This window comes from Burkholderia sp. 9779_493 (assembly GCF_015712215.1).
Taxonomy (GTDB): domain Bacteria; phylum Pseudomonadota; class Gammaproteobacteria; order Burkholderiales; family Burkholderiaceae; genus Burkholderia; species Burkholderia cenocepacia.
In genome coordinates this window covers 1-57,671 of record NZ_JACCQA010000033.1, presented here as the reverse complement: position 1 = coordinate 57,671, position 57,671 = coordinate 1, and the positions used below count along the sequence as shown (strand labels likewise).

The following is a 57,671-nucleotide window of genomic DNA, read 5'->3' as shown; positions in this document are numbered from 1 at the left end:
CAACCGTAACTTCGAAGCGCGTATCCACCCGAACATCCGCGCGAACTTCCTCGCGTCGCCGCCGCTCGTCGTCGCGTACGCGATCGCCGGCAACATCACGCGCGACCTGATGACCGAGCCGGTCGGCAAGGGCAAGGGCGGCCGCGACATCTACCTCGGCGACATCTGGCCGACGAGCGACGAAATCCACGCGCTGCTCAAGTTCGCGCTCGACCCGAAGAAGTTCGAGGACAACTACTCGAAGCTGACCAAGAAGGGCGACCTCTGGAGCAAGATCGAGGGTGAGACGGGCGAGGTCTACGACTGGCCGAAGTCGACGTATATCGCCGAGCCGCCGTTCTTCGGCAACGACTTCTCGATGGAGCCGGCTGCATCGATCCCGACGGTCAAGGGCGCGCGCGCCCTGGGCATCTTCGGCGACTCGGTCACGACCGACCACATCAGCCCGGCAGGCTCGATCAAGGAAGACTCGCCGGCCGGCAAGTGGCTGAAGGAAAACGGCGTGCAGAAGGCCGACTTCAACAGCTACGGCTCGCGCCGCGGCAACCACGACGTGATGATGCGCGGCACGTTCGCGAACGTCCGGATCAAGAACCTGATGATCCCGGCGAAGGCGGACGGTACGCGCGTCGAAGGCGGCCTGACGATCCACCAGCCGAGCGGCGAACAGCAGTCGATCTACGACGCGGCCATGCAATACGTGGCCGCCGGCACGCCGACCGTCGTGTTCGCGGGCGAAGAGTACGGTACGGGCTCGTCGCGCGACTGGGCCGCGAAGGGCACGCAACTGCTCGGCGTGAAGGCCGTGATCGCACGCAGCTTCGAGCGGATCCACCGCTCGAACCTGGTCGGCATGGGCGTGCTGCCGCTGCAGTTCAAGGGCTCGGACAGCGTCCAGTCGCTCGGCATCACCGGTGAAGAGACGTACGACATCGAAGGCCTCGGCGACGACTTCAAGCCGCAGCAGGACGTCACGCTCGTGATCCATCGCAAGAACGGCGAAACGCAGCGCGTGCCGGTGCTGCTGCGCATCGATACGCCGATCGAAGTCGATTACTACAAGCACGGCGGGATTCTGCCGTTCGTGCTGCGCTCGCTGCTCGCAGCGTAAGCGCCCTGCTTTTGCAGGTGCCGCAGCCGCCTCGCGGCGGTTGCGGCCGATTTGGATGCCCGACCTCGTGTCGGGCTTTTTTTCGTGCACCGGTCGGTGGGCCCGCGGCGTAGCGTCGACCGCACGGCGGCGCCCCGCTTTCGCCGAACGTCACGGGCCGGTATCCGGCTCGCGCGTCACGCCGCCTTGCTGCTTCGCACCTTCGCGCCCGCGGAGGAACCCGATCGCGCGTTCTTCTTCAGACGCGTGCGGTTGTATTCGATCGCCGCGCGCACGAGGTGCTTCAACGCCCGCTTGTCGAGCTTGTCGCCTTCGAAGAAATCGATCGCGCGCCGCGCATTGCCTTCGAGGCCGTCATTGAACAACTGGTCGGGATCGGGCAATTTCGCACCGTGCATGAACGTCAGCTTCACCTTGCCCTTGTGCGCGTTCGCGACCGCGATCATCCCGTCGCACGACCACACGGGGCTGCCCATCCACTTCCATTCCTCGACGATGCTGTCGTCCGCCGCGAGAATCGTCTGGCGGAGCTCGGCGAACGTCTTGCCGCGCCAGTCGACGATGCCGGCGATCAGCGCATCGATGCGCTCGGACGGCGTGAGGTCCGTTGAGCTCATACGCGGGCCTCCGTTTGCGTGTCGGGGCGCGACAGTACCTGTTCGAGTGATTCGAAGAACCGTACCCAGCCATACTGCGCGCCGCGGTACGCCTGCTCCTGATCGGCGCGGAAGCCGACCTGCTCCATGCGCAGGTGCGTGCCGGCCGGCGTCGGCGTGAGCGTCCACGTCACGACGCTTTCGAGGCCGTGGGCTGCCCACGTATAGGACAGCGTGCGGTGCGGCTCGATCGCGAGGACCGTACAGTCGACCGAGCCCCAGTCCGCGCGAAAGCTGAACGCACGGCCCGCGACGGGCTCGAAGTCGCTCTTCATCAGCCACGCCTCGATCAGGTGCGGTTGCGTGAGCGCGCGCCAGATCTTCTCCGGCGGATGCGGCAGTTCCCGGTCGACGACGACGGAGCGCGTTTCGGTAGAGGCTTGGTTCATTGATCCATCCTTTTGAGCAGATCTTCAAGGGCATCGAACCGGCGCTGCCAGAAGCCCGCCATCTGGCTCGTCCAGTCGATCAACGGGGCCAGCGCCTGCGGCTGCGCGCTGTAGTGCGTCTGCCGGCCTTCGTGACGGTCGTTCACGAGCCCGGCCTGCTTCAGTACGCCAAGGTGCTTCGACACGGCCGGCTGCGACACGCCCGCATGGGCGGTCAGCGCGGCAACCGTCAGCTCGCCCTCCGCGCAGAGCCGCTCGAACAGCGCGCGGCGCGTGGGATCGGCGAGTGTCCGGAACAGCGTGTCGTGGGTGTTCTGCATGTCTGGCACAATTCATAACTCGATGGTTATGGATTGAAGGATATCTGCTGATCGCCGTACGTCAAGGCGGGATTTCGCGAACGACATCGTTCGATCCCGTGCCACGGGTGCGTGCGTCGCACTGGCTCGAGTCGACACCCGATTAGAGCATTTCCTCTAATCCGCGATTGCGACGCGCGATCCGAAAGCAGCCTGCAAGACTGGCCGCTGGGCTGTTCCACAGTTCGGGAAACGTTTGGCTTCGGCCTGCCCCGTTCTTGTGCCTGCACGAAGCCGTTCCTGACGAGTCGCTTCCAATGACCACATAGTGCGATACGGCGTGCGGCCATTGACACGCACACGCCACGCAACCGCGCGGCGCGCCCTTCCAGGCCCGCGCACATTCCGATGCTGCAACGAACGACGCGTGCGTGTAAGCGACGCGCGTGGGCCGCGCCGTCGTGCCGCGAACCGGTTCCGCCCACGGCGCCCGCCATTGCCAGCGTGAACGACGCCGCGCGCGCACTCATGCGCCCCGTTGTCAGAACTGACAGCTATGGAAACTGGCAGCTACCCGAACGGCACCGAGGCCCTACGCTCGTCACCGCTCGCGGCCCCACAAGGGCCGGGGGTTCCAGTAACGTCGCCTCTCCTAAAAAAGGACTCCCGATGAAAAGGAACGCCTGGTTTGCCCTTCCCCTTCCGTCGCCCCGCCGCCTGGCGTGCGTGGCACCGCTCGTGTTCGCCGCCGCTGCGGCGCATGCGACGACGGATTGGGTCGATACCCATACGAAGGCCTTTCTGACCGGCCCGCAGTTGATGGCGCGCAGTGCGGCGCCGTCGCTCGAACTGGCAGCCGGTGAAACGACCAACGTCGTCGTCAGCCTGAAGCTGCGCAACGCCGCGCAGCTCAAGCAACTGGCGCGCGACGTGAACCGGCCCGGCAGCGCGCATTACCGCCAGTACCTGACGCACGAGCAATTCCTCGCGAATTACGCGCCGACCGACACGCAGGTGAAGTCGGTCGTCGACTATCTGCACAAGAGCGGCTTCACGAATGTCGAGGTCGCGCCGAACCGGCTGCTGGTCTCCGCCAGCGGCACGGCCGGCACGGTGAAGGCTGCGTTCAACACGTCGCTCGTGCACTTCGAGTACGCGGGCCGCTCGGGCTTCGCCAACACGTCGACCGCGCAGGTGCCGCGCGCACTCGGCGACGTCGTCGGCTCGGTGCTCGGGCTGCAAAGTGTTGCGCGTGCGCGGCCGATGCTGCGCATCGGCAACGTCGCGAAGCCGCAGGCACTCGCCGCCGGCACGGCCACCGGCCACTATCCGAAGGAATTCCCGGGCCTCTACAACGCGACCGGCGTGCCGACCGCGGCCGGCGTGACGGTCGGCATCATCACGATCGGCGGCGTGTCGCAGACGCTGCAGGACCTGAAGCAGTTCACGTCGAGCAACGGCTACGGCACGGTCTCCACGCAGACCGTCAAGACCAACGGCACGGGCGGCAGCTATACCGACGACCAGGACGGCCAGGGCGAATGGGATCTCGACAGCCAGTCGATCGTCGGCTCGGCCGGCGGCCAGGTCGGCAAGCTGGTGTTCTACATGGCGGACCTCAACGCCGCCGGCAACACGGGCCTCACGCAGGCATTCAACCGCGCGGTGTCGGACAACACCGCGAAGGTGATCAACGTGTCGCTCGGCTGGTGCGAAACCGATGCGAACGCCGACGGCACGCTCGACGCCGAGGAACAGATCTTCACGACGGCCGCCGCGCAGGGGCAGACCTTCTCGGTATCGTCGGGCGACGAAGGCGTGTACGAGTGCAACAACCGCGGCTATCCGGACGGCGCGAACTACACGGTGTCGTGGCCGGCTTCGTCGCCGCACGTGCTCGCGATCGGCGGCACGACGCTCTACACGACGTCGGCCGGTGCGTTCGCGAACGAGACGGTGTGGAACGAAGGGCTCGATTCGAACGGCAAGCTGTGGGCGACGGGTGGCGGCGTCAGCACGATCCTGCCCGCGCCGTCGTGGCAGTCGGGCAGCAATCGCCAGTTGCCGGACGTCTCGTTCGACGCCGCGCAGAGCACGGGCGCGTACATCTACAACTACGGCCAGTTGCAGCAGATCGGCGGCACGAGCCTCGCCGCCCCGATCTTCACGGGCTTCTGGGCCCGCCTGCTCGCGGCGAACGGGACCGGCCTCGGCTTCCCGGCCAGCAACTTCTATGCGGACATTCCGTCACATCCGTCGCTCGTGCGCTATGACGTCACGTCGGGCAACAACGGCTATCAGGGGTATGGCTACAAGGCCGGCACCGGCTGGGATCTGACCACCGGCTTCGGCAGCCTGAACATCGCGAACCTCAACCAGCTGATCAAGTCGGGCGGGTTCTGAGCGAAGCGTGAAGGCCGGCGCGCGGCGAGGGTTGCCGTGCGCCGGTTGTGACCGCCCCGTCCCCTACTCCGTCGCCGGCTCCTTCACGCGCTCCGACACGACCGGTGCGCCGGCCCGATGCGACGGCGCGAACAGCCGCAGCCCGCTCGCGACGCTCGCCGCGCCCGCGAAACCCGCGCCGAGCATCAACGCAAGCGTCGGCCCGTGACGGCCCGCAATGCCGAACGACAGCGCGACCAGCGCCGCACCCGTCGCCTGCCCGATCAGCCGCGCGGTCGCGATGATCCCGCTCGCGCCACCACTGCGCTCGGGCGGCGCGCTCGACATCAGCGCCTTCAGGTTCGGCGACTGGAAGAAACCGAAGCCCGCGCCGCACAGCATCATCCGCCAGCCGATGTCGACGACGCCCGGCGATACCGGCAGCGCGGCGAGCGACACCATGCCCGCGCTCAGCAACGCCAGGCCGATCGCGCCGAGCAGCCCGGGCGGATAACGATCCGACAGCCGCCCCGCGATCGGCGCGGCGAGCGCGACGATCGCCGACCACGGCGTCATCAGGAACCCCGTTTCGACCGCGCTGCGATGCAGGACGGTTTCGAAATAGAACGGCAGCGACACGAACGCGAGGCCCTGCGCGGCGAACGCGCAGACGGCCGTCAGCGCGGACAGCGTGAACACGGGCCGGCGGAACAGGTCGACCGGCAGCATCGGCGCCGGATGCCCGGCCTGGCGGCGGATCAGCAGCCAGCCGAACGCGAGTGCAACCGCGGCCGACGCGAACACGACGGAAAGCGGCCCGCGCTGCGCGAATTCGCCAAGCGCGAAGATCAGCGACGCAAACGTGATCACGTTGAACAGCGCGGCGACCGGATCGAACACGTGCTTGCCGCGCGCCGTCTGCGGCAGCGACGGAATCGCCACCGCGAGCGCGAACACGCCGAGCGGTACGTTCACCGCGAACAGCCACGGCCATGCGGCTACCGACAGGATCAGCGACGCGATCGTCGGCCCCACCGCGAACGACACGCCGACGACGAGCGCGTTGAAGCCGACGCCGCGCCCGAGTCGATGCGCGGGAAACAGGCCGCGGATCAGCGCGACGTTGACGCTCATGATCGCGCTCGCGCCGAAGCCCTGCACGATGCGCGCGGCCGTCAGCATCGGCAGCGTCGACGCGAGCGAACAACCGAGCGACGCCAGCGTGAACACCGCCAGCCCCGCGACATACACGCGCTTGTGACCGACGATGTCGCCGAGCGACGCGAACGGCAGCAGCGTCGCGACCATCGCGAGCTGGTACGCGTTGATGATCCACACGGACGCGGCCGGCGACGCATGCAGGTCGGTCGCGATGGCGGGCAGCGCGGTGTTCGCGATCGCGGTGTCGAGCGTCGCGAGCGCGACGGCCAGCAGCACGGCGGACATCGCGCGCCAGTTGACGGCCGGCTCGTGGGCGCCGGCGGGGGAAGCGAATTCGGACAAGATGGGCTCGGCTGACGAGCGACGCGCGGCGTCGCGGATTGAGCGGCGCGGCGACGCGCGCTCCGTGCGGCAAGAACGGAACGCGCGGCACCGCGAGCCGTATTGTTGCAGAGCCGCACCGAACGTGCAGGCGGCCGCGCCGTCAGTTAGCGAAACGAAAGATTCGGCATGCCGCGTCGAACGAGCGGCACCGATGAAGACGCAACGAGCGGCGGTCTCGCAACCTGCAGGACGGCGCGCGGCCGACCGCCGTTATTTACGACACTGCCCGTCGCGCATTGCGGCCGCGCAGCCATTCGAGCGCGAGCAGCAGGCTCGTCGAGAAGATGATCAGGATCGTGGCGAGCGCGGCGATCGTCGGGCTGATGTTCTCGCGAATGCCCGTAAACATCTGGCGCGGCAGCGTCGTCTGGTCCGCGCCCGCGAGAAACAGCGTGACGACCACTTCGTCGAACGACGTGGCGAACGCGAACAGCGCGCCCGACATCACGCCCGGCGCGATCACCGGCAGCGTTACGCGGAAGAAGGTCGACACCGGGCTCGCGCCGAGCGACAGGCTCGCGCGCACGAGGTTCTGGTTGAAGCCCTGCAGCGTCGCGGCCACCGTCGTCACGACGAACGGCACGCCGAGCGCCGCGTGCGCGGCGATCAGCCCCGTGTAGGTATTCGCGAGCCCGAGCGGCGCGAAGAACAGGTACATGCCGACGCCGACCACGACGACGGGCACGATCATCGGCGACAGCAGCACGGCCATCAGCAGCCCCTTGCCGCGGAAATCGGCCTTCGTCAGGCCGATCGCGGCGAGCGTGCCGAGCACGGTCGCGACGACGGTCGCCGACGGCGCGACGATGAAGCTGTTCTTCGCGGCCATGCGCCACTCGTCCGATGCGATCAGGTTCTCGTACCAGCGCATCGAGAAACCCGGAATCGGATAGACGAGGAACGTGCTCGACGAGAACGACAGCGGCACGATCGCGAGCACCGGCAGGATCAGGTACAGCAGCGTCAGCACGACGAGCACGCGCAACGCGACGTACCACGCGCGCTCGACGAACGACATGTGCGGCGCGAACAGCGGCCTGGCGAGTTTCATGGTCGGCATCCCCTTCCCGTTTCCCTGTGCCCGGCGCTCAGCCGAGGCTCACGTTGGTGCGCGTGAAGCGCCCGTACACCGCGTACAGCACGAGCGTCGCCGCAAGCAGCAGCCCGCCGAGCGCACACGCCATGCCCCAGTTGATCGTCACGTTCGTGAAGTACGCGACGTAGTAGCTGACCATCTGGTCGTTCGGCCCGCCGAGCAGCGCGGGCGTGATGTAGTAGCCGATCGCGAGGATGAACACCAGCAGCGCGCCCGCGCCGACGCCCGGATAGGTTTGCGGCACGTACACGCGCCAGAACGCGGCGAACGGATGGCTGCCGAGCGACACGGCCGCGCGCTGGTAGGTCGGCGGGATCGACTTCATCACGCTGTAGAGCGGCAGGATCATGAACGGCAGCAGGATGTGCGTCATCGAGATGTACACGCCGACGCGGTTGAACAGCAGCGTCAGCGGATGCGAGATCAGCCCGCTGCCGATCAGCGCCGTGTTGATGAGCCCTTCGCTCTGCAGCAGCACGATCCACGCGGCGACGCGCACGAGCACCGACGTCCAGAACGGAATCAGCACGAGGATCATCACGAGGTTCGCGCGTCGTTCCGACAGCGTCGAGATCCAGTACGCGAGCGGATAGCCGAGCAGCAGCGCGAACAGCGTGACGGCCACGCCGATCACGAACGTGCGGCCGAAGATCGCGAGGTAGATCGACTGGTCGGGATCGGCCTGCACGATGTGGCCGAAGCCGTCCTGCTTGTGATCGAGCGCGGCGAGCAGGTAGAACGGCGACACCTGGCTGCCGTTCTTCGCGATCGCCTGCCAGTACGCGACGTCGCCCCAGCGCGCATCGAGGTCGATGAATTTGGCGCGCGTCTGCGCGGGCGTCGGCGCCGCGTCGCCGTCGCCCTTCAGCGGCATCGCGCGCGCCGTCTTCGCGACGAGCGAGCGATAGCCGGGAATCTCGGTGTTCAGGCGCCGCGCGAGCGCGCCCATCGCCTCGCTGTCGGCCACCTTCGTCATGTCGGCCGCGAGCGCGACATACGCGGCGTCCGCCGGCGGCGTCTTGCGGTCCCAGCCCGACAACGCGGCGACCGTGTTCGGCAACGCGGTCGCGATCTCCGGGTTCTGCACCGCGCGCGTGAGCAGCGTGCCGATCGGCACGACGAAAATCAGCAGCAGGAAAATCGCGAGCGGCGCGACCAGCAGCAGCGCCATCGTGCGCTTGCGGGCCTCGGCAGCCTTCAGCTCGCGCTTGAGCGCGGCGGTCGACGGCGAGGAAGGCGCGATCGTCATCGTATTCAACTGGTCTCTCCGGCCGGACACGTTCCGGCGGCATGCCGCGCGACGCGATCGACGCGTCGCGCGGCCGGTTGCATCACGACACCCGTGAGGATGCCTGACCGGTTACTTCGTTGCCCACGCGGCGAAGCGCTGTTCGAGCTCGTCGCTGTGGTCGGTCCAGAAGCCGATGTCCTCGAGCACCGCGTTCTTGCCGTTGGCCGGCGAGTTCGGCAGATTCGCGAGCGTCTTCGCGTCGAGCGCCTTGATCGCGGCGACGTTCGTCGGGCCGTACGCGATGTGCTGCGCATACGCCTGCTGCGGCTTCGGCGTCAGCGAGTACGCGATGTACTGCTCGGCCAGCGCCTTGTTCGGCGAGCCCTTCGGAATCGCCCAGTAGTCGAGGTCGTAGATGCTGCCGTTCCACACGACCTTCAGGTTCTTGCCTTCCTTCTGCGCGGCGTCGATGCGGCCGTTGTACGCGGTCGACATCACGACGTCGCCGGCGACGAGGAACTGCGGCGGCTGCGCGCCCGCTTCCCACCACTGGATGTACGGCTTCAGCTCGTCGAGCTTCTTGAACGCGCGATCCTGGCCGGCCTTCGTGCCGAGCACCTTGTAGACGTCCTTCGTCGCGACGCCGTCGGCCATCAGCGCGAATTCGAGGTTGTAGCGCGCGCCCTTGCGCATCCCGCGCTTGCCGGGGAATTTCTTCACGTTCCAGAAATCGGCCCAGCCCGTCGGCGCGGTTTTCAGCTTGTCCGCGTTGTACGACAGCGCGGTCGACCACACGAAGAAGCCGACGCCGCACACCTGCGGCGCTTCCGGAATCAGGTCGGATTTCTTCGCGATCTTCGACCAGTCGAGCTTCTCGTACAGCCCTTCGTCGCAGCCGCGGTTCAGGTCGCCCGATTCGACTTCGACCACGTCCCAGTTGACGTGCTTCGCCTCGACCATCGCCTTCACCTTCGCCTGCTCGCCGTTGTATTCGACGGCCGTGACCTTGTTGCCGGTCGCCTTCTCGAACGGCTGGTTGAACGCGACCTTCTGCGCGTCGCCGTTCGCGCCGCCGAAGTTGACGACCGTGAGCTCGGCAGCCGTGGCCGATGCGCCGAACGCGACCAGTGCCAGCGCGAGTGCCGTACGGCGCGCGGTAAAGCTTGCTCGTTTCATGATGGTTCCTCTCCTCTCGTGGTGGAAGTGGGCTTTGTTGTTGACGACGTGCTGCGGAAAAGCGGGTAAACCATGCTCACGCGAACACGCGCAGGTGTTCGGGCGAGAACGCAAGCGAGACCGGGGCGCCGGGCGAGAACGCGTCGAGCGCGCCGGTGCCGAGCGGCACCTTCACGAAGCACTCGTCCTGGCCCGGCAGTGCGCAGCGCATGCGCACGTGATCGCCGAAATAGATGAGGCTGCGCGCCTCGCCGCTCACGCAATTGGCGGCGCCGCCATTCATGCCGTTCGCGCCGTGCGCGGCGAGGCTCATGCGCTCGGGGCGGATGCACGCGACAGCGGATGCGCCCTCGGCGGCTTCGCCGATATGGCGGCCGACGAGCTTCGTGCCGTCGTCGAGCCGGAATTCGCAGAATTCGCCGTCGACGCGCGCGATGGTGCCGCGCAGCCGGTTGCTGTCGCCGATGAAGTTCGCGACGAATTCGTTGCACGGCGATTCGTACAGGCGGTCGACGGTGTCGAGCTGCTGCACGATGCCCTTGTCGAACACGGCGACGCGATCGGACATCGTCAGCGCCTCGCCCTGGTCGTGCGTCACATACACGAAGGTCACGCCGAGCTTTTCGTGCAGCGCCTTCAGTTCGTATTGCATGTGTTCGCGCAACTGCTTGTCGAGCGCGCCGAGCGGTTCGTCCATCAGCACCAGCTTCGGCTCGAACACGAGCGCGCGCGCCAGCGCGATACGCTGCTGCTGGCCGCCCGACAGTTGCGCCGGATAGCGTTTCGCGAAGCGCTCCATCTGCACCATCTTCAGCGCGTGCGCGACACGCTCCGCGCGCTCGCCGGCGGGCAGCTTGCGCACCGTCAGCGGATACCCGACGTTCTGCTCGACCGTCAGGTGCGGAAACAGCGCGTAGTTCTGAAACACCATGCCGATGTTGCGCTTGTGCGGCGGCACGCTGTTCAGCAGCTCGCCGTCGAGGCGGATCTCGCCGCCGGTCGGGAATTCGAAGCCGGCGAGCATCATCAGGCAGGTGGTCTTGCCCGAGCCGGACGGCCCGAGCAGCGTCAGGAATTCCCCGCGGTGGATGTCGAGGTCGAGCGATTTGACGACGAGCGTTTCGCCGTCGTAGGTCTTCCGCACGCCGCGAAAGCTGACGATCACATCATCGGACTTCATCGTGCTGTCCCCTGGTTCCGCGCCAATTGATTTTGAGATGCGAGCCACTATACGGCGCGCACGGTTCTATACTAGGGAACCATTTCAATATTCCTAGTAGGACCACTTTGGATACCGTGATCGTCGCCGACTGGCTGTCCGCCCGCATCGACCGCAGCTCGCCCGAACCGATGTACCGGCAGCTGCTGCAACTGATGCAGCAGGCCATCCTGACCGGGGAATTGGGGCCAGGGACAAAGCTGCCGAGTTCGCGCACGCTCGCGGGCGACCTGTCGATCGCGCGCAATACGGTGCTGCACGTGTACGACCAGCTGACGGCCGAAGGCTACGTGCTGACGACGACCGGCAGCGGCACCTACGTGGCCGACACGCGGCCGGACGCCGCCGCGATCCGCGTGCCGGGCGCCACGCCGCCGCCGTCAGCCGCCGACGAACTGCCGGCGCCCGACGCACAGGGCAGCCTGTCGATGCGCGGGCGGCAGTTGATCGAGCATGCGGGCGTCTCGCGGCGCCAGTGGGGTGCGTTCATGCCGGGCGTGCCGGACGTGTCGGAATTCCCGAGCCGCACGTGGAGCCGCCTGCAGGCGCGGCTGTGGAAGGAGGCCAATCCGGAGCTGCTGACCTATGCGCCGGGCGGCGGCTACCGGCCGCTGCGGCGTGCGCTCGCCGATTACCTGCGCGTCGCGCGCTCGGTCAAATGCTCGCCGGACCAGGTGATCATCACGACGGGCATCCATCAGTCGATCGATCTCGCGGTGCGGCTGCTGTCCGACATCGGCGATCGTGCGTGGGTCGAGGAACCGTGCTACTGGGGCGTGCGCAGCGTATTGCAGGCGGCCGGCCTGACGCTCGCGCCGGTGCCGGTCGACCAGGAAGGGCTCGACCCGCGCGCGAGCGACATGCAGCACCCGCCTCGGCTCGTGCTGGTCACGCCGTCGCACCAGTACCCGCTCGGGATGGTGATGAGCCTCGCGCGGCGCCGCATGCTGCTCGAATATGCACGCCAGCACCGCTGCTGGATCATCGAGGACGACTACGACAGCGAATTCCGTTACGGCAGCCGCCCGCTCGCGTCGCTGCAGGGTCTCGACGACGGCGGCCGCGTGATCTACGTCGGCAGTCTCGGCAAGATGCTGTTCCCGGGGCTGCGGATGGGTTACATGGTCGTACCCGAGCACCTGGTCGACACCTTCCGCACCGGGTTGTCGGAGCTGTACCGCGAAGGCCAGCTGATGCAGCAGGCCGTGCTCGCCGAATTCATCATGGACGGCCACCTCACTTCACACGTCCGACGAATGCGCACGCTGTACGGCGAGCGCCGGCAACTGATGATCGACGCGATCCGGGCGCGCTTCGGCGAGGCGCTGCCCGTGATGGGCGACGAGGCCGGCCTGCATCTGGTGCTCGGCCTGCCCGATGCGTGCGACGATCGCGCGGTCACGCAGAGCGCGTTCGACGCGGGCGTGATCGTGCGCCCGCTGACCAGCTACTACAGCAACCTCGACACCGCGCGGCAGGGCCTGCTGCTCGGCTATGCATGCGTCGCGCACGAAGGCATCCGGCCCGCGTTCGATACGCTCGCCGATACCATCGAGCAACATCTGCCGCGACACATCACGCGCGCGGCATGAAGCCCGCCACACGCGGCGACACCCGGGTCAATGCGCGCTGCCCGCGCCGCGATCGAGCGACGCCGCGCGTACGGCTTCGCCGGGCTTCGTGAACACGCGCTGCCGCAGCGCGGCAATCTGTGCGTCACGGTCCTGCGGCGACAGGCCGGCCGACTCGATCTGCGTACGCTGCGCCGCATAATCCGCGTAACGGCTCTGCCACGACGCATCGTCCTGCTGCATCTGCGCGACGCGCGCCGCCGCCTCGGGCCCGAGCGTCTGCGTCAGTTGCGCGCGCATCGCATCGGGCGTCGCGCCGCTCTTCCGCAATTGCGCGATCTGGTCGATCGCCGCGCGCTGCCGATCCACCCGCTGCTGCGCCTCGCGTTCGTCGGCCGGCATCTGCTGCTCGAGCGCCGCGAGCCGTTCGGCCTTCTGCGCATCGGTCAATGAGCGGTCCTGAGTGATCTTCAAGCGTGCGAGGTCATAGCGCTGCCGCCACTGCTCCGCGCCGAAGAACGGCTGGCTCCAGTCGCCGAGCGTGCGGTACGCGATCGACGCCCGCTGATCGAGCGCGAGCTGCAACGCGCCGGGATCGGACTTGTCGACCGCACCGGCGTCGCGCAATGTCGCGAGCGCATCGAGATACGCGCGATACCGATGCCACACGTCGAGCGCCTCCGCCTGTGCGACCGTGCCGTCGAGCTGCGCGGCGATCTCGCGAACGACGAACGCATCGAGCGCGGCCGCGCTCAGGTCGCTCCGCGCGGTCAGGCAATAGTCGAAGAAATCGCGCACCGTGCGCGACTTCGCGAGATGGCCGCCTGCATCGAGCGGCAACCGCGGCGCACTGGAACCGGCAAGCGACGGCGGCACGCCCGCACTCGCCGGCACCGCGGCCTGCGATGCGGCGACCGCCACGCCGCCCACCGCGGCCGCCTCCGGCGCATCACCCGCTGCGCCCGTGCCGCGATGCGATCCCGCACCGCTCCACATCGCGACGCCGGCGACTGCCGCGAGCCCCACGCCCCCGTAGATCGCAGCGCGCCGCACGAGCGGCGCGCGCCCTTCACGTGCCGCCATCGATCACACGCCCGCGAGCTTCAGCCGGTTCGCATGCGTGCGGATCACCGCGACCGGGTCTTCCGCATACGCGCCGCGCACGCCGAGCAGCTGGTTGATCTCGTCGATATGGTTCCACTTGTAGCGCGTGCTCAGCACCTTGCCGTACAGCGCGCTGCACTTCGACACGAGCCCGTCGTTCTCGCCCGAACCGCGGTTGATCATCACCGTGCCCGTGCCGAACAGCGCGAGCGTCGACAGGTCGAGCACGTTCGCCGGATCGACGACCGGAACGGTGCTCGTATCCGTCGCCCCCGTCACGCCGAACAGCGACAGCGTCGGCTGGATCGCCGTGCCGGCCCACGAATACAGCAGATGCGTGTTGCCGCCGACGGTTTCCGTCGGCGCGCCGGTCTGGCAACTGCCGGGAGCGCCGAGGCCCGCGCTCGGATAGTTCTGGTTGTAGGTGGCGGCCTGCGCGGTCGTCAGCGTCTTCAGCGACGCGAGTGCGTCCTGGTTCGTGTTGTGGCTGCTGCTCGTCAGGATCCCGAATACATTGACGAACGCGGCGATCACCGTCGACGACAGTCCGGTCGGATCGTATGCGAGCACGTCCTGCACGAAGTCGGCGAACTCGGAGCCGCGATGCGGCGTGCCGATCGTCGTCACCGACGCGACGAGATCGGGCGCGACGGCCGCGACATAGCGCGACGTCAGCCCGCCCTGGCTGTGACCGACGAGATTGACCTTGGTCGCGCCGGTCGCGGCGAGCACCGTCTTCACGTAAGCCAGCAGCTGTTCCCCGCGCCCGTTCGGGCCGTCGTCGCTCTGGAAGCCCGACAGGTTCGCGACGTAGACGGTCGCGCCATGCTGTTGCAGGTCTTCCTGGATGCCGTACCAGTAATCGAGTACGCCCGCGTACTTGTCGGTGCCGGTCAACCCGTGCACGAGAATGATCGGATAGCGCGTCGTCGCATAGTCGTCGGCGGGCGCGGTTGCCGCCATCGCCGTGTGCGTCGTCGCGAGCGTCGTCAGCGCGGTCGTCCCCGCGAACGGCGCGACGCTCATCGCGCATGCCACTGCCCCTGCCATTACCCTGGAACGCATCGATTTGGCCATGCATGTTCTCCTGATTATTGTGCTGCCGGTGCGAATGACACCGGATCGACACGCACGCCGCCTCGCACGGACCTCGTGTGTCGAATGCGGAGTGAAGCACGACTCGCGAACGTTTGCGCCCCGACTAGATACGGTTCTCTAATCGGTTGACGCGCCCCGCCCGTTCGGGCGGGGCGGCGTGCAGGCACGCGCATGCTGCGGCGCACACGCGCGTGGCGCGCTACAGCTTCGCGCTCACGCGTACCCACGCGGTACGCCCCGGCTCCATCACCGGCGCATTCGCCGGATAGCCGAAACCCGCGTTGCCGGCAAGGTTCAAATGCTCGGTGTAGGCCTTGTTCAGCACGTTGTCGACCCCCACCGAAATCTGCACGGTCTTGCTGACGTTGTACTGCGTATGCAGCGACAGCACGCCGAATCCGGCGCTCGGGCCGAAGTCCTTGCCGACCACGTTGCCCTCGTTCAGCGCATAGCGATGCTGCGACGCAACGATGCGCCACAGGCCGCCCGCCGACCAGGCGCCGCGCGTGTATTCGAGCCCGATGCGCGCCTCCAGCGGCGGCATCTGCGGCAGCGGATCGCCGCTCGCCACGTTGCGCCCCCACGCATACGCGAGCGACGTCTCGACGCGCAGCGGCGCGACCGGCCGCCACGACACGCCGGCCTCGCCACCCATGATCTGCGCGTTGACGTTGGTCGCCTGCGTGGTCGGGCCCATCATGCCGGTCGCATAGTCGAACAGGATGAAGTCCTGGACGTAGCCCGCGTACGCCGACACCCATGCATCGAACCGGTCGCTCTTATATTGCGCGCCGATATCGAGCTGCGTGGTCTTCTCCGGCCGCACCGCCGAGAACGCGTTGACCGACCCGGTCGGCCCGCGCGTCGCGGAGAACAGTTCCCAGTAGTCCGGATAACGCTCCGCGTGGCCGATCCCCGCGTACCACGTGACGGGCAGCGACGCGAGATCGCGCTCGTAGCGCACGAAGCCGCTCGGCAGCACTTTCGTCCGATCGTCGTCGAACGTCGGATTCGGCTTGCTCATCATCATGCCGCGCTTCATCGCGCGCTTGTCGCGTGCGCTCGCATAGTCGACGCGCGCGCCGCCGATCACGCGCGATACGTCGCTCGCATACCACGTCAGCTCGCTGAACACGCCCGCATTCCACATGGTCGCCTGCGCATCCCACGGCTGGTCGCGGTAGTTCTGCTGCCCCATCGACGAGCGCGAATCGAGCCGGTTCGATTGCGCATCGACGCCCGTGACGAGCTTGAAGTCGTCGCCGAAGCGGAACGTCGCGGCCGCACGCGCGCCCACCGTGCGGCGCCGCACGTCCGCGGCCATCCGCATCGGCATGCTGCTCGCGGGGTCGGGCTGCCGCAACGTGTAGTTATCCATCACGTGATCGGCTTCGTTGTAGTACACGCGCGCCTCGATCCGGTCGAGCACGTCGCCGAGATGCCGCTTGTCGAACGACAGGCCGAACGTCTCGCGGCGGAAATGCGCGCCGTCCATCCCGCGGCCCGCATAGCGTGCGTAGCCGTCGCCGGTGCCGGCGGTCAGCTCGACGCGCGTATGGTCGTCGGGCGTCCAGCCGAGCGCCGCATCGGCGTTCCACTTGTCCCACTGCGACGGCACGGTGTTGCCGTTGCCGTCCTGGTAGTCCTGCGAATGCGCGTGGTTCGCGGTCACGCGGCCATAGACGTCCCGCGTGCCGGCGGTGAGGTCGATGTTCTGGTCGTTGCGGCCGAACGATCCGCCGACCAGGCTGCCCTCGAAGCGCATGCCGGGGCGCTCGAAACGCGGCGTCACACGCTCGAACAGCACGGTGCCGGCCGATGCGCCGGGACCGTACAGCACGGTCTGCGGCCCCTTCACGACCGTCACCTTGTCATAGCTTTCCGGTCCGATGTACGACGTCGGCGCATCCATCCGGTTCGGGCACGCGCCGAGCGTCGGCATCCCGTTCGCCAGGATGTTCAACCGCGAACCGAACATCCCGCGCAGCACGGGGTCGCCGTTCGTGCCACCGCTGCGGATCGACGTGAAGCCAGGGATCGTCTTCAGGTAGTCGGCGCCGTCGCTGGCGGGCAGCGGCTGGCGCGGCGCCTTCGGATCGGTGACGACGACGAGCGGCGTCGACAGCGGCGCCGCGACGACTTCGACGGGCGGCAACAGCATCGCGGCGTCGTTCGCCGTCGCGCCGGCCGCAGGCGCCGTTTCGGCCGCGGCGGCGCTCGCGGCCAGCGCGTCGACAGCCAGCGCGGGAACGGTGAGTTTCAGCATGCGCGGCAAGGGCCGCGCACGGGCATTGCGTGACGCCCGTGGCGCACGCAACTGGAAATTGGTCATGATCGAAAGCCCGAGTGACGCCCTCCACGCGGCCTCGACGGGCCGCACGGATATCGGCGGAATGAGAAACGGCGGGAAACGCGTCAGGCGCGCTCGGGCGGTGCGCGCGGATAGGCGCGCGGATAGCGGTCGCTGCGCGCCGCGACGGCAGGCGGCGCGGCGACGGAAACGGAAACGACGGGAACGGCGCCGACCGACGCGGCGGCAGGCGCGCCGATGGCCGGGCTATGAGCGAAGAAGCCGCAGTAGCCGCACGCGTCGAGATGCAGCGCATGATCGTGCATGCCGCCGGCAGCGGGCGCACGATGCGCGCCATGCTCGGTACTGCAGACGATCGCATCGGGCGTGGCCGCCTGCGCGATACGCCACTGCGACACCAGCGGCGCGGCGATCGCGATCCAGATCGCGAGCAGGCCAAGCCAGGCAGTCAGGTGACGATGTCGGTGCAGCATGTGCGGCGACGAGTAAGCGGAATGTAAAAACAGCCGAGATGTTACAGAATGTTCAACGCGATGACCAGTGCCGACGACGGTAAACGAACCGGGGGCGCATGGTTGTCAACACAACCATGCGCCCCCGCCTGCGATGCGCTTCGGACGCACGATGATCAGGGCGCCATGCGCCGCAGCACGTCGTCGCGCCGGATGAAGTGATGGTAGAGCGCGGCCAGCGCATGCAGGCCGATCACGAAGTAGAACGCGTTGCCGATCAGCTCGTGCGCTTCCTTGATCGTCGGCCGCAGCGCCTTGTCGGGGCCGAACAGCGTGAACGACACGCCGAGCCAGTCGAGCGACACCGGCTTGCCGCCCATGTTGATCATCATGATGCCGAGCAGCGGCTGCGCGATGATGAACACGTAGAGCGCGAGATGCGCGAGCTTCGACAGCCAGCGCAGCAACGTCGCCTGCGGAATCGCTTCCGGCGCGCGGCTGACCAGTCGCCACAGCACGCGCAGCACCGACAGCACGAGGACGAACGTACCGGCCGTCAGGTGCACGTTCATCCAGAACGCCCGGCTGTCGCTGCCTTTCGGTCCGCGGATCTCGATGGCCAGGTAGGCCAGCGCGACCAGCAGGAAGATGGCCCAGTGGAAGAAGATCGCGGGCGAGCTGTAGCGCGTCTGTTTCGCGAGGATGTTTTTCATGCTTCGTCTCGTGTCGTATTCGGGGAGGGGCGCCAGCTGCAGCCGGCCTGCGCCCGGCAAGGCTGTGACGATTGTAGCCGCGCGGGCGGCCGGTTTTGCACGGCGCGGTCAAATATCCGACGAATCGTCAACGCGCGCCGCGCGCGGCCGGCCTATGGAAAATCCGCATCGCGCGCCCGGGCGGCTGTGGCACGATGAAGCTTTGGTGCGACGGCGCGCGGGCATCATGAGCAAAGCGTTCTTCGTTGCAGCCTACCGGCTGATCGCCGCATTGCTCGCGGTGTCCACCACGCTGCACAGCGTCGCCGACTACTGGCGCCTGCCGAGCTTCCATCTCGGCAACTACCTCAGCTACTTCACGCAACTGAGCAGCCTCTACGCGGCTGCGATGCTGGCCGCGGGGCTGTGGCGCATCGCGCGCCCCGGCTCGGCCCGCTACGAATCGATGCGCGGCGCGGCGGTGCTGTACGTGCTGATCACCGCGATCGTCTACGAGCTGCTGCTCGCGCGGCTCGATGCGCTGCGCCACGTCACGCCGGCGTTCAACAACTGGGTACTGCACCGAATCGTGCCGCTCGTGATGCTGTGCGACTGGCTGTATGTCGAACCGCGCTCGCCGATTCCGCGCCGCAGTGCGTTCGCGTGGCTCGGCTTTCCGGTCGTCTATCTCGGCTATACGCTCGTGCGCGGCGCGGTGGAGGACTGGTATCCCTACCCGTTCGTCGATCCGCGGCCGCACGGCTACCTGCCGGTCGCGATCCAGTGTTCGCTGATCGCGCTCGGCGCGGCGGCGCTCGCACTGGGCATTCGCTGGCTCGGCAATCATGCGAGACAGTCTGGCAGCGCGACGCTTAAGGAAGGATGAAGATGGAAGCGGTTCGAACGTGTGCGCCGCCCGGCGCACACGTGGCGATACCGACGATCAGCCGCCGTTGCGCGGCAGGAAGTTCATCGGATCGACGACCTTGCCGTTCTGGCGGACTTCGAACTCGAACGTCGAACGACCGCTCGCGTCGGTGCCCATTTCGGCGACCGGCTGGCCCTGGCGCACCGCGTCGCCTTCGTTGACGAGCAGCTTGCCGTTGTGCCCGTAGGCCGTGATGAGCCCGTTGTCGTGCTTCAGGATCACGAGCGGGCCATACGCCTTGACGCCGGAGCCGGCGTACACCACGCGCCCGTTTGCCGCGGCCCGCACCGAGTGGTCGGGCCCGGATGCGGCGATCACGACGCCGCGCGTCTTGCCGGCCGCAAACGGCGTCGCGACGACACCCGTGGCCGGCCACGCGAGCGAGCCCGGCTGGGCGGCGGCCGCGGGCGGCTGCCCGTACGCATTCGCCGCCGGCGGCGGCGCGACCCGCAGCACCTGGCCCGGCGACACGGCGTCCGTCGGCGCCATGTGGTTCCAGCTGGCCACGTCCTGCACGCGCTGCCCGTAAGCGCTCGCGATGCCCGCCAGCGTATCGCCCGGGTTCACGCGGTAATAGCCGGCAATCACACCCGGCGTCGCAGCCGACGTGGGCGCCGGCTGGCGCGTGGGTTGCCAGCTGTCGGTCCACGGCGTCATCGTGCAGCCCGTCAGCGCGATGGCCGCGGCAACGAGCGCCGTCTGCGGCAGCCAGCGCGTGAGCGTGTCGTGGATGGGAATAGTTTCTCTCAAGGGTCCTCCCGGATTTGCGTCGTCGCGCCGCCCACCGCCCCCCGGCGCGCGACGCACGATGTCCGGCCGAACGGCCGGATCAACCAGTATCCGACCGCTTTCGCGGCCGTCAGTTTCCACAGCGGAACGTCGGCGCGGATGAGCTCACCGGCCCCTTTTTCGCGTCGTCCCGACCGGCAAAGATACCATTTGTCGCGGTCAACACCCCGACAGTTGCCCGATCCGGAAACAATCTTGCGGCATCGCACGGGCATCCCGGCGGGCCGCGCGCCGCGCCGGGCGGGCCATCCGGCCGGCGCTTGCGGGTTTCTCGCGGGCGCGGCCGCCCTCGCCCGCCGTATCGGCCCCGTCATATTCTCCGCTTCGATCGCCGCCTATACTCGGTGGTGCGCAGCGCGATCCAACGACAACGAGGAGCAAGACAATGAATAACGCGACGTTTCTCTCCGTGCAGCTCGACGCCGACGATTTCGCCGGTTCCAGCGGTCTGGTCGAATTGCTCAACCGGCACCTGTTGTTCGCGACCGACGTCGCCGAAGCGGCCGACGCGCTGGTTCAGCTGGCGAGCGTCACGCACTTGACCGGCGCCACGCGCCACAGCGTCGAGTTGCCGGTCCTGGCGATCGAACGACTGCGCGACGCGCTCGATACGCTGAGCGGTTACGACGAAACGTGGCTGCAGGTGCTGGAACCGGCCGAGGCGCTGTTCCGCGAGATCGGGCGCGGCAGGCGCCCGCTGCACTGAACGCCGCCGCATTCATTGCGCGTTCCAATGAAAACACCCCGTCGTTCCGCATAGCGGTACGACGGGGTGTTCGTACTACAGGGGGTCAGATGCGGTCGCCAGCGCGGCCGTGCCATTAACGACCCTTGTAGACCGGTGCGCCATCCGAGATGCGCTTGACTTGCCAGCCGGTCTTGGCCGCAGCCGGCGCGCCCGATTCCTGACCAGCAGCCGGTTGCGCACCGTAGCCGGTCGTGTCGGCGGCGGCGACGTTCTGTTGCGGGTTCAGACGGGCTTCGGCAGCCTGGATGCTTTCCGGATAGTTGGTCCGGTCGCTGCCCAGCTTGTAGCCGGCCTGTTGGAGCTGAACCAGTTCGGCCTTCACCTGGGCACGGGTGACGGGCGCGTTCTGTTGGGCGAACGAGACGGCGGGGACGGCGAGGACAGCAGCAGCAGCGAACGTTGCGATCAGCGATTTCATGATTACCTCCGGGATTTTTTTGCTCCGCCGCACACACCATGTCTGCAGCGATGGAACAGAGTTTAGTCCCGGCAGCACCTAGGGAAAACCATGAAAGAACGAAAACACTGTTTCCCCGGAGCCAACAATGCCGGCATCCGGGATAGAAAAACCCTATTCAAGGAATAGATTTTCGCAACAATGCCGCCGCCGCTAGCTGGTTACGACCAGTTCGCGTGGAAGCTGCCCGGCTTGTCCGTGCGCTCGAACGTGTGCGCGCCGAAGAAGTCGCGCTGCGCCTGCACGAGGTTCGCGGGCAGCCGCTCGGACCGGTAGCTGTCGAAGTACGCGACCGCCGATGCGAACGCCGGGACCGGCACGCCGGCCTTCACCGCGGCCACCACGACGTCGCGCAGCGCGGTCTGGTAGTTCGCGGCGATGTCCTTGAAGTACGGGTCGAGCAGCAGGTTCGCGAGCGCCGGATCCTTCGCATACGCGTCGGTGATCTTCTGCAGGAAGCGCGCGCGGATGATGCAGCCCGCGCGGAAGATCTTCGCGATCGTCCCGAGATCGAGGTTCCAGCCGTATTCTTCCGACGCCGTGCGCAGCTGCGCGAAGCCCTGCGCGTACGAGATCACCTTGCTCAGATACAGCGCGCGGCGCACCGCTTCGACGAACGCGGCACGATCGCCGTCGAACGGCGCGGCGGCCGGGCCCGACAGGATCTTGCTGGCCGCGACCCGCTCGGTCTTCAGCGACGACAGCACGCGCGCGAACACCGACTCGGTGATGAGCGGCAGCGGCACGCCCAGATCCAGCGCGTTCTGGCTCGTCCACTTGCCGGTGCCCTTCTGCGCGGCGCGATCGAGGATCACGTCGACGAGATGCTTGCCGGTTTCTTCATCCTTCTTGCCGAAGATCTTCGACGTGATCTCGATCAGGTAGCTGTCGAGCTCGCCCTGGTTCCATTCGGTGTACACCGCGCCGAGTTCGTCGTTGGTCAGGCCCGCGACGTCCTTCAGCACCGAGTAGCTTTCGGCGATCAGCTGCATGTCGCCGTATTCGATGCCGTTGTGGACCATCTTCACGTAGTGGCCCGCACCGTCCGGGCCCATGTACGCGACGCACGGCTCGCCGTCCGACGGCGCCTTCGCGGCGATCTGCTTGAGGATCGGCTCGACGAGGTCGTACGCGTCGCGCTGGCCGCCGGGCATGATCGACGGGCCGCGCAGCGCGCCCTCTTCGCCACCCGACACGCCGGTGCCGATGAAATGCAGGCCCGACTGCGCGAGTTCCTGGTTGCGGCGGATCGTGTCGGTGAAATGCGTGTTGCCACCGTCGATCAGCACGTCGCCCTTCTCGAGCAGCGGCTTGAGCGAGGCGATCGTCGCATCGGTCGCTTCCCCGGCCTTCACCATCATCAGGATCCGGCGCGGCGTTTCGAGCGACGCGACGAATTCTTCGAGCGTATAGGTCGGCACCAGATTGCGGCCGGGGAATTCGGCGATCAGTTCGTCGGTTTTCTCGCGACTGCGGTTGAACACCGACACCGCGTAACCGCGGCTCTCGATATTGAGTGCGAGATTGCGGCCCATCACCGCGAGCCCGATCACACCGATTGCTTGTTTGCCCATTAGTCAATTCTCCGGAAAAAACGGGGCGCGACCCGAGCCGGGCCGCGCGCACAGGCGAAAGGATAGTGGAAACCCGGCGGCGCTGCGCGCTTGCGTGTCATTGCTCCGCGTGCGGCAGGCGCCGGAACACGACGCTCAGGTTGTTCGCCGGCATCTCGACGACCTCGATGCAGTCGAGCCCGAGATCGAGGCCGAGCGCGACCACGGTCTCCAGATCGCGCACGCCCCACGACGGATCGCGGCTGCGCAACTGCTGGTCGAACGCCTCGTTCGACGGGGCCGTATGCCGGCCTTCGCGACGATACGGGCCGTACAGGAACAGCACGCCGCCCGGCCGCAGCACGCGCGACGCACCGGCGAACAGCGCGTCGGTGCAGGCCCACGGCGAGATATGGATCATGTTGATGCAGACGATCGCGTCGAGCGCCGCGACCGGCCACGGCGTGTCGCGCACGTCGAACGCCAGCGGCCCGGCGACGTTCGCGAGGCCCGCATGCGCGACCCACGCGGCGATCGAACGCCGCGCCTGCGCATCGGGATCGCTCGGCTGCCAGTGCAGGCTCGGCAACGCCTGCGCGAAATGAACGACGTGCTGCCCGGTGCCGCTCGCGATTTCGAGCACGCTGCCGCTCGCCGGCAGCACGCGCCGCAGCACGTCGAGGATCGGCCCGCGATTGCGTTCGGCCGCCGGCGCCGACAGCCGCGCGGACGGATCGGAGGAAGAAGCGGCGCCGGTCACGATGCATGCTCCTGCGTGTCGCCCGCGCTGCTGCGCCCGAGCCCGAGCCGCGCCACGAGTGCGTCGAGCGCGGGTGCGCAATGCGCCTCGACCTTCAGCGTCAGTATCGGGTCGGCGCGCGTATGGCCGAGATTGAGGGCGGCAAGCGGCTTGTGCTGCGCCTGCGCCCACACGCAGAAGCGGTAGCCGGAATACACCATCAGCGACGAACCGACGACGAGCAGCGCGTCGGCCGCATCGAGCGCCTGCGACGCCAGCGCCACGCGTTCGCGCGGCACGTTCTCGCCGAAGAACACCACCGCCGGCTTCAGCAGGCCGCCACACGCGGGGCACGCCGGGATGCGGAACGTATCGAGCGCGGCCCATTCGAGATGCGCGTCGCCGTCCGCCGCCGGCTCGGCCTGCGCGCCCAGCAACTCGGGATTGTCGGCTTCGAGCACGGTCTGGATCGTCGCCCGCGCGTGATGCGCGCCGCAGTCGAGGCAGGTCACGCCGTTGATCCCGCCGTGCAGTTCGATCACGTCGTCGCTGCCCGCCCGCTGATGCAGGCCGTCGACGTTCTGCGTGACGAGGCGTTCGATCCGGCCCGCGCCGCCGAGCCGCGCCAGCGCGACGTGCGACCCGTTCGGCCGCGCGCGGCCGACGACCGGCCAGCCGATCATGCTGCGCGCCCAGTAGCGGCGCCGCGCGGCATCGGAGCCGAGGAATTCGTGGAGCTGGATCGGCGGCGAGCGCATCCATTGACCGTTGCGGTCGCGGTAACCGGGAATGCCGGAATCGGTGCTGATGCCCGCGCCGGTCAGCACGAGCAGGCGCGGATGACGCTCGACGAACGTGTGCAGCGCATCGAGCGCGGCCGGATCGACGTCGGCGATGGAGGGATCGGGCAAGGCTTGATCGGGCAAGGCTTTATCGTTCATGTTGGCAACGTGATCGGTCGCGCCGGCAGGCCGTGCGCCCGCACGGGCGGCCACGCACGCCAGCACATGATACAGAACGCCGCGCGATCGGGCGGACCGCCGCCACGGCACGCCCGCGCACGCAAAAAGACGCCCGTCGCCGCTCGGCGACGGGCGCTTCAACAATTGATCCATCGGGGTAGTGGATCAACTGACAGCACAATGTTGCGACGCCCGTCATACCGCGATCGACGGCCGTTCCCCTGGACCCTGCGTGTTCCGCCTGCCGCGCACATCGGCGCGTCATCGGCCTTCCCGACCCGATCCCGTTCCACCGGCTCGTCACGCCGATGCGATGCCCATCGCGCAAACGCGTTCGCCGCGCGACGACGGGCGTGGTGTCATGGCATGACGATTCCGGGATCCGGGCCGACGCCATCCGCCTGCGTTCGCGGTTCATCCGCGACGGCCGACCGGCACCGGTCGGCTTCGTGCGCCACGCATGCACGTCGTCGTTCAGAACGAACCCGATTGCTCGGATGGAACGGAAAACCGCTCGCTCACGTCGCCGCAATCAGCGGCGAAGCGACTACCCTGGCAGGTCGGCGATTCATGTTTGCAACACGATTCGTTGCGTTTCGGTCTTTTTTCATTCTCTTGTCCCCGTCTCCGATACATCCGACCCACTGAAGCGATTGCCGGGTCGACTGCACCCGCGATCGCGCTCACGGCCCATACCACCATGCAAGGAGCGCACCATGTTTCATGGCGCAAGGCCTCGCGGGGCCCGGCAAGGCCGCGGGCAGGCATCGCGCCCCGTCAGAAAGCCCGAATGTTTCGAAACTGAAACGCACCGCCGGTGCCGCCGGCATCGTCGTGTCGGCGCTGCGCGCGGCGGCCAATCGCCTTACAATCGGCCCACGATTGGCGCCGCCCCGTCACCGGATGCGAGCGCCCGGCATTGCCCTTTCCCGCAGATCTGCACCGCCCGACCGGAACCCGCACTCGCCGCATGCCCGACACGAAGAACTGGCTGGAGATCGACTACCGCACGCTGTTCAGGCTGCACCCCGATCGCCGGATCGAACGCGAGAACGATCCCGACGAATCGCCGGCGCCACGCTTCTGGCTCGGCCGCTGCGCGGGCGGCACGCTGTCCGGCGTACGCGCGGACGTGCCCGCCGGCATCGCGGACGAACTGACGCGCGTGGCCGACAGTGAACCGCCGTGGTCGGACGACGCGCCGCCCACGCACCTCGAACGCTATCTCGCATTGCTCGCACCCGTTTCGCACTGGACCATCGGCCTCGTGTATGCGTTGCCGCATGCGCTCGAATTCGATACCGACGCGCACGCCACGCTGGTCGACGGCGACAGCGATACAGGTCGACGATTGCTGCAATCGCTGGCCGTGCACGGCATGCCGGAAGGGCTGCTGTCGATGGGGTTTCGAAGCGCCGCCGATCTGTGGGCGCCGTGGTGCGCGGCTGTGGTCGACGGCGAAATCGCGTCGCTCGCGTTTGCCGCGCGACTGTCCGACGTCGGCGCCGAACTCGGTGTCGCGACCGCGCCGGCGTTCCGTGGGCGCGGCCTCGCGGCCGCCGTCACCGCCGCGTGGTCGCGCTTGCCGTCGCTGCGCACGCGCACGCTGTTCTACAGCACCGACCGCGACAACCGCGCGTCGCAACGCGTGGCGTCACGCCTGGGGCTCGCGTTGCGTGGCGCGACGCTGCGGGTCGGGTAGCGCGGGGCGGAACCGTCCCGCTCGCGCATCGCGCAAACACGCTAGCATTCGGACACGGAACGCCGCGCGTTCCCGTCGCCTCGCCTCCAAGGACTCGCCATGACCCCTTCCGCTTCCACCCGCGCCGACGTCGCGCATCGCGTCTTCTCGGCCGGGCGGCTGTCGATCGGCCTCACGCTTCCGCTGCTTCGCAGCGGCCACATCGTCGCGGACTTCAACGAACAGCTCGAACTCGCGGCGCTGGCCGATTCGCTCGGCTTTCGCGCGCTGTGGATTCGCGACGTGCCGCTGAACAGCGCCGACTATCCGGACCCGGTCGGCCACCTCGATCCGTGGGTGCTGCTCGGCGCGCTGGCGTCGCGCACCCGCCGGATCGCGCTCGCCAGCGGCGCGATCGTGCTGCCGCTGCGCCATCCGCTGCATATCGCGAAAGGTGCGCTGTCGGTCGCGACGCTGTCGGGCGGGCGCTTCATCCTCGGGCTCGGCTCCGGCGACCGGCCGCCCGAATACGCGGCGTTCGGCGTCGACGCGCAAACGCGGCGCGACCGCTATCGCGCGCACTGGGACGTCGTCGCGGCCGCGCTCGGCGTGCCGTCGCGCGTGCTGCCCGACGAAGCGCCGCCCGATGCGCCCGAATTCACGCTGCTGCCGCGCGACGGCGACGCGGTGCCGATGCTTGCGGTCGGCTCGGGTGGACAGAGCGTCGACTGGATCGCCCGGCATTCGATCGGCTGGATGACGTATCACCGCGATCCGGATACGCAGCGCGCCCGCTATTCGATGTGGCGCGCGGCGGTCGACCGGCTCGCGTCGCCGCCGTTTCGCGCGTTCGGCGTCTCGATGCGGCTCGATCTCGCCACGCACCCCGATACGCCGGCCACCGCGCTGCCGCTCGGTTACGCTACCGGGCGCCGCGCGTTGGTCGACATCCTGCGGGACATGCGCACGGCGGGTACGCATCATGTCACGCTGAACCTGGGCTCGGACCGACCCGTGCGCGAGGTCATCGAAGAAATCGCCGAGCACGTCTTGCCGGTATTTCATGACGAGCAGGCGTAATTCATCAGGAATCCGAATTCCGTGATGGAATGCACGCGTGGATCGTGATCGAACGAGCGCTCGCTGGGTGACGCATCCCGCGCCGGCGTCGATAAACCCGCGTGACAGGCTCCTTACGATCGGGGAAGCGGGATCTTGCGTCCGATATCGGACCGCCGACGGTCTGCGTCCGGCACACGACTTGCGCGCCTGCATGGCCGGCGTCGCGCATGCCCGATCCGAATCGTCGGCGACGGAACGACGGAACTATTCGGTCCCGATCGCGATCATGTTAACTTCCGTCCATCGTTCAGCCTGGCGGGCCGCGTGACGGCACGCACCCGCATGCCCACTCCATGCGACATATCCTTCTCGGCTGGCTGCTCGCCGCCGTCGTCTCGGCCGCTCACGCGACCGCTCCCGCTCCGGCCGCCGCGTCGGCCGCCTCCGACGCCGCGCCCGCACTGACGCCGCAACAGGCGCGGCAGGCACTGAATGTGCTCGAAAACCCGCGCGAGCGCGCGCAAGTCGAAACGACGCTACGCGCCATCGCGGCGGTCGGCGCGTTGAGCGCACCGGCGGTGCCGGCCAGCGCAGCGTCTGCGGCCAGCGGCGCATCGGCGGCCGCCGCGCCGGCCGCGCTCACGTCGAACGGGCTCGCGTCGATGCTCGTCCGCCAGGGATCGCGCTGGGCCGCTCAGATCGGCAACGCGCTGCAGGAATCGCTGCGCTCGCTGCTCGACATCGGGTCGGTGGGCAGCTGGTGGCACGACAAGCTGGTGCGCGCCGACCAGCGGGCGGATCTCACTCGCACGCTCGGGATCCTCCTCGCGGTGCTCCTGCCGGCGCTCGTCGTCGAATGGCTCGCGAAGCGGGTGTTGCGACGCGCGCTGGCCGCGGTGGCCGCACGCCGCGCCGATACGTCGCGCCGCACCGCGTCCGATTCCGCCGCATCGGACGAGGATCACGCACCGCCGCCCGATACATCCGCCCCACCCGATCACGCCGACACGGTCGACGCTCCCTCGTCCACGCAAAGCCGCGGCCATGCACGCCGACACACCACGCTGCTGCACCGGCTGCCGCGCGCGCTCGTCAGTCTCGCGCTGCGCGTGGTGCCGCTGCTCGTATTCGTCGGTGTCGCGAGCCTGACGATGTCGTTGCTCGACGAAGCCGGCACGCCGATCGACGCCGCGCTCGAAGCATTGATCGACATCTACGTGATCTGCCGGCTCGTCACGATCGTCAGCCGGCTGTTCTTCCAGCCCGATGCGCGGCAATTGCGGCTGCTGCATATCAGCGACGCATGGGCCGAATTCGCTCAACGCTCGATCGCACGGATCGTGGTCGTGGTCGGCACATGCACGGCGGCCGTCGAGATCGCCGCGAACTTCGGTCTGAACGAAGCCGGCCATGTCGCGCTGCTGAAGGCCGTCGCGCTCGTCGGCCACGTGATGATCTCGGTGCTGATCCTGCAGTGCCGGCGGCCGGTCGCGGCACGCATCCGTGCCGCCGGCGCGGATCGCCCGACCTTCTCGGTCGTCGGCAACGCGCTCGCGGACGCGTGGGCGCCCGTCTCGGTCTTCATCGTGATGGCGCTGTGGTTCGTGTGGGCGCTCGACGTCCACAACGGTTATCGCGTGCTGATCACGCTCGGCGGCCGCTCGATCGCGGTGATGATCGCGATGCGGATGGTGTCGATCGTCGTGTTCGGCGCGCTCGCGCGGCTGTTCCAGCGCCGCGAGGACGACCGCACGCTCGTTCATCTGCACGCGTACCGCTACTACCCGCTGCTGCGCCAGATCGTGTCCGGGGCGATCGGCGTCGTGACCCTCGTGCTGCTGCTGCAGATCTGGGGCGTGCCGATCTTCCGCGCGTTCGAAACCGGCACGATCGGCCACCGGCTCGCGTCCGCGCTGGTGACGATCGCGATCGCGGCGATCGTCGCACTCGTCGTGTGGGAAGCGGCCAACATCGCGATCGAGCGCCGTCTGCAGCGCTGGACGCGCGAAGGCAACCTGGTGCGCGCGGCGCGGCTGCGCACGCTGCTGCCGATGCTGCGCTCGCTGCTGTTCGTGATGATCGCGCTCGTCGTCGTGCTGACGGGCCTCAGCGAACTCGGCGTGAACGTCGGGCCGCTGCTCGCCGGCGCCAGCATCTTCGGCGTCGCGCTGGGCTTCGGCTCGCAGAAGCTGGTGCAGGATTTCATCACCGGGATCTTCCTGCTGATGGAAAACGCAATGCAGGTCGGCGACTGGGTCACGCTCGCCGGCGTGTCGGGCACGGTCGAATACCTGTCGATCCGCACCGTGCGGCTGCGCGCCGGCGACGGGTCGCTGTACACGATCCCGTTCAGCTCGGTGACGACCGTCAACAACACGAATCGCGGGCTCGGCAACGCGGCCGTCAAGGTCAGCATCGCGTACGGCGAGGACATCGACCGCGCGATCGCGACGCTGAAGGAAATCGGCGCCGCATTGCGCGACGATCCGAAGTATCACGACGGCATCCTGTCGGACTTCAGCTACTGGGGTATCGACCAGGTCGACGGCGCGGCGCTCGCGCTGGCCGGACAGATGCAGTGCACGGACTCGGCGCGCTGGAGCGTGCAGCGCGAATTCAACCGGCGGATCGCCGAGACGTTCCGCGAACGCGGAATCCGGATCGCCAATCCGCAGCGCAGCGTCGTGGCCTATGCGGACGGCTCGCGGCCTGTCGCCGCCGACGAAAACGATCCGCGCGCCGACACGCGGAATCCCACCGATACGGCAGCCCCGCCGCCGTCGCCCGACGAAGCGGCGCGCAAGCCGGGTTGATCGCGATCGCCCGGGACAGGTAACTGGCCGCGCTCAACGCGCGGCAGGCTTCTTTACGCGCGCCGTGCGTTTCGCCGCGGGCGGTGCCGCCCCCGGCTTCGCCGCGCGCTTCGCGACGGCACCCTGCCCGCGCTTCGCAACGGCTTCCGAATCGGCGGCACCCGCATCGCGCTGCGCATGCCACTGCTCGAGCAGCACGCGGGTCTGGTCGGCAATCGTTTCGGTCACCAGCGCCGCGCGTTCGCCCTCGAACGCGTCCCATTCGAGCAACTGCAGCGCCGAACGCTGCGCGATGTGAAACACCGTGATCTGCCCGAACAGGCTCAGCGCGCGCAACCGCGTGACGGAATCGTCGGCCGGCCGGCCGGTGATGCGGCCGATCAGCTCGGCGCTCACGTCGTTGAGCGGCTTGCGCATGCGCGTCATCAGGATCTCGCTTGCGCTCGCCGGTTCCTGGCCGCCCTGCTCGCGCGCGAAGAACATCCGCTGGTTCATCGTCTTCGGCGCGGTGAACATCCGGTCCGACAGCGCGCGCAGCAGCCCGATGAACGCATCGATCAGTTCGTCGACGCTCGCGTGGGCCTCGAGCATCGCCCGCGCATGGCCGACCGCCGGCGCGAACACCGCCCAGCCGTGCTCCGCGATCGTCTCGACGCACGCACGGTACACGCCTTCCTTGTTCTCGAAGTAGTACTGGAGCGCCGGCGCGTTCACGCCCGCCATCGCGGCGATCTCGCGCGTCGACGCGCCCGCGAACCCACGTTCGCCGAACAGTTCGATTGCCGCCTCGATGATCCGCTGGCGCGTCTCGTCGCCGCGCGCGTAGCCGCCCGCCGACGTGCGGCGCAGCTTCTTCGCTTCGTTCATGCCTTCCTCGTCATTCGATCGATCGACATTCTACTTGACACAATTTTACCAACTGGAATAATTCTTCCACTCGGAATAAATTGGATCTCGCATGTCGACGCCACAAGACCCGCCACAGAAAGCAGATCGTCAGGAAAACGGAACAATGCCGCGCAACCGGAACGGCGGAACGAAACGGCGCGTCCTGCTCGCGGTCGCCGTGCTCGCGGCCATCGGCGGCGCGGTGTGGCTCGGCCGCTGGTGGACGGTCGGCCGCTTCATCGAAAGCACCACCGACGCGTATCTGCAGGCGGACAGCATGACCGCCGCACCGAAGGTGGCCGGCTACGTGACCGACGTCTATGTGCGCGACAACCAGCCCGTGAAGGCCGGCGATCCGCTCGTGCGGCTCGACGTCCGCCAGTACCAGGTGGCGCTCGCGCAGGCGCTGGCGACCGTCGACGCCCGTCGCGCCGATATCGCGCGCGCCGAAGCCGACATCAGCCAGCAGCACGCGAACCTCGAGCAGGCCGACGCGCAGGCGAAGGTGTCGCGCATCAACGCGCAGCACGCGAGCGACGAGTACACGCGCTACGCACCGCTCGCGGCGACGGGCGCCGAAACGCACGAACGCGTGGCCGACCTGAAGAGCACGCGCGATCAGGCGGCGGCGACGCTCGCCGCGAACAACGCGTCGATCGCCGCCGCCCGCACGCAGATCGCGTCGTTCACCGCGCAGCTCCAGCAGGCACGCGCGCAGCTCGAGGCTGCGCAGGCCAGCGCCGCACAGGCGCAACTCGACCTCGACAACACGATCGTGCGCAGCACGCTCGCGGGCCGCGTCGGCGATCGCACGGTGCGCGTCGGGCAATACGTGCAGCCCGGCACGCGCCTGCTGACCGTCGTGCCGGTGGACTCGATCTATCTCGTCGCGAACTTCAAGGAAACGCAGATCGGCAACATGCGCATCGGCCAACCCGTCGAGCTGCATGTCGATGCGCTGCCGGACGGCCCGCTGTCCGGCGTCGTCGACAGCTTCGCGCCCGGCACCGGTGCGCAGTTCGCGCTGCTGCCGCCCGAGAACGCGACCGGCAACTTCACGAAGATCGTCCAGCGCGTGCCGGTGCGCATCCGTCTCGCCGCGAACGCCCGCGCGCAGCGCATGCTGTTGCCCGGGCTGTCGGTGACGGTCGACGTCGATACGCGCTCCGCCCGCGACGAGCAGCATCATGGCTGATACGCCCGCCACGATGCCCGCGCCGCCGCACGAAGGCCGCGCGAGCGTGACCGACTGGATCGCGGTCGCGGCCGGCGCGCTCGGCGCGCTGATGGCAACGCTCGACATCTCGATCACGAACTCCGCGCTGCCGCAGATCCAGGGCGAAATCGGCGCGACCGGCACCGAAGGCACGTGGATCTCGACCGGCTACCTGATGTCGGAAATCGTGATGATCCCGCTCGCCGCCTGGCTCACGCGCGTGTTCGGGTTGCGCAATTTCCTGCTGACGAATTCCGCGCTGTTCATCGCGTTCTCGATGATGTGCGGCTGGTCGCACTCGCTGCCGATGATGATCGCCGGCCGGATCGGCCAGGGCTTCACGGGCGGCGCGCTGATCCCGACCGCGCAGACCATCATCCGCACGCGCCTGCCGCTGTCGCAGTTGCCGGTCGGGATGACGCTGTTCGGCCTGATCGTGCTGCTCGGGCCGCTGTTCGGCCCGGTGCTGGGCGGCTGGCTCGCGGAAAACGTGAACTGGAGCTGGTGCTTCTTCCTGAACCTGCCCGTGTGCCTGCTGCTGATGGCGCTGCTGGTGTTCGGGCTGCCGTCGGACCGCCCGCACTGGAGTGCGTTCTTCAACGCGGACTGGCTCGGCATCTTCGGTCTCGCGATCGGCCTCAGCTCGCTGACCGTCGTGCTCGAGGAAGGCCAGCGCGAACGCTGGTTCGAATCGCAGATGATCGTCACGCTGAGCATCGTGTCGTTCGTCGGAATGGTCCTGATCGCGCTGTCGCAACGCTTCGCGAAGCGGCCGATCATGCGGCTGTCGTTGATGCGCAACCCGCGCTACGCGAGCGTGATCGTGATCGTATCCGCGGTCGGCGCCGGGCTGTACGGCGTGTCCTACCTGCTGCCGCAGTTCCTCGCGATCGTCGCCGGCTACAACGCGGAACAGGCCGGCGCGATCATGCTGCTGTCGGGGCTGCCGGCCTTTCTCGTGATGCCGATCCTGCCACGCCTGCTCGGCAAGGTGGATTTCCGCATCCTCGTGATCACGGGGCTGCTGCTGTTCTGCCTGAGCTGCATGCTCGACATCAGCCTGACCGCGCAGAGCGTGGGCCATGATTTCGTGTGGTCGCAGCTGATTCGCGGTCTCGCGCAGATGCTCGCGATGATGCCGCTCAACCAGGCGTCGATGGCGGCCGTCGCGCGCGAAGACTCGGGCGATGCGGCCGGGCTCTACAACATGGCGCGCAACCTCGGCGGCTCGATCGGGCTCGCGATCATCGGCACCGTGATCGACCGGCGCACGACCTTCCATACGGCCGCGCTGCGCGAATCGGTGAGCGCGAACTCGCTGATCGGGCAGGATCGACTGTCGGCCTATACGGCCAACTGGTTCGCGCACACCGGCGATCTCGCGTATTCGAACCTGCGCGCGCTCGGCCAGTTGGCGCAGCAGATCCAGATCCAGGCCATCGTGATGACCTACTCCGAAACCTTCTACCTGCTGGGCCTCGCACTGCTCGCCTGCGTGCCGCTCGCGCTGCTGCTGAGAACGCCGCGCGGGCCGCAACCGATGTCGTCCGGCCATTGACCCGTCATACGCGATGAAACCCTTCTCCCTGCCCCGCCGCCCCGCGCTCACCCTGTGCGCGGCCGCATGCCTGCTCGCCGGCTGCACGGTCGGCCCCGACTACCGCGGCGCGCCCGCCGCGCCGGATGCGCCGACCTTCGTGCGTGCGCCGGCCACCGGCGTCGACACCGCCGCGCCCGCACCGAGCGCGTGGTGGCACGCGCTGAACGATCGCCAGCTCGACGAGCTGATCATCGCCGCACTCGTGTACAACCCCGATCTGCACGCGGCGCAGGCCCGCTTGCGCGCGGCCCGCGCGCAGCTCTCGCAACAGCGCGCCGCGCAGATGCCGAAATCGTCGGCCACCGTCGCGGCCATCCGCATGCGGGAACCGGACGTCGGCGCGGCCGGCTCGCTGCTGCCGTCGAACGGCTCGGGCCAGTCGGGTGGCGCGTCGCCGTCGCTCGGCGGCTCGGGGCCGCTGCAACTCTATTCGGCTGGCTTCGACGCGACCTGGGAAATCGACCTGTTCGGCGGCACGCGCCGCGCGGTCGAAGCCGCGTCCGCGCAGGCCGAAGCGGTCGATGCCGATCTCGCCGACACGCAGGTGTCGATCGCGGCCGAAGTCGCGAATGCGTATGTCGACCTGCGCGACCAGCAGCAACGGCTGGCGTTGTCGCGACGCACCGCGCAATTGCAGCAGCAGATGCTCGACCTCACGCAGCAGCGCCGCGCACGCGGCGTCGCGGCCGATACGGACATCGAGCGCCTGACGACGCAGGTCGAGAACACGCGCGCGTCGCTGATCCCGCTCGATGCGCAGGTCACCGAGTCGCTCGACCGGCTCGCGATCCTGACGGGCCGCGCGCCGGGCGCGCTCGACGCCGCGCTGTCGACCGCGGACGCGGCCTTGCCGACGCTGCCCGGCAGCGTCGCGATCGGCGATCCGGCCACGCTGCTGAAACAGCGCCCCGATATTCGCGCGGCCGAGCGCCGGCTCGCGTCGAGCAATGCGCAGATCGGCGAGCATGTCGCCGACTATTTCCCGAAGGTGACGTTGCTCGGCGATCTCGGTTTCAGCGCGACCGACCCCGGCCACCTGTTCCGCAAGCAGAATTTCACGTGGGTCGGCGCGCCGTACCTGCAATGGAACATTCTCGACTTCGGACGCACGCGCGGCGCGGTGCGCGCGGCCGAAGCGTCGCGCGACGAAGCGGAAGCGAATTATCAGAAGGCCGTGCTCGGTGCATTGCAGGATGCCAACACCGCGTTGCAGCGTTACGGGCATCAGCGCGAGCACGTCGTCGCGTTGACGAAGGTGCAGACGTCGGCCGTGCATTCGCGCACGCTGATGGACCAGCGCTATCGCGCGGGCGTCGCGTCGATGATCGACCTGCTCGACACGCAACGGGAAGCGTTGTCCGCGCAGCAGAACGTGATCGCCGGGCAAGCCGAACTGATCAAGAATTACGTGTCGGTGCAGAAGAGCCTCGGGCTCGGATGGCAGGCAAGCGCCGGTTGACGGCGCCGACTCAAATCATGCACGACCGATGCATCATGCTCGTCGAAACAATTCCGCAACAACTCATTGCGCGCGCAACAATACTGCTTCGTTTCCCGCGCAACGAACGGTTCGCGCCGCATCGACACCGCGACTATCGAAAACATATCGAATATCAATTAGCCAATCGTCTGACGATCTCTTCTAATTCAGTCGGCTTCCCCACCACCGATCGGATTCAAGGAGTTCCATCGTCATGTCCTCATCTTCCCCTCGCGTGCTGCGGCACGCAGTCGCCGCAATCTGCGTGGCACTCTCCGCTTCGCCGTACGCCGCCGAACTCACGCGCGACACCGGCGCGCCCGTCGGCGACAACCAGAATTCGCAGACGGCCGGCCCCGCCGGCCCGGTGCTGCTGCAAGACTCCGCGCTCATCGAGAAGCTGCAGCGCTTCGATCGCGAGCGCATTCCGGAGCGCGTCGTGCATGCGCGCGGCACCGGTGCATTCGGCGAGTTCGTGCCGAGCGCCGACATCTCCGACCTGACGAAAGCGAAAGTCTTCACACCGGGCACCCGCACGCCGGTGTTCGTGCGCTTCTCCACCGTGATGGGCTATCGCGGCTCGCCCGAACAAGCGCGCGACCCGCGCGGCTTCGCGGTGAAGTTCTATACGCAGCAGGGCAACTGGGACATGGTCGGCATCAACTGGCCGGTGTTCTTCATTCGCGACGGCATCAAGTTCCCCGACTTCGTGCATGCGAACAAACCGAGCGCCGTGACCGGCGTGCAGGACCCGAACCTCGCGTTCGACTTCTTCGCGCACACGCCCGAAGCGACCCACATGCTGACGAGGCTGTACACGGACGAGGGCATGCCCGATTCGTATCGCCACATGGACGGCTTCGCGGTGCATGCGTTCAAGTTCGTCAATGCGCAAGGCGACGTGCATTACGTGAAGTTCCACTGGAAGAGCCGGCAAGGGGTGCACGGCCTGCGTCCGCAAGAGATCGCCGCATCGATCGGCCGCGACTGGAACATGATGACGAACGACCTGTACGGCGCGCTGAAACAGGGCGATTTCCCGAAGTGGGACCTGTACGTGCAGGTGCTCACGCCGAAGGACCTGAGCCGCTTCGACTTCGACGCGCTCGACGATACGAAGGTCTGGACCGGCGTGCCTGAACGCAAGATCGGCACGATGACGCTCGATCGCGTGCCCGACAACTACTTCCAGTCGACCGAGGAATCGGCGTTCGCGCCGTCGCGGCTCGTGCCGGGGATCGAGCCGTCCGAGGACCGGATGCTGCAGGACCGCCTGTTCGCGTACGCCGACACGCAGATGTACCGGCTCGGCGCGAACTACATGGATCTGCCGATCAATCGCCCCGTCGTGCCGGTGGTCAACAACAACCAGGACGGCAAGATGAATGCGGGCGACCGCAAGGGCGAGGTGAACTACGAACCGTCGACGCTGAACGAACTCGCGCAGGACCCGCAGTACAAATCGGTCCGCATGGCGCTCGACGGCACGACGCAGCAGGAAGCGATCCGCAAGAAGCTGCCGTTCCGTCAGGCGGGCGAGTACTACCGCAGCCTGTCGCAGCAGGACAAGGACGACCTCGTCACCGCGCTGTCCGGCGACCTCGGCCAGGTGAAGAACGCGCAGAACCAGTACGCGATGCTGTCGTACTTCTACAAGGCCGACGCCGATTACGGTACGCGTCTCGCGCAGGCCGTTCACGCGAACGTCCAGCAAGTGCAGTCGCTCGCGGCGAAGCTGAGCGACAACTGATCCTCGCGGCTCGGGCCGTTGCCGACGTGCGCGCTCGCGCCGCGCACGTCGGCCCGGCCACTTCATCAGGACACCCTCATGCGATTCGAACGCTTCCCCCACGCGATCCGCGCGGCCGCGGCGGCGCTCGCGCTGGCCGCGCTCGCCGGCTGCGCGCACCTGCCCGACCGGCCAACCTACGGCAAGGCCGACCCTGCCGCGCTACGCCGCTATGACGACGACTGGTTCGACGCCGCGCGCGTCGGCCGCGTCGACATCCTGCGCGCGTTGCACGACGCCGGCTATCCGGTCGACGCCACCGACGGCCACGGCTATACGGCCGTGATCCTCGCGGCATACGACGGCCAGCCCGCGGCGCTCGACTACCTTTTATCGGCCGGCGCCAATGCGTGCACGGGCGATCGTCACGGCAATACGGCGCTGATGGGCGCCCTCTTCAAGAATGAACCCGACATCGCGCGGCGCCTGATCGACACGCACTGCCCGATCGACCAGACGAACGGCGCCGGCGAAACCGCACTGGGGTTCGCGACGCTGTTCAACCGCTTCGAGCTGATTCCGCTGCTCGTCGCGCATGGCGCGAATCCGAACCATGTCGACCGGCGCGGCCAGTCGTTGCTTCAACTCGCGCTGACGCACGACAACGCGTATGCCGTGGACGCACTGCGGGAGGCGGGCGCCAAACGGTAGCGCGACTACGAATCAACCGTCTGAACAATGCGGATGCACCGTGCTATCGTGCCGTGGGTTTCATCGCACGGAGACAGGAAAATGCTGAATCGCTTCGCCATTGTTCTGGTTGCCGCCGGCGTGGCAACCAGTCTCGCGGCAACCGCCGCGAGCCCCCAACCGGACAGCGCCAATTCGTATCGCCAGTTGCGCACGCGGCTCTTTGCCGGCGTGACGGTCACCGCGATCTTTTCGCCGAACCAGTGCCAGAACGCGCAGCAGGCAGGCACCCAGGCAGCGGCGCCCACCGTGTCGGGCGGCTTCGCGATACGCGACTTCATGGAAGTCGGCGGCAATACGCTCGCGTTCGCCAACCAGCACCTCACCGTCCAGCCAAGCGGCGCGACCGTCCTCGAACTGATCCAGTACCGCGTGATGCAGGATGAAAGCGCGACGGTGACGGTCCGCTCGCTGTCGCCGACCACGTACCAGCCGGTCGCGCCCGCGCAGGTTTTCCAGTGCACGCTCGGCGACGGTCTTCGTTTCGCCTACGCGTGGCGAGATCGCGACTGACGCAAGGACTTCGTAGTGGACGCCGGCATCCACGCCGAAACATCAGGACGACTACGAAATTGGGTTGACGTACGGAACAGGCAAACCGTCCCGTGCGTCGCTCGTGCAGGGCTCGGATTCAGAAAAACTCGTCGAGCAGACGATAGAAAGCGATCCGCTCCGGATCGGGACGTTCGATCCCGTACCGCACGAAGAAAGGCGCGACCCATTCGCTGCCCAGGTCCGCTTCGATATCGCGCGATGCCAGCGCCAGATCCTGATAGCGATCGGCCACGCCCAGGCGCCCGCAATCGATGAAGCCGGAGAAGCGGCCGTCGTCGACCATGAAGTTCGGCAGACACGCGTCGCCGTGCGTGACGACCCCGTCCTCGATCGCCGGCCGTTGCGCCAGTAACCTCGCGAACATTGTGTCGAGCGGCATGCCCGTATTCGCATTATCGAGGTTGTCCTCGTCGACGAGCCCTGCGTCGATCCGTGCCCGGGCGCGCGCGATTCGACGCGCCGCGCCGTGATCGAACGGGCATGTGGCCGGATCGAGCCGATGCAGCGCACGCAGCGCGTCGGCGACGATCGTCACTTTCGTCTCCGGCGCAAGTGACGCGACGGCGAGGTTGTCGCCGCGCACCGCGCTCAGCAGCAGCCACTCGCGCCCCGCCGCCGACGCGACGTCGAGCACCCGAGCGCCCGGCACGCCCGTCGTCGCCAGCCAGCGCAGCCGCACCGCCTCGTCCGGCAATTCGCCGAGCGGCCCCGCCGGCTCGGTTTTGACGAACCGGCGCGAGCCGTCGCGCGCATCGAGCCGGAACACCGCGGCATCCGACTGGCCGTCCGTCTGTCGCGTCCATCGACAGCCGGCCAGCCTGGCCTGCCACGTCGTAGGCATGTCGTTGATGAGCGGGTCGTTATCGGTCACGGCGAACTCGATCCTCGTTGACGGGGCCGGCACGCAAAGTGTCGGCAACACCGCGCGCATGATACCGCGCCACCCGATTCATCAGACCATTTCCACCCTCGCCGACGCCCCTCATTTCGTCTCCTTTCGCCGGCTCCATCGAATCTCCATCTTTCCGCATCAAAGACGCCAACTAATCCACGCACACTCCGCCCCGTCAAAGCAGGCAGTGGGCTGCCTGCGCTTCCTGGAGTCGCTATGAAGAACCAAAAACGATGCTGCTACGGCGCCGTATGCGCGCTGGTGGCGGCAATGCTGGCGGGTTGCGGGCCGTCCGAACAGCCGGCCGCCGCGCCGGCCACCCCGGTGGCGGCCATGACCGTGGCCGCCACGCGCGTCGACGTGACGGAGGACCTGCCGGGCCGCGTCGCGGCCGTGCGGGTCGCCGAGATCCGGCCGCAGGTGAGCGGCATCGTGCAACGCCGGCTGTTCGAACAAGGCACCGAAGTGCGCGTGGGCCAGCCGCTGTTCCAGATCAATCCGGCGCCGTTCAAGGCCGAGATGGACACGGCCGCCGCGTCGCTGCAGCGCGCGCAGGCGGCGCTCGAACGCGCGAAGGTGCAGACCGCGCGCTTCAAGCCGCTCGTCGAGGCCGATGCGATCAGCCGCCAGGTGTACGACGACGCCGTCTCGCAACGCGACCAGGCCGCGGCCGACGTCGCGCAGGCCCGCGCGACGCTCGCGCGCCGCCAGCTCGACCTGAAGTTCGCGACGGTGGAAGCGCCGATCGCCGGCCGCATCGACCAGGCGCTCGTGACCGAAGGCGCGCTGGTATCGAGCAGCGACAGCCAGCCGATGGCGCGCATCCAGCAGATCGACCAGGTCTACGTGGACGTGCGTCAACCGGCCGCGTCGCTCGACGCGCTGCGCGGCGCGCTTGCCGCTCAACCGCAAGCGTCGGACAGCAACGGCCTGCCGGTCGACGTGCTGCGCGACGACGACACGCGCTACGACGTCAAGGGCCGCATGCTGTTCTCCGGCGTCAACGTCGATCCGGGCACCGGGGACGTGCTGCTGCGCGTGCTGGTCGACAACCCGAAACGCCAGCTGCTGCCGGGCATGTACGTGCGTGCCCGCATTCCGCGCGCGCACTACGCCAACGCCGTGATGGTGCCGCAACAGGCGATCGTGCGCGCCGGCGGCAAGCCGCAGGTGTGGGTGCTCGACGCAAAGGGTACGGCTCACCTGAAGGCGGTCGAGGTCGGCGAACTGACGAACCGCAGCTATCACATCAAGTCGGGCCTGCAGGCCGGCCAGAAGATCGTCGTCGAAGGCATGGAACGCCTGACCGACGGCGCGCCGGCCGCCGCAACCGACTGGAAGTCGCCTGACGCGGCCGCCATCGCGTCCGCGCACTGAGTCACGAGGAGCCTCCAGCCATGGCTGAATTCTTTATCCGCCGCCCGGTGTTTGCGTGGGTGATCGCGCTCTTCATCATCCTGACCGGGCTGATCGCGATCCCGCAACTGCCGGTCGCGCGCTACCCGTCGGTCGCGCCGCCGTCCGTCACGATCACCGCGAACTACCCGGGCGCCACGCCGCAGACGATGAACGACGGCGTGCTGAGCCTCATCGAGCGCGAATTGTCCGGCGTCAAGAACCTGCTGTACTTCGAATCGTCGGCCGACACGTCCGGCAGCGCGCAGATCACCGTCACGTTCAAGCCGGGCACCAATCCGGAGATGGCGCAGGTCGACGTGCAGAACAAGATCAAGTCGGTCGAGCCGCGCCTGCCCGCCGCCGTGCGCCAGAACGGGCTGATCGTCGAATCCGCGTCGTCCGGCTTCCTGATGATCGTCAGCCTGCGCTCCGACAACGGTCGCTTCGACGAAGGCGCGCTCGCCGACTACATGGCGCGCAGCGTGTCCGAGGAACTGCGGCGCATCGACGGCGTCGGCCGTGTGCTGCAGTTCGGCTCCGAACGCGCGATGCGCATCTGGGTCGATCCGCAGAAGCTGATCAATTTCGGCCTGTCGATGAGCGATCTGACGACCGCGATCGGCCAGCAGAACGTGCAGATCGCACCGGGCAGCCTCGGTGCGCTGCCCGCGCTGCCGGGCCAGCGCGTGACCGTGCCGCTCACCGCGCAAGGTCAGCTCGCGACGCCGGAAGAATTCGCGAAGGTCGTGCTGCGCGCGAACGCGGACGGCTCGAACGTCGTGCTCGGCGACGTCGCCCGCGTCGAACTCGGCTCGCAAAACTACACGTTCGTGAGCCGCGAGAACAACAAGCCGGCCACTCTCGCCGGCGTGCAGCTCGCGCCGGGCGCCAACGCGGTGAAGACGGCGGACGCCATCCGCGCGCGCATGGCCGAACTGAGCAAGTCGATGCCGTCGGGCATGAGCTACTCGATCCCGCTCGACACGTCGCCGTTCGTGAAGATCTCGATCGAGAAAGTGCTGCACACGCTGCTCGAAGCGATGGTGCTCGTGTTCCTCGTGATGTACCTGTTCCTGCAGAACGTGCGCTATACGCTGATCCCGGCCATCGTCGCGCCGGTCGCGATGCTCGGCACGTTCACGGTGATGCTGCTGACCGGCTTCTCGATCAACGTGCTGACGATGTTCGGCATGGTGCTCGCGATCGGCATCATCGTCGACGATGCGATCGTCGTCGTCGAGAACGTCGAACGCCTGATGGCCGAGGAAGGACTGTCGCCGAAGGACGCGACGTCGAAGGCGATGAAGGAGATCACCGGCGCGATCGTCGGCGTCACGCTGGTGCTGACCGCGGTGTTCCTGCCGATGGCGATGGCGAGCGGCTCGGTCGGCGTGATCTACAAGCAGTTCACGCTGTCGATGGCCGTGTCGATCCTGTTCTCCGCGCTGCTGGCGCTGACGCTCACGCCGGCCCTGTGCGCGACGATGCTCAAGCCGCTCGCACCGGGCCATCACGAGAAGCGCGGCTTCTTCGGCTGGTTCAACCGCCGCTTCGACCGCCTGACGAAATGGTACGAGACGCGCGTCGGCCGCCTGGTCGGCCGCACGGGCCGCGTGATGCTGGTGTTCGTCGCGATTTCGGGCGCACTGGTGGTCGGTTTTCGCAGCCTGCCGTCGTCGTTCCTGCCGGACGAAGACCAGGGCTACTTCATCACCAGCTTTCTGCTGCCCGCGGACGCTACCGCCGAGCGTACGCACGACGTGGTCAAAACGCTGGAGAAGCATCTTGCTTCACGTCCGGCAATCCAGTCGAGCATTTCCGTGATCGGCTACGGCTTCTCGGGCCAGGGTCCGAACGCGGCGATCAACTGGTCCGTGATGAAGGACTGGAAGAACCGCGGCGGCGCATCGACCCTCGAGGAAGGCATGCTCGCGCAGCAAGCGATGGCCGGCGTGACCGAAGGCACGGTGATGAGCCTGCTGCCGCCGGCCATCGACGAACTCGGCAACAGCTCGGGCTTCTCGATGCGCCTGGAAGACCGCGCCAACCAGGGCACGGCGGCGCTCAAGGCGGCCGAAGCGAAGCTGCTCGAACTCGCCGCGCAAAGCAAGGTCGTGACCGGCGTGTACCCCGACAGTCTGCCGGCCGGCACGAGCATTCGCCTCGAGATCGACCGCGCGAAGGCGCAGGCGCTCGGCGTGTCGTTCACGACGCTCAGCGACACGCTGTCGACCGCGATGGGATCGACCTACGTGAACGACTTCCCGAACGCGGGCCGCATGCAGCAGGTGATCATCCAGGCCGACGCGCCGGCACGCATGCAGATCGACAACGTGATGAAGCTGTACGTGCGCAACGCGGCCGGCGGCATGGTGCCGCTGTCCGAGGTGGTGCGCCCCGTGTGGACCGACACGCCGCTGCAGATGGTGCGCTTCAAGGGCTATCCGTCCGCGCGCATTTCCGGCAACGCGGCGCCCGGCCAGTCGAGCGGCGCGGCGATGGCCGAGATGGAACGGCTCGCCGCGCAACTGCCGCCGGGCTTCGCGGTCGAGTGGACCGGCCAGTCGCTGCAGGAACGCCAGTCGGCGTCGCAGGCGCCGATGCTGATGGTGCTGTCGATGATCGTCGTGTTCCTGGTGCTCGCCGCGCTGTACGAAAGCTGGTCGATCCCGCTGTCGGTGATGCTGGTGGTGCCGCTCGGCCTGATCGGCGCGATCGGTGCGGTGCTGCTGCGCGGGATGCCGAACGACGTGTTCTTCAAGGTCGGGATGATCACCGTGATCGGCCTGTCCGCGAAGAACGCGATCCTGATCGTCGAGTTCGCGAAGCAGTTGCGCGAGGAAGGCAGGGGGTTGATCGAAGCGGCCGTGCAGGCGTCGAAGCTGCGCCTGCGCCCGATCCTGATGACCTCGCTCGCGTTCGGCCTCGGCGTCGTGCCGCTGATGATCGCGACCGGCGCCAGCGCCGAGACGCAGCACGCGATCGGCACCGGCGTGTTCGGCGGCATGGTGACCGCCACGGTGCTGGCCATTTTCTTCGTCCCTGTTTTCTTTGTGTTCGTGATGAGTATCCAGGAGCGCATCGGCGCATGGCGGGCGTCCCGCACGCAGCCGGCCACCCCGACTCACGGACAGGAAGGTTGATGCCATGCGATTGCTTGTTCTTCCCCTCGTCCTCGCACTGTCGGCCTGCTCGCTCGCGCCGACGCTGGTCAAACCGTCGATGCCGGTGCCGACGGCCTACACGGCCGCCGCTGCCGCCGATCTCGACGCGAACGCCGCCGACCTCGGCTGGCGCACGATGTTCGGCGACCGCCGCCTGCAACGCCTGATCGAGCTCGCGCTCGAGAACAACCGCGACCTGCGCGTGGCGGCGCTGAACGTGGAAGCCGCCGAAGCGCAGTACGGCATCCAGCGTTCCGCGCGCCTGCCGTCGATCGGCGCCGGCGCGAACTTCACGCGCCAGCGTACGTCGGACGACACGCAGTCGAATCCGCCGCTGTTCGGCGCAACGCAGAACCAGTACGGCGTCAACGTCGGCATCAGCGCGTTCGAGATCGACCTGTTCGGCCGCGTGAAATCGCAGTCGGATGCCGCGTTCGCGCGCTACGTCGCGACCGACCACGGCCGCCGCGCGGTGCAGATCTCGCTCGTCGGCGGCGTGGCGGATGCGTACTTCGCCGAGCGCCTCGCGCACGAGCAACGCCAGTTGTCCGAGCGCACGCTCGCCGACTGGCGGCAGTCGCTCGATCTCGCGCGCCGCCTGAAGGAAGCGCACCAGGCGAGCGGTGTCGACATCGCGCAGGCCGAAGGCCAGGTCGCGAGCGCGACGGCCGATCTCGAAGCGCGCACGCGCGCCGTCGAGCAGGCACGCAATGCCCTGCGCCTGCTGGTCGGCACCGAGCTGCCGAAGGATCTGCCCGAGCCGCTGCCGCTTCAGCAGCAACCGGTGATGACGCAACTGCCGGCCGGCCTGCCGTCCGAGCTGCTGTTCCGTCGGCCGGATATCCGGCAGGCCGAACAGAACCTCGTCGCCGCGAATGCGGACATCGGCGCCGCGCGCGCCGCATTCTTCCCGCGCCTGTCGCTGACGTCGTCGATCGGCTTCCTCAGCCCCGCGATGGGCAGTCTGTTCGACGGCGGCCAGCGCGTGTGGAGCTTCGCGCCGCAGGTCACGGTGCCGATCTTCCAGGGCGGCCGGCTGCGCGCCGAGCTGCGCCTCGCGGAAGTGCGCAAGTCCAGCGCGGTCGCCGAATACGAACGCGCGATCCAGGCCGCGTTCCGCGAAGTGGCCGACGGCATCGCCGGGCGCGAAACCTTCGGCCGCCAGATCGACGCGCAAACGCGCGTGGTCGGCTCGGCCGAACGCCGCACCGACCTGTCGAACCTGCGCTATCGCGCGGGCGTCGAGGGACGGCTGGAGTTGCTCGACTCGCAGCGGCAGCTCTATGCGGCCCGACAGGCGCTGCTGGACCTGCGTCGCAGCGAGCTCGGCAATGCCGTCGCGCTGTACAAGGCGCTCGGCGGCGGCCTGACGGACAAGGACGTCGCACCGTCGCAGCGCGTGGTGCGGAACTGAGCGAACGGCGCCGTTCCGTCCCGCGCGGCAGCGTGACGGAACGGCGTGATCCGGCCCGGCGACGGGCCGCCCCGATGGTTCGACATCGCACGGCACACTCCATGACGAATTCCCTGATACTGATTGCAGAAGACGAGCCCGACATCTCGGACATTCTCGATGCCTACCTGAAGCACGACGGCTTTCGCACCTATCGCGTCGCCGACGGGCAAGCGGTGCTCGACATGCAACCGCACCTGAAACCCGACCTGATCCTGCTCGACGTGAAGATGCCGCGGAAGAACGGCTGGGACGTGCTCGCCGAGCTGCGACGGCGCGACAACACGCCCATCGTCGTCGTCACCGCGTTCGATCGCGATCTCGACCGGCTGCAGGCGCTGCACGCCGGCGCGGACGACTACATCGTCAAGCCGTTCAACCCGGCCGAGGTCGTCGCGCGATTGCGCGCGATCCTGCGCCGGTCGGCCGCGCCGCCGACCATGCGGATGCTGCGTGTCGGCGACCTCGAGATCGACACCGACAGCTATCTGGCCCGCGTGCGCACGGCCGGCACCGAGGTGCCGATCACGCTGACGCTGACGGAGTTCCGGCTGCTCGCGCACATGGCGAGATCGCCGAGCCGCGTGTTCACGCGCGGCGAATTGCTCGATGCGTGCATGGCCGACGTCAGTGCGCTGGAGCGCACGGTCGACAGCCACATCTGCAGGCTGCGCAAGAAGCTCGAACAGGCCGGCGCGCCGGGCATGCCCGAGGTGATGCGCGGCGTCGGCTACCGACTGCGGGGCGTGCAGTGACGCTGCCGGCAAGACCCGGCCGGCACATCGGGCGGGCGATCGGCACGGGCGCGCTCGTCGTCGTGCTGCTCGCCTGCACCGTCGCGTGCTTCGTGTACGCCGTGCCTACGCTGGCCGCGTTGCCGCACGACGCGACCGCCGGCGCGATGATCCGCAGTGCGTCCCCTTACCTGGTGCCGGCGACGGTTCTGTTCGTCTGCCTGCTGGCCGCGGCATTCGACCTGGTCAGGTCGATCCGCCGGATGCTCGCGACGCTCGACGCCATGGCGGATACCGCCGGCCGGATCGTCGCCGGCGATCCGTCGGCGCGCATCATTTCCCGCGACGGCTGCCCGGCCGACGTGGCTCGCTTCATCGAGCACTTCAATGCGATGACTCATGCAATGAAACGTACGAATCCATCCGATGCGACGGTCACCGTCGCCAGCAGCAGTCGCGTCACGCGCACCCGGCTCGCCGAACTCGAAACCCGGCTCGACGCCATCAGGACGCTCGCCACCGATGCGGATGCTGCGTCGCGCGACGCGCTGCTTCAGCATGTCGATGCGCTGTTCCGGTTCGTCGACGACCTTCAGTTAGCCGAACGAGAGGCTGCGGCCATTCGAGTATTTCCTCGATAACGGCCGGCCGTTTCGAAACACATCGGAAATGATCGGCGAGTCGTTTTCGGCATTACCTGCATCGCGGGTTTTGAACATTACAAAACACCGCCAATCTTTTCAAAATCATTTCGGTTTATTCGATTTAATTTAGTTTCATATAATCAAAAAAAGTTTGACATCGCGCTTTCGTTCTTGATACCGTCCGATGCAAGCAATCCGACGGATTGCCTGCCACGCAAACGATTCCGCTCCACGTTTTTTCGCTTCCGCTGCACCGAAGTACGCGCCGTCGAATGATTCGTTCGCACGCCGGCGCGTGCCGCATCCCGATGCATTTCACTGGACGGCTGCCACCGGCAGCGGGCCGAAGGATCGAATCAAATGAGCAGGACAACGAAGCTGTTGCTCTAGCAACCCCGCCCGCGCCGGATCCGGCGCGACTGCCCCGCCTCGCGGCGCAGCCTTTCCGTTACCGCGTTTTCCGTATTTCGCCCCCGGAGACAAACCGCTTTCCGGATCGGGCGAAAGGCCCTGTCGCGTCCGTGCCATCCGCCCGCATGCGGCAGAAAGCGGCGGTGCATGACCCGCACCGCTGTCGACCGTTGTTGTTGGTGCCGTTCGATGTTCAACCGGAGGGGTAATTCAAATGAATCAGGTTGCAAACAAGAAACACAAGCACATTCGCCTCGTCAAACTCGCATTCGCCGCCGCGGCAGCCGCTTCGTTCGGCATGACGACCGCCCATGCCGCGCCCGCGGCCGGCTGGACGGAAACGCGTACCAAGGGCTTCCTGCCGCTCGTGCAGCAAAACGAAGCCGGTACGGCCGGCGCGCCCGCCGCCAGCACCGCCGCCGCTGCCGCCGCGGCCATCGACATGGCGCCGGGCGAATCGGTGGACATCGTGCTCGGGCTGAACCTGCGCAACGAAGCCCAGCTCGACCAGTACCTGCGCGACCTGCATACGCCGGGCTCGCCGCACTACCGGCAGTTCCTCACGCCCGCGCAATTCGCCGCGCAATATGCGCCGACCGACCAGCAGGTCGCCTCCGTCGTCGCCCATCTGCGCAAGGCAGGCTTCGTGAACATCGTGGTCGCGCCGAACCGGCTGCTGGTCTCCGCGTCCGGCACCGCGGCAACCGTCCAGTCCGCGTTCCGCACCACCCTCAAGCGCTTCACGCGCAACGGCCGCAGCGTCTATGCGAACACCGACGCCGCGCAAGTGCCGAACGCGATCGGCAACATCGTCGGCGCGGTGCTGGGCCTGCAGAACGTCGAGTTGATGCATACGGGCGCGGGAAGCAAGCCGCAAGGCAACACCAGCAACCTGACGATCCCCGCCGGCGCGTCGGCGGTGCCGCACAACCCGACCGAGTTCTCGTCGATCTACGGCGGCGACGGCACGCCGACGGCGTCGCAAACCACGGTCGGCATCATCTCCGAAGGCGACCTGTCGCAGACGGTGAGCGACCTCAATACGTTCGCCGCGAACAACGGCCTCGGCACGATCAGCAGCAGCATCGTGAAGACGGGCCCGTCCGGCAGCTCGTACACCGACACCGACGGCACCGTCGAATGGAACCTCGACAGCCAGTCGATCGTCGGCGCGGCCGGCGGCAGCGTGAAGCAGGTCGTGTTCTACACCGCGCCGTCGATGACGCTCACCGCGATCACGGCCGCGTACAACAAGGCCGTGACCGACAACGTCGCGAAGGTGATCAACGTGTCGCTCGGCGTGTGCGAATCATCCGCGTACAGCACCGGCTCGCAGGCGACCGACGACACCATCTTCAAGCAGGCGGTCGCGCAAGGGCAGACCTTCTCCGTTTCCGCCGGCGACCACGGCGCGTACGAATGCGCGAGCGGCACGCCGTCGCGCTCGACCTACACGGTGAGCGAGCCGGCCACGTCGCCGTACGTGATCGCGGTAGGCGGCACGACGCTGTTCACCAACACGTCGACCAATGCGTACAACAGCGAAATCGTGTGGAACGACCCGAGCTGGCAGCCGGGCACCGTGTGGTCGACGGGCGGCGGATACAGCAAGTACGAAGCCGCGCCGACTTGGCAGTCGTCGACCCTCACCGGTTCGACCAAGCGCGCGCTGCCCGACGTCGGCTTCGACGCCGACCTGCGCACCGGTGCGATTCTCGTCGTGAACGGCCAGACGTCCGACACGCTGTGGGGGTCGGGCTACCTGAACAACGAAGGCGGCACGAGCCTCGCCGCACCGATCTTCACGGGCATCTGGGCGCGGCTGCAGTCGGCCAACAACAATGCGCTCGGGTTCCCCGCGTCGAGCATCTACAAGTACTTCCCGACCAACGCGGCGCTGCTGCACGACGTCACGTCCGGCAACAACGGCAGCGGCACTTACGGCTACAAGGCGAAGGCCGGCTGGGATGCGACGACGGGCTTCGGCAGCGTGAACATCTCGAAGCTGAACGCGTTCATCCAGAGCACGTCGGATTTCGCGCGTTGACGGGTCGTTGACCGAACCGGTTGCGTGAGCAGGCGCGCGACGTCTCTCACGCAACCGCGTCCGGCTACCCGCGAAGGCTGCGAAGCCGTCGCGGGTTTTCCGCATGCCGCGCCGTCTCGCCGCTCCGATGCAAGCCTCGCCGTGCCGCTCAATCGGCCCAGTTCCGGACGTAGTCCGGCACCGCCACGTTGCCGTCCGCATGGACCGGTGCGCCGCGTGTCGTCTTCAGCGGCAGGATCCCGGCCCAGACCGCCAGCCCGAGATCCTCGTCCTTGTCGGACGGCAGCGAATCGCTGATTTTCACGGCCGCTTCCGCCATCGAAATCCGCAGCACGCGGGTCGCGTCGAGTTCCTTCGAATTGCCCGGCCGCGCTTCATGCTTGCGGCCCGGCGCGATCTTGTCCATCAACGCATCCAGCGCGGCGCGCTTTTCCGCACTGCTGTCGATCACGTCGAACTGCCCGTAGATCACCGCGGATCGATAATTCATCGAATGGTTGAAGGCCGAGCGGGCCAGCACGAGGCCGTCCAGCAGCGTCATCGCGACACAAGCCTGCGCGCCGGCCGACAGTGCCTTGATCGTCCGGCTGCCGTTGGAGCCGTGGATATAGAGCGCGTCGCCCCTTCTCCAGTGCGCGGTCGGGATGCAGTGCGTGTTCTGCCCGTCGCCGAACGCGATGTGACAGACGTACGCGTCGTCCACGATGTGGTGGAGCATCGTGCGATCGTGGCTCGCCAGTTCGGGCAGGCGACGAATGGTCGTACGCGAGGTGGAAGAGAGTGTGGTCTGGTCGTTCATATATCTGTACTGCGAAATTAATCGTATCGGCATCGTGCCGACTCCATGCCCGAGGCGCGATCGGGCCGCCCGTCGACAGTCGCCGGCCGAATCGAGCAAAATACGCGCGTACCGCAAGTCGCGCCGTCACTCAAAATCCGCGTGTACCGGCCTGCCCCGCGAGAACGTGAACGATACGATGCGCGCGGCGTCTTCGAAAGAACCAGCACAAGGAAAATTTCTGGAACCAGCCCATGGATCTCGCGCTGCTCATCTCGTCGCTTGCCGGACAGGACGGCGCGACCACGCATAGTCGGCAGGAAGCCCTCTACCGGAGCCTGCGCAGCATGCTGCTGGACGGACACCTGCCGCCCGGCACGCGGCTCGCGTCGACGCGCGTGCTCGCGGCCGAGCTGGGCATCGCGCGCAATTCCGCGGTCTATGCGTACGAGCGCCTGGCCGAGGAAGGCTTCGTGGCCGCCACGCGCAACGGCACGATCACGCGATGGGACGGCCGCACCCACCCGAGCGCCGGCCATGAAGACGGCTCCGCACCGGTCCGCCTGTCGGCGCGCGTGCACGGGCTGGAAAATGCCGATCCCGAGCCCGAGCGCATGCTGCCGTTCGTTCCCGGCCTGCCGTCGCTCGACGAATTTCCGGTTGCCCAGTGGCGTCGTTGCATCGAGCGCGCATGGAAGACCATCACGCCGGCCCGGCTCGCGTACGGACCGGTCGAAGGGCTGCCCGAGCTTCGACGCGCGGTGGCCGCGTACATTCGCGTCTCGCGCGGCGTGCGCTGCGACACGGGCCAGGTATTCATCACCGACGGCACGCAGAGCAGCCTCGAATTGTGCGCGCGCATGCTCGCGAATCCCGGCGAAAACGGCTGGCTCGAGAACCCGTGCTACAACGGCGCGAGGACCGCGTTCCGCTCGACCGGCCTGAATCTCGTGCCGATCGAGGTCGATCGCGACGGCATGGCGCCGACCGACGAGCAGTGGCGCACTCGCCCGCCCCGGCTGATCTATGCGACGCCGTCGCACCAGTACCCGCTCGGCGCGCTGATGAGCCCCGGGCGGCGCACGGCGCTCGTCGAGCGCGCCCGCGCCTGCGGCGCGTGGATCATCGAGGACGACTACGACAGCGAATTCCGTCACGGCGGCCAGCCGCTGCCCGCGATCCAGGGCCTGCATGCCGACGCGCCGGTGTGCTATCTCGGCACGTTCAGCAAGACGATGTTTCCGGCCCTTCGGCTCGGCTTCATGGTGGTGCCGCCGGTGCTGGTCGACCGCTTCACGAGAACGCTGCGCGAACTGGTCCATCGCGGCCATTCGGCCGACCAGCTGGCGATGGCAGAATTCATCGATACCGGCCTCTTTGCGCGGCACCTGCGGAAGATGCGGGCGCGCTACGCGGACCGGCGCAGCCGCCTCGAAGCGGCACTCGCGCGCCATCTCGGCACGTCGCTGAGCGTGCGGGAAAGCCCGGGCGGCATGCATCTCTCCACGGATCTCGCCGCGCCGCTGCACGATACCGACGTCGCGCGGGCGGCAGCCGCGGAAGGCTTGCTGCTGCAACCGCTGAGCAGCTACTGCATCGGCGACGGCCGCCGCGGCGACGGCCGCCGGTACAACGGCTTCGTGCTCGGCTATTCAGGCCTGAGCGACGCGACGATCGAGACAGCGGCGATGCAGTTCGCGGCCGTCATCGACCGGCACCGCCGCGCGCGGCGCTGAATGTCGCTCACAGTTGCGATTCGATCGGAAACAGCCCGAGAAACCACACTTCCATCCGCCGCGCGGCGGACACCTCCGGCTCGTGATCGATCTCGGTGACCTTCCCGCCATCGGTCTGAATCCACTTCAATCGCCCTTTGCCGGCCGGATCGGTTCTCGGCTCAACACGCCAGGCGATCTGGTCGAGTCGCCCTTCCAGGTCGTTGGCGACCTGCGATGCAATCGCCGGGCTCTCGCAGTAAACGCCGATTTCCGTATTGAGGTTCAACGAGCGCGGATCGAGATTCATCGACCCGATGAAGATGCTCTTGTGATCGAACACGTAGGTCTTCGCATGCAGCGACGCGCGCGACGAGCCGATGATGACCTGCTTCGAAATGCTCTTGTCGCCCGATGGCCGGCGCTCGTAAAGCCGCACGCCCGCATTCACCAGATCGCTTCGATAGCGCCGGTAGCCGGCATGCACGGCCGCCACGTCGGTCGACGCGAGCGAATTGGTCAGCACCGTCACGCGCACGCCGCGCGCCGTCAGCGCGCGCAGCCGCTCGACGACGTCCTTGCCCGGCACGAAATACGGCGACACGATCAGCAGGTCGTGCTGCGGCTGCAACGCGAGCGCACGCAACTGCGGCATCAGATGCCCGTCGCTGTCCTTTGGCGCGTGCGCGATCTTCGACGGATCGTCGTACAGCACCGTCGCATGCCCCCACGACAGCGCCGTGCCCTGCCCGTGGACGATCCGGTCGAGCCGCTGCCGGGCTTCCAGCACGTACGGATTGTCCTCCATGGCCCGCAGGTAGTCGCGCAGCCGTTCGCGCTCGCGGTCGAGCCCGCCTGGCGCCGCATCGTGGCCGACCAGCGTATCGACCGGATACGCGTACGGCGAATTCCAGAACGTGTCGAATTCGGTCGAGATGTCCTTCACGACCGGGCCGTGAACCACGACGTCGAGATCGCCGAATTCCAGCATCGACGACGCGCCGAAGTACTCGTCGCCGATATTGCGGCCGCCGACGATCGCCGCCTGGTTGTCCGCGATCATCGCCTTGTTGTGCATGCGCCGATTGACGCGCGAAAACTCGAATACCGTGCCGAGCTTCTTGAACCGGCGCGTGGCCACCGGATTGAACAGCCGGATCTCGATGTTCGGATGCGCGCTGATCTCGAGCAGCTTGCGGTCGTCCGCGTTGGTGCCGAGATCGTCGAGCAGCGCGCGCACGCGCACGCCGCGATCGGCCGCGCGGATGACCGCATCGGCCAGTTCGTGGCCGGTCAGGTCGTCGTGCCAGATGTAGTACTGAAGGTCCAGCGAGCGGTCGGCGCGATCGGCGAGCAACACGCGGGCGTCCAGCGCATCGACCGGATCGGTCAGCAAATGAAATGCGTCCTGCCCGGGATGCGTACCGGCCTGCTGCCGGAACGCGGCGCCCAGCCGCGTATCGTCCGTATCGGTGAATGCATGGGTCGGCGCGCGATCGGCCTGCGGCGGAAGACTGGCGCACGCGACGAGCGCCAGCGACGAGAGAATCGCACCCCACGAACGCAGCATGGTCATGATGGCCGCCCCTCACGGTCGGGCAAAGTTGGTTGGTGTTTGTTCTCGCTGCCCGATCGCGCGCGGCGCGGGTCGGCGGTCGCGCGCTCGACGGGAATCCGGTCGTGCGCGGCGGTCGCGCCACAGCATACTTCGATTGATAGCGGGACGGCACGCCCTCCGTGTTTCCCCGGTGGCGGCAATAAGACATGCGGCGCCGACGTGCACCCGTTCAACGCGTTCGACACATTCGGACCGCACACAAAGAAAAACCCGCGACGCATGATGCCATCGCGGGTTTTACGACGTTCCGCGATCGCTCGAGGAACGTAATCTGGTGGGCCCCCCGGGAGTCGAACCCGGCACCAACGAATTATGAGTTCGCTGCTCTAACCAAGCATGAGCTAGGGGCCCAGACGAGAAGCGCGGCGTGCTACACGCCACCCCGACAACGAAACCGGGCCGGCATTGTAACAACAAAGACGACAGAGGGAACGAACGCCACCGGCATCATGCGGATACCGGCGGCGTTCGTAACGGAGACGCTGGAAATCAGTTCCCTTCGAGGAACGACTTCAGCTTGTCGGAACGGCTCGGGTGACGCAGCTTGCGCAGCGCCTTGGCCTCGATCTGACGGATCCGCTCGCGCGTGACGTCGAACTGCTTGCCGACTTCCTCGAGCGTGTGATCGGTGCTCATCTCGATACCGAAACGCATCCGCAGCACCTTCGCCTCGCGCGGCGTCAGCGAATCGAGCACGTCCTTCACGACGTCGCGCATGCTGGCATGCAGCGCGGCATCCGCCGGCGCGACCGTGTTGGTGTCCTCGATGAAGTCGCCGAGATGGGAATCGTCGTCGTCACCGATCGGCGTTTCCATCGAGATCGGCTCCTTCGCGATCTTCATGATCTTGCGGATCTTGTCTTCCGGCATCTCCATCTTCTCGGCGAGCGTTGCCGGATCCGGCTCGAGACCGGTTTCCTGCAGGATCTGCCGCGAGATGCGGTTCATCTTGTTGATCGTTTCGATCATGTGAACCGGAATACGGATCGTGCGCGCCTGGTCCGCGATCGAGCGCGTGATGGCCTGACGGATCCACCACGTCGCATAGGTCGAGAACTTGTAGCCGCGACGGTATTCGAACTTGTCCACCGCCTTCATCAGGCCGATGTTGCCTTCCTGGATCAGGTCGAGGAACTGCAGGCCGCGGTTCGTGTACTTCTTCGCGATCGAGATCACGAGACGCAGGTTGGCCTCGGTCATTTCGCGCTTCGCCTGACGTGCCTTCAGTTCGCCGGCCGCCATCTGACGGTTGGTTTCCTTCAGGTCCTTCAGCGGCAGCACGACGCGCGCCTGCAGGTCGAGCAGGCGTTGCTGCTGTTCGCGGATCGCCGGGACGTTACGCGACAGCACCGCGCTGTACGAATGGCCTTCCGCGGTGATCTTCTCGGCCCAGTCGAGATCCGTCTCGTTGCCCGGGAAGCGCGCGATGAATTCCGAGCGCGGCATGCCGCACTTGTCGACGACGATGTGCAGGATCTGACGCTCGACCTGACGCACTTCGTCCACCTGCGCACGCAGCGTGTCGCACAGGCGTTCGACGGTACGCGCGGTGAAGCGGATCGTCATCAGCTCGCTCTGGATCGTTTCCTGCGCCTTCAGGTAGGCCTTCGACTTGTAGCCTTCCTTCTCGAATGCGCGGCGCATCTTGTCGAACCACTCGCTGATCTGCGAGAACTTCTCGAGCGACGCGCGCTTGAGGGCTTCGAGCTGGGCGGCGTTCGCCGATGCCTGCGCGGCACCGTCGTCTTCCTCCTCTTCCTCTTCTTCCTCTTCCTCTTCGGCTTCCTCGTCCTCGTTCTCGATCGCTTCCGCTTCCTTCGCGGAGAAACCGTCCGTATCGGCGGCGTCCGCAGCATTCGGATCGAGCAGGCCGTCGACGAGCTCGTCGACGCGGATCTCTTCGTTCGCGACGCGTTCGGCCATCGCAAGGATGTCGGCGATCGTCGTCGGGCACGCGGAGATGGCCATCACCATGTGGCGCAGGCCGTCCTCGATGCGCTTCGCGATCTCGATTTCGCCTTCGCGCGTGAGCAGCTCGACCGTGCCCATCTCGCGCATGTACATCCGGACCGGATCGGTCGTGCGGCCGAATTCCGAATCGACGGTGGACAGCGCGACTTCCGCTTCCTCTTCGACTTCATCGTCCGACGACGCGGCGGGCGCGTTGTCGTTCAGGAGCAGCGTTTCCGCGTCCGGCGCCTGCTCGTAAACCGCCACGCCCATGTCGTTGAACGTGCCGATGATGCCCTCGAGGGCTTCGGTCTCGGTGAAGTTGTCCGGCAGGTGGTCGTTGATTTCGGCGTACGTCAGGAAGCCGCGCTCCTTGCCGAGCTTGATCAGCGCGCGCAGTTTCACGCGGCGCTCTTCGAGCTCCTCGGCCGTGCCCGGCGTGCTCGTCGCGAACGCTTCCTTCAGCAGCGCCTTTTCCTTGGCGCGACGATCGCGCACCTTGGATTTGCCCGGTGCAGCCGCGGCTGCGGGCTGCTCGTCGCTCTGATTTGCGTCGTCTTCGACGGATACTTCGTTCAGCTTTTTGGTCATGGAGTTCGCCGTACCGGCTATATCGACTCGCGGCTGCTGGACGACAGCCGGTTGAACCGTGGGTGCATGAGTAGTACGTACTGCCGTTTCGTCCGCGTCGGCAGTCGTGTCCCTTGCGCTTTTCGCACTTGCCCGCTTCGCCGCCGGCTTGGCCGGCCCGGAGTCGGGTCTGGCGGCAGCCCGTGTTCTGGCTGCCGGCGCCGGCGCAGCCTGAGCAGTGCCGGCCGCGGTTTTCTTTCCTGCAGGGGCTGACGTGGCTGAAGACGTTGTCCTGGTGGAAGAAGCAGACTTGGCCGCTGTGACCTTCTTGGTCGGCTCCGTCGAGCCCTTGCCTGTTGCTTTCTTTCCGCCTGTCGTCTTTGCCATCGCGATTCTCGCCTCTGCTTAGAAAACAAACCGCTGGAAACCTTATATTATAGCACGCTGGGGAGCCCTCTCTAAGCGCCCCGGCCGCCTACAGCCCGAGCCGACGCTTCATGTCGGTTCGCTGCTGGTTCAATTCCGTCAATTCGGCCAATTCCTCGGGAGTGAAGGTGGATTGCCGCGCCAGCCTGTCCAGCCGGTCGCAGCAGGCGTCATAGCGCATCTTGAGCACCGCTGCCTGCAGCTCCTCCCCCGCAATCCGCTCCTGCTCACGTTGCCGCTCGGGCACCGTCTCGTCTTCCGGATTCTGTAACAGCAAATCGCGGACGTTTTCATCATAGTCCAGAATTTCGCGGAAGATTTCCTCGTAAGTCGCCCCGTTCGAGGACGTCCTCAGGACATCCGACAGCAGCCGGAACTCCGCGCCGTCGCCCAGCGCACGCGCATGATCGACGACTTCCGCGAACAGCTCGCCGATGCGCGGCAGCGCGCGCAGGGTCGCAATCTGTTCGTCGTCGAGCTGCGATGCGACGCGCGGATGCATCACCAGCGTGCGCAGCGCGCGCTTTTCGCTGTCCGTCACGCGGCGCCGCTCGCTGCGCGCGGGCGCCTGGCGCGGCGGCGTCGCGATGCGCGTGTCGACGTCCGACAGCCCCGCGACCTCCTCGAACGGGATATCGAGGCGGTCGGCGAACATGTGCATGATCTGCGCGCGCAACGCGTTCGCGGGCAGCGCCTGCAACAGCGGCTTCGCATCGAACAGCGCCTTCGCGCGGCCTTCCGGCTGATCGAGCGCCTTGCCGGCAATCGCTTCGTTCAACAGAAATTGCGACAGCGGCATCGCGCGCTCGACCTGCTCGGAGAACGCCTCCGCGCCAAACTCGCGCACGTAGCTGTCCGGATCGTGCTCGGCCGGCAGAAAAAGGAATCGGATCGTCCGGTTGTCGCCCGCATGCGGCAGGCATGCCTCGAGCGCGCGCCGCGCCGCGCGCCGCCCGGCCGAATCGCCGTCGAAACTGAAAATGACCGTGTCGGTCTGGCGCAGCAGCTTCTGCACGTGAATCGGCGTGCACGCGGTGCCGAGCGTCGCGACCGCGTTCGGAAAGCCGAGCTGCGCGAGCGCGACGACGTCCATGTAGCCTTCGACGACCAGCACGTACTTGCGCTCGCGAATCGCGAGGCGCGCCTCGAACAGCCCGTACAGCTCGCTGCCCTTGTTGAACAGCGGGGTTTCGGGCGAGTTCAGGTACTTCGGTTCGCCGCTGCCGAGCACGCGGCCGCCGAACCCGATCACCTGCCCCTTCACGTTGCGGATCGGGAACATGATCCGCTCGCGGAACCGGTCGTAGCGGCGCGCGACGCCCTGCGCGTCGGTTTTCTCGCTGACGATCACGAGCCCCGCCTCGACGAGCGACTCGTCGCGATAGTCCGGGAACGCGGCCTCGAGGTTCTGCCAGCCGTCCGGCGCATAGCCGAGCCCGAAGCGCGCGGCGATCTCGCCGGTCAGGCCCCGGTTCTTCAGGTACTGGATCGCGACGGTCGCGCCGCGCAACTGCTTGCGATAGTAGTCGCACGCCGCCGTCATCGCGTCGGACAGCGCGGTCGCCACCGATTTCGACACGGGCGCCGGA

45 protein-coding genes and 1 tRNA gene (1 of these 46 running past the window's edge) are annotated in these 57,671 nt (G+C 67.4%); 21 read left to right on the top strand and 25 right to left on the bottom strand.

All coding sequences use genetic code 11. The features are described 5' to 3' along the window. Nucleotides 1-1,111 carry the final stretch of an aconitate hydratase AcnA gene (acnA, locus tag H0X95_RS27580; RefSeq protein ID WP_059722609.1) on the top strand. It extends 1,607 nt beyond the left edge of the window, so only the last 1,111 of its 2,718 coding nucleotides appear in the window; its start codon lies beyond the left edge, outside the window; its stop codon occupies nt 1,109-1,111. A 176-nt stretch (nt 1,112-1,287) separates the two neighbouring features. On the opposite strand, the gene H0X95_RS27575 is transcribed toward acnA, so the two are convergent. Genes H0X95_RS27575 through H0X95_RS27565 form a run of 3 tightly spaced genes read right to left on the bottom strand, consistent with a single transcriptional unit; the run spans nt 1,288 to nt 2,476 of the window. Beyond that, complete coding sequence (locus H0X95_RS27575) at nt 1,288-1,728, bottom strand: DUF1801 domain-containing protein (protein WP_059722607.1); 441 nt, start codon at nt 1,726-1,728, stop codon at nt 1,288-1,290. Then, on the bottom strand, nt 1,725-2,156 hold the full coding sequence (locus H0X95_RS27570) for an SRPBCC family protein (RefSeq protein WP_059722606.1): 432 nt from the start codon (nt 2,154-2,156) through the stop codon (nt 1,725-1,727). The genes H0X95_RS27575 and H0X95_RS27570 overlap by 4 nt, the downstream gene beginning before the upstream one ends. Beyond that, a complete protein-coding gene (locus H0X95_RS27565; RefSeq protein ID WP_006493460.1) occupies nt 2,153-2,476 on the bottom strand; it encodes an ArsR/SmtB family transcription factor in 324 nt (107 codons plus the stop codon). The genes H0X95_RS27570 and H0X95_RS27565 overlap by 4 nt, the downstream gene beginning before the upstream one ends. Nucleotides 2,477-3,124: 648 nt before the next feature. Between H0X95_RS27565 and H0X95_RS27560 the strand changes: the two genes are divergently transcribed. Continuing rightward, entirely contained in the window at nt 3,125-4,858 is a 1,734-nt protein-coding gene (locus H0X95_RS27560; protein ID WP_059722604.1) for a S53 family peptidase, read from the top strand. A 63-nt stretch (nt 4,859-4,921) separates the two neighbouring features. Here the strand turns inward: H0X95_RS27560 and H0X95_RS27555 are convergent, their stop codons facing one another. The 5 genes from H0X95_RS27555 to H0X95_RS27535 all read right to left on the bottom strand — a co-directional run bounded on the left by H0X95_RS27555 (nt 4,922) and on the right by H0X95_RS27535 (nt 11,065). Next, nucleotides 4,922-6,340 (bottom strand): MFS transporter, encoded by a 1,419-nt coding sequence (locus H0X95_RS27555; protein ID WP_006487759.1) that lies wholly within the window; start codon nt 6,338-6,340, stop codon nt 4,922-4,924. 256 nt (nt 6,341-6,596) lie between these two features. Continuing rightward, complete coding sequence (locus H0X95_RS27550; protein ID WP_012493204.1) at nt 6,597-7,433, bottom strand: ABC transporter permease; 837 nt, start codon at nt 7,431-7,433, stop codon at nt 6,597-6,599. Nucleotides 7,434-7,470: 37 nt separating this feature from the next. Next, the gene (locus H0X95_RS27545) at nt 7,471-8,727 is read right to left on the bottom strand and encodes an ABC transporter permease (RefSeq protein WP_059722737.1); all 1,257 of its coding nucleotides are present in this window, start codon (nt 8,725-8,727) and stop codon (nt 7,471-7,473) included. Between the two features lie 111 nt (nt 8,728-8,838). Next, nucleotides 8,839-9,885, bottom strand: coding sequence for an ABC transporter substrate-binding protein (locus H0X95_RS27540; RefSeq protein WP_006487757.1), 1,047 nt, complete (start codon nt 9,883-9,885; stop codon nt 8,839-8,841). A gap of 76 nt (nt 9,886-9,961) precedes the next feature. Next, nucleotides 9,962-11,065, bottom strand: coding sequence for an ABC transporter ATP-binding protein (locus H0X95_RS27535; RefSeq protein ID WP_058902894.1), 1,104 nt, complete (start codon nt 11,063-11,065; stop codon nt 9,962-9,964). A 107-nt stretch (nt 11,066-11,172) separates the two neighbouring features. On the opposite strand from H0X95_RS27535, the gene pdxR (H0X95_RS27530) reads away from it, so the two are divergent. Next, the gene (gene pdxR, locus H0X95_RS27530; protein ID WP_034202613.1) at nt 11,173-12,696 is read left to right on the top strand and encodes a MocR-like pyridoxine biosynthesis transcription factor PdxR; all 1,524 of its coding nucleotides are present in this window, start codon (nt 11,173-11,175) and stop codon (nt 12,694-12,696) included. Between the two features lie 27 nt (nt 12,697-12,723). Here the strand turns inward: pdxR (H0X95_RS27530) and H0X95_RS27525 are convergent, their stop codons facing one another. From H0X95_RS27525 to H0X95_RS27505, 5 genes are all read right to left on the bottom strand, one after another. Then, nucleotides 12,724-13,758: a lipase secretion chaperone gene (locus H0X95_RS27525; RefSeq protein WP_006493459.1), complete on the bottom strand. Its 1,035-nt coding sequence runs from the start codon at nt 13,756-13,758 to the stop codon at nt 12,724-12,726. Nucleotides 13,759-13,761: 3 nt separating this feature from the next. Next, entirely contained in the window at nt 13,762-14,856 is a 1,095-nt protein-coding gene (locus tag H0X95_RS27520; protein ID WP_059722602.1) for a triacylglycerol lipase, read from the bottom strand. 220 nt (nt 14,857-15,076) lie between these two features. Then, the gene (locus H0X95_RS27515; protein WP_059722600.1) at nt 15,077-17,209 is read right to left on the bottom strand and encodes a TonB-dependent copper receptor; all 2,133 of its coding nucleotides are present in this window, start codon (nt 17,207-17,209) and stop codon (nt 15,077-15,079) included. 83 nt (nt 17,210-17,292) lie between these two features. Then, a complete protein-coding gene (locus H0X95_RS27510) occupies nt 17,293-17,661 on the bottom strand; it encodes a DUF2946 domain-containing protein (protein ID WP_006483774.1) in 369 nt (122 codons plus the stop codon). Nucleotides 17,662-17,816: 155 nt separating this feature from the next. Beyond that, nucleotides 17,817-18,353, bottom strand: coding sequence for a cytochrome b (locus H0X95_RS27505; RefSeq protein WP_006483770.1), 537 nt, complete (start codon nt 18,351-18,353; stop codon nt 17,817-17,819). A 226-nt stretch (nt 18,354-18,579) separates the two neighbouring features. Here H0X95_RS27505 and H0X95_RS27500 point away from each other — a divergent pair, with 226 nt between their 5' ends. After that, nucleotides 18,580-19,218, top strand: coding sequence for a Pr6Pr family membrane protein (locus H0X95_RS27500; RefSeq protein ID WP_012493201.1), 639 nt, complete (start codon nt 18,580-18,582; stop codon nt 19,216-19,218). Between the two features lie 57 nt (nt 19,219-19,275). On the opposite strand, the gene H0X95_RS27495 is transcribed toward H0X95_RS27500, so the two are convergent. Next, a complete protein-coding gene (locus H0X95_RS27495; RefSeq protein WP_059722599.1) occupies nt 19,276-20,010 on the bottom strand; it encodes a peptidoglycan DD-metalloendopeptidase family protein in 735 nt (244 codons plus the stop codon). 424 nt (nt 20,011-20,434) lie between these two features. Here H0X95_RS27495 and H0X95_RS27490 point away from each other — a divergent pair, with 424 nt between their 5' ends. Then, complete coding sequence (locus tag H0X95_RS27490) at nt 20,435-20,755, top strand: hypothetical protein (protein WP_006485139.1); 321 nt, start codon at nt 20,435-20,437, stop codon at nt 20,753-20,755. 115 nt (nt 20,756-20,870) lie between these two features. Here H0X95_RS27490 and H0X95_RS27485 read toward each other — a convergent pair whose 3' ends face one another. The 4 genes from H0X95_RS27485 to H0X95_RS27470 all read right to left on the bottom strand — a co-directional run bounded on the left by H0X95_RS27485 (nt 20,871) and on the right by H0X95_RS27470 (nt 24,487). Continuing rightward, complete coding sequence (locus H0X95_RS27485; protein WP_006485136.1) at nt 20,871-21,215, bottom strand: DUF4148 domain-containing protein; 345 nt, start codon at nt 21,213-21,215, stop codon at nt 20,871-20,873. Between the two features lie 200 nt (nt 21,216-21,415). Next, entirely contained in the window at nt 21,416-22,828 is a 1,413-nt protein-coding gene (gndA, locus tag H0X95_RS27480) for an NADP-dependent phosphogluconate dehydrogenase (protein WP_006479382.1), read from the bottom strand. Nucleotides 22,829-22,925: 97 nt separating this feature from the next. Further along, the gene (locus tag H0X95_RS27475; RefSeq protein ID WP_059722597.1) at nt 22,926-23,567 is read right to left on the bottom strand and encodes a DUF938 domain-containing protein; all 642 of its coding nucleotides are present in this window, start codon (nt 23,565-23,567) and stop codon (nt 22,926-22,928) included. Then, complete coding sequence (locus tag H0X95_RS27470; RefSeq protein ID WP_034178459.1) at nt 23,564-24,487, bottom strand: NAD-dependent protein deacetylase; 924 nt, start codon at nt 24,485-24,487, stop codon at nt 23,564-23,566. The genes H0X95_RS27475 and H0X95_RS27470 overlap by 4 nt, the downstream gene beginning before the upstream one ends. Nucleotides 24,488-25,478: 991 nt before the next feature. On the opposite strand from H0X95_RS27470, the gene H0X95_RS27465 reads away from it, so the two are divergent. The 3 genes from H0X95_RS27465 (at nt 25,479) to H0X95_RS27455 (ending at nt 30,064) form a co-directional block, all read left to right on the top strand. After that, nucleotides 25,479-26,210, top strand: a complete 732-nt coding sequence (locus H0X95_RS27465) for a GNAT family N-acetyltransferase (protein ID WP_058902890.1) — start codon at nt 25,479-25,481, stop codon at nt 26,208-26,210. Between the two features lie 99 nt (nt 26,211-26,309). Continuing rightward, a complete protein-coding gene (locus H0X95_RS27460) occupies nt 26,310-27,269 on the top strand; it encodes an LLM class oxidoreductase (RefSeq protein ID WP_048985249.1) in 960 nt (319 codons plus the stop codon). Nucleotides 27,270-27,604: 335 nt separating this feature from the next. Then, on the top strand, nt 27,605-30,064 hold the full coding sequence (locus H0X95_RS27455) for a mechanosensitive ion channel family protein (protein WP_059722596.1): 2,460 nt from the start codon (nt 27,605-27,607) through the stop codon (nt 30,062-30,064). A 33-nt stretch (nt 30,065-30,097) separates the two neighbouring features. Here H0X95_RS27455 and H0X95_RS27450 read toward each other — a convergent pair whose 3' ends face one another. After that, the gene (locus tag H0X95_RS27450; protein WP_006495983.1) at nt 30,098-30,931 is read right to left on the bottom strand and encodes a CerR family C-terminal domain-containing protein; all 834 of its coding nucleotides are present in this window, start codon (nt 30,929-30,931) and stop codon (nt 30,098-30,100) included. 91 nt (nt 30,932-31,022) lie between these two features. Between H0X95_RS27450 and H0X95_RS27445 the strand changes: the two genes are divergently transcribed. The 6 genes from H0X95_RS27445 to H0X95_RS27420 all read left to right on the top strand — a co-directional run bounded on the left by H0X95_RS27445 (nt 31,023) and on the right by H0X95_RS27420 (nt 38,240). Beyond that, nucleotides 31,023-32,147, top strand: a complete 1,125-nt coding sequence (locus H0X95_RS27445; protein WP_059722594.1) for an HlyD family secretion protein — start codon at nt 31,023-31,025, stop codon at nt 32,145-32,147. Then, the gene (locus tag H0X95_RS27440) at nt 32,140-33,726 is read left to right on the top strand and encodes an MDR family MFS transporter (protein WP_034202623.1); all 1,587 of its coding nucleotides are present in this window, start codon (nt 32,140-32,142) and stop codon (nt 33,724-33,726) included. Before H0X95_RS27445 ends, H0X95_RS27440 begins: the two co-directional genes overlap by 8 nt. Before the next feature lie 13 nt (nt 33,727-33,739). Next, nucleotides 33,740-35,227 carry an efflux transporter outer membrane subunit gene (locus tag H0X95_RS27435; protein WP_059722592.1) on the top strand — a complete coding sequence of 496 codons (1,488 nt, stop codon included), beginning with the start codon at nt 33,740-33,742 and terminating at the stop codon, nt 35,225-35,227. A 235-nt stretch (nt 35,228-35,462) separates the two neighbouring features. Further along, nucleotides 35,463-36,998 carry a catalase gene (locus H0X95_RS27430; RefSeq protein WP_006495986.1) on the top strand — a complete coding sequence of 512 codons (1,536 nt, stop codon included), beginning with the start codon at nt 35,463-35,465 and terminating at the stop codon, nt 36,996-36,998. A gap of 78 nt (nt 36,999-37,076) precedes the next feature. Next, nucleotides 37,077-37,688 (top strand): ankyrin repeat domain-containing protein, encoded by a 612-nt coding sequence (locus H0X95_RS27425; protein ID WP_006483790.1) that lies wholly within the window; start codon nt 37,077-37,079, stop codon nt 37,686-37,688. Nucleotides 37,689-37,769: 81 nt separating this feature from the next. After that, the gene (locus H0X95_RS27420) at nt 37,770-38,240 is read left to right on the top strand and encodes a VirK family protein (protein ID WP_048985241.1); all 471 of its coding nucleotides are present in this window, start codon (nt 37,770-37,772) and stop codon (nt 38,238-38,240) included. Between the two features lie 118 nt (nt 38,241-38,358). Here the strand turns inward: H0X95_RS27420 and H0X95_RS27415 are convergent, their stop codons facing one another. After that, nucleotides 38,359-39,153 (bottom strand): APH(3')-II family aminoglycoside O-phosphotransferase, encoded by a 795-nt coding sequence (locus H0X95_RS27415; RefSeq protein WP_404823312.1) that lies wholly within the window; start codon nt 39,151-39,153, stop codon nt 38,359-38,361. A 237-nt stretch (nt 39,154-39,390) separates the two neighbouring features. On the opposite strand from H0X95_RS27415, the gene H0X95_RS27410 reads away from it, so the two are divergent. The 6 genes from H0X95_RS27410 to H0X95_RS27385 all read left to right on the top strand — a co-directional run bounded on the left by H0X95_RS27410 (nt 39,391) and on the right by H0X95_RS27385 (nt 49,025). Beyond that, nucleotides 39,391-40,551 (top strand): efflux RND transporter periplasmic adaptor subunit, encoded by a 1,161-nt coding sequence (locus tag H0X95_RS27410; RefSeq protein ID WP_059722590.1) that lies wholly within the window; start codon nt 39,391-39,393, stop codon nt 40,549-40,551. 20 nt (nt 40,552-40,571) lie between these two features. After that, nucleotides 40,572-43,715, top strand: coding sequence for a multidrug efflux RND transporter permease subunit (locus H0X95_RS27405; RefSeq protein WP_059722589.1), 3,144 nt, complete (start codon nt 40,572-40,574; stop codon nt 43,713-43,715). A 4-nt stretch (nt 43,716-43,719) separates the two neighbouring features. Continuing rightward, nucleotides 43,720-45,150 (top strand): efflux transporter outer membrane subunit, encoded by a 1,431-nt coding sequence (locus H0X95_RS27400; RefSeq protein WP_006489053.1) that lies wholly within the window; start codon nt 43,720-43,722, stop codon nt 45,148-45,150. Nucleotides 45,151-45,251: 101 nt separating this feature from the next. Further along, on the top strand, nt 45,252-45,944 hold the full coding sequence (locus H0X95_RS27395; protein WP_006489056.1) for a response regulator: 693 nt from the start codon (nt 45,252-45,254) through the stop codon (nt 45,942-45,944). Next, entirely contained in the window at nt 45,941-46,564 is a 624-nt protein-coding gene (locus tag H0X95_RS27390) for a hypothetical protein (RefSeq protein WP_058902880.1), read from the top strand. The genes H0X95_RS27395 and H0X95_RS27390 overlap by 4 nt, the downstream gene beginning before the upstream one ends. A gap of 628 nt (nt 46,565-47,192) precedes the next feature. Next, nucleotides 47,193-49,025, top strand: a complete 1,833-nt coding sequence (locus H0X95_RS27385) for a S53 family peptidase (RefSeq protein ID WP_058902879.1) — start codon at nt 47,193-47,195, stop codon at nt 49,023-49,025. Nucleotides 49,026-49,173: 148 nt separating this feature from the next. Here H0X95_RS27385 and H0X95_RS27380 read toward each other — a convergent pair whose 3' ends face one another. Further along, complete coding sequence (locus H0X95_RS27380; RefSeq protein WP_059722587.1) at nt 49,174-49,824, bottom strand: pyridoxamine 5'-phosphate oxidase family protein; 651 nt, start codon at nt 49,822-49,824, stop codon at nt 49,174-49,176. A 233-nt stretch (nt 49,825-50,057) separates the two neighbouring features. Between H0X95_RS27380 and pdxR (H0X95_RS27375) the strand changes: the two genes are divergently transcribed. Further along, nucleotides 50,058-51,539, top strand: a complete 1,482-nt coding sequence (gene pdxR / locus H0X95_RS27375; protein WP_059722585.1) for a MocR-like pyridoxine biosynthesis transcription factor PdxR — start codon at nt 50,058-50,060, stop codon at nt 51,537-51,539. Nucleotides 51,540-51,546: 7 nt separating this feature from the next. On the opposite strand, the gene H0X95_RS27370 is transcribed toward pdxR (H0X95_RS27375), so the two are convergent. The 4 genes from H0X95_RS27370 to dnaG all read right to left on the bottom strand — a co-directional run. After that, nucleotides 51,547-53,094 (bottom strand): phospholipase D family protein, encoded by a 1,548-nt coding sequence (locus H0X95_RS27370; RefSeq protein WP_006495999.1) that lies wholly within the window; start codon nt 53,092-53,094, stop codon nt 51,547-51,549. Nucleotides 53,095-53,408: 314 nt separating this feature from the next. Continuing rightward, nucleotides 53,409-53,487: transfer RNA gene (locus H0X95_RS27365), tRNA-Ile, on the bottom strand. A gap of 138 nt (nt 53,488-53,625) precedes the next feature. Next, a complete protein-coding gene (rpoD, locus tag H0X95_RS27360; protein WP_077020949.1) occupies nt 53,626-56,043 on the bottom strand; it encodes an RNA polymerase sigma factor RpoD in 2,418 nt (805 codons plus the stop codon). A gap of 88 nt (nt 56,044-56,131) precedes the next feature. Continuing rightward, a partial coding sequence (gene dnaG / locus H0X95_RS27355) for a DNA primase (RefSeq protein WP_077234684.1) occupies nt 56,132-57,671 on the bottom strand: 1,540 nt, incomplete at its 5' end.

Coding starts and splice junctions, on each gene's coding strand:
- H0X95_RS27575 (WP_059722607.1), bottom strand. CDS start 1,728: ATGAGCTCAACGGACCTCACGCCGTCCGAGCGCATCGATGCGCTGATC.
- H0X95_RS27570 (WP_059722606.1), bottom strand. CDS start 2,156: ATGAACCAAGCCTCTACCGAAACGCGCTCCGTCGTCGTCGACCGGGAA.
- H0X95_RS27565 (WP_006493460.1), bottom strand. CDS start 2,476: ATGCAGAACACCCACGACACGCTGTTCCGGACACTCGCCGATCCCACG.
- H0X95_RS27560 (WP_059722604.1), top strand. CDS start 3,125: ATGAAAAGGAACGCCTGGTTTGCCCTTCCCCTTCCGTCGCCCCGCCGC.
- H0X95_RS27550 (WP_012493204.1), bottom strand. CDS start 7,433: ATGAAACTCGCCAGGCCGCTGTTCGCGCCGCACATGTCGTTCGTCGAG.
- H0X95_RS27545 (WP_059722737.1), bottom strand. CDS start 8,727: ATGACGATCGCGCCTTCCTCGCCGTCGACCGCCGCGCTCAAGCGCGAG.
- H0X95_RS27540 (WP_006487757.1), bottom strand. CDS start 9,885: ATGAAACGAGCAAGCTTTACCGCGCGCCGTACGGCACTCGCGCTGGCA.
- H0X95_RS27535 (WP_058902894.1), bottom strand. CDS start 11,065: ATGAAGTCCGATGATGTGATCGTCAGCTTTCGCGGCGTGCGGAAGACC.
- H0X95_RS27525 (WP_006493459.1), bottom strand. CDS start 13,758: ATGGCGGCACGTGAAGGGCGCGCGCCGCTCGTGCGGCGCGCTGCGATC.
- H0X95_RS27520 (WP_059722602.1), bottom strand. CDS start 14,856: ATGGCCAAATCGATGCGTTCCAGGGTAATGGCAGGGGCAGTGGCATGC.
- H0X95_RS27515 (WP_059722600.1), bottom strand. CDS start 17,209: ATGACCAATTTCCAGTTGCGTGCGCCACGGGCGTCACGCAATGCCCGT.
- H0X95_RS27510 (WP_006483774.1), bottom strand. CDS start 17,661: ATGCTGCACCGACATCGTCACCTGACTGCCTGGCTTGGCCTGCTCGCG.
- H0X95_RS27505 (WP_006483770.1), bottom strand. CDS start 18,353: ATGAAAAACATCCTCGCGAAACAGACGCGCTACAGCTCGCCCGCGATC.
- H0X95_RS27500 (WP_012493201.1), top strand. CDS start 18,580: ATGAGCAAAGCGTTCTTCGTTGCAGCCTACCGGCTGATCGCCGCATTG.
- H0X95_RS27490 (WP_006485139.1), top strand. CDS start 20,435: ATGAATAACGCGACGTTTCTCTCCGTGCAGCTCGACGCCGACGATTTC.
- H0X95_RS27485 (WP_006485136.1), bottom strand. CDS start 21,215: ATGAAATCGCTGATCGCAACGTTCGCTGCTGCTGCTGTCCTCGCCGTC.
- gndA (WP_006479382.1), bottom strand. CDS start 22,828: ATGGGCAAACAAGCAATCGGTGTGATCGGGCTCGCGGTGATGGGCCGC.
- H0X95_RS27470 (WP_034178459.1), bottom strand. CDS start 24,487: ATGAACGATAAAGCCTTGCCCGATCAAGCCTTGCCCGATCCCTCCATC.
- H0X95_RS27465 (WP_058902890.1), top strand. CDS start 25,479: ATGCCCGACACGAAGAACTGGCTGGAGATCGACTACCGCACGCTGTTC.
- H0X95_RS27460 (WP_048985249.1), top strand. CDS start 26,310: ATGACCCCTTCCGCTTCCACCCGCGCCGACGTCGCGCATCGCGTCTTC.
- H0X95_RS27455 (WP_059722596.1), top strand. CDS start 27,605: ATGCGACATATCCTTCTCGGCTGGCTGCTCGCCGCCGTCGTCTCGGCC.
- H0X95_RS27450 (WP_006495983.1), bottom strand. CDS start 30,931: ATGAACGAAGCGAAGAAGCTGCGCCGCACGTCGGCGGGCGGCTACGCG.
- H0X95_RS27445 (WP_059722594.1), top strand. CDS start 31,023: ATGTCGACGCCACAAGACCCGCCACAGAAAGCAGATCGTCAGGAAAAC.
- H0X95_RS27440 (WP_034202623.1), top strand. CDS start 32,140: ATGGCTGATACGCCCGCCACGATGCCCGCGCCGCCGCACGAAGGCCGC.
- H0X95_RS27435 (WP_059722592.1), top strand. CDS start 33,740: ATGAAACCCTTCTCCCTGCCCCGCCGCCCCGCGCTCACCCTGTGCGCG.
- H0X95_RS27430 (WP_006495986.1), top strand. CDS start 35,463: ATGTCCTCATCTTCCCCTCGCGTGCTGCGGCACGCAGTCGCCGCAATC.
- H0X95_RS27425 (WP_006483790.1), top strand. CDS start 37,077: ATGCGATTCGAACGCTTCCCCCACGCGATCCGCGCGGCCGCGGCGGCG.
- H0X95_RS27420 (WP_048985241.1), top strand. CDS start 37,770: ATGCTGAATCGCTTCGCCATTGTTCTGGTTGCCGCCGGCGTGGCAACC.
- H0X95_RS27410 (WP_059722590.1), top strand. CDS start 39,391: ATGAAGAACCAAAAACGATGCTGCTACGGCGCCGTATGCGCGCTGGTG.
- H0X95_RS27405 (WP_059722589.1), top strand. CDS start 40,572: ATGGCTGAATTCTTTATCCGCCGCCCGGTGTTTGCGTGGGTGATCGCG.
- H0X95_RS27400 (WP_006489053.1), top strand. CDS start 43,720: ATGCGATTGCTTGTTCTTCCCCTCGTCCTCGCACTGTCGGCCTGCTCG.
- H0X95_RS27395 (WP_006489056.1), top strand. CDS start 45,252: ATGACGAATTCCCTGATACTGATTGCAGAAGACGAGCCCGACATCTCG.
- H0X95_RS27385 (WP_058902879.1), top strand. CDS start 47,193: ATGAATCAGGTTGCAAACAAGAAACACAAGCACATTCGCCTCGTCAAA.
- H0X95_RS27380 (WP_059722587.1), bottom strand. CDS start 49,824: ATGAACGACCAGACCACACTCTCTTCCACCTCGCGTACGACCATTCGT.
- pdxR (WP_059722585.1), top strand. CDS start 50,058: ATGGATCTCGCGCTGCTCATCTCGTCGCTTGCCGGACAGGACGGCGCG.
- H0X95_RS27370 (WP_006495999.1), bottom strand. CDS start 53,094: ATGACCATGCTGCGTTCGTGGGGTGCGATTCTCTCGTCGCTGGCGCTC.
- rpoD (WP_077020949.1), bottom strand. CDS start 56,043: ATGGCAAAGACGACAGGCGGAAAGAAAGCAACAGGCAAGGGCTCGACG.